Source organism: Prevotella sp. E15-22 (genome assembly GCF_023204875.1).
Taxonomy (GTDB): domain Bacteria; phylum Bacteroidota; class Bacteroidia; order Bacteroidales; family Bacteroidaceae; genus Prevotella.
In genome coordinates this window covers 2,133,564-2,191,234 of record NZ_CP096247.1, presented here as the reverse complement: position 1 = coordinate 2,191,234, position 57,671 = coordinate 2,133,564, and the positions used below count along the sequence as shown (strand labels likewise).

Below are 57,671 nucleotides of genomic sequence, written 5' to 3'. Positions count from 1 at the left end.
CGAGACGAGAAGGAATTTTTCGGACAAAAGCCCCTCTGAGATTTAAAAATTCTCCGCCAAAAATTTTTCGCGCGCGTACAGGCGAAATATGAGCAAATAAGCAATGTGCTGATATTTAAGCGGTTGTAAAAATACCTCCAAAAGTGTAAAGAATCAGAAAGCGTTCGCATATTCGTTTAGGATGCAACGGAGGCTGTTTTACCCTGCAACGGAGCCTGAGTTGCATTGTAAAACAGGCTCCGTTAGGGTGTAACTCAGCCTCCGTTGCATCGTAAAATCGATAGGGGTGCAAAAACAACGAAAATCAAGCCGAAAACACCCCAGAAACACCCACTCCGCCGCTCTAGTTTGTCCTTTCTCAGACCCCTAATTTTTAGCACTTTTTCTTTATATGTATAATTATTTATGGCATATCGGCATAACGGCATAACGGCATATCATTTCGATTTTTTATTTTCATGATAGGGATCGTGAAGTAGGGTATTCAATATATATAGATTATATATATATTATAATATATATATAATCTATAAAATATATATCCCTTTTTGTTGATGCGCCAAAAACATTGATTTTACCAAATGATATGCCGATATGCCGTTATGTGTTATGCCATAAACTGAAAAACCACCCAATCGTTTTCTTGATTTATTCCTGACAATGTAGAGAACTCTACTACGGTCAACATGACAATTGAGGTATGTCCCCCCATGTTTTCATCAAAAATGTTGCATTATCACATGAAATTTATTACCTTTGCACTATCATTAATAACTTAACGAGTAATTATGTCACCATTAGCATCAATCCTTCCCATAGCAGTTTTCATTCTGTTGTTCTACACCTTCTATATCATCCGTCACAATCGTAAAGCGAAGAAGACCATCGAGACGTTTATCAACGACGACAGCTATATCGAGTCCATCGACCACCTGTCTGGCCAGGTAGGTTTTCGCGTTTGGCAGCAGTACGACGTCCTGTTGGCCGCTCAGAAGCACGGCATGCTCAGCATCGCCGGCCGCAGTCGCACGCTGAACGACGACGTCAAGCTCGTGTTCTACAATCAAACCCGAGGTCTGCGCCTCTTCACCCCCATTAATGACGAAACCCTCGTCCGCAAATACGTCGAGACCCTCCTCCGTCGCACCTTCGGCACCCCCGATGCCATGAAGCTCGCCGTTCGCCAAACTGCCCAGTCGTAATTTTTTTTTCGGAGAATGTAAATATCGAACTATATATGAAACGAAACACGATTCTTGCCATCATTGCCATCGCCCTGTTAGCCATTGGTTTTGGACCCTACCTGCTGCTTCTGTTGCCCATCATCCCCATTGCCTACTTCATCATCAAGCGCAAGGAGAGGACGGAGGTTCCAAGGGTGACCTACGCCACTGTGGAGGAGACGATGCAGAGGTACGGCGAGCCCGACGATGTGGTGGTGCTCGATGCCTCGAGGGCCAACGAGCTTCCTGCCCTCATCCTGTTCTATCCCAACCGTGACCTCGCGATTATTGCTGGCGAGGAACTGAAGCTCAGTAGTCTGATGAGTGTGATGCCGAAGAACATGGCCACGCCCTACACCGTCGACGAGTATGCTGTCATCATCGGCACCAACGACCCGCTTCGTCCCACTATTGAGCTCCGTGTAGGCTATGGCGCCGTACTGGCCAGCGAGATTGCCGCTCAGATAGATACTTACATCCATCAAAACGGAGATTAAGGACAGGTCTTTGATTCTTCTAGGAAATGTCAGATGCCGTTTCCTGCCTACCCATATCGTCATACTGGCATATCGGCATATCATTTCGTTTTTTCATTTTCCTAAGGCGCCAGTCATTCTGTCTTTTCCAGAATTCGTTGACATGTGGCGTGTCTTAATGTTCTATGAAAACAACAGAACGCTCAATTACTTCTTTCAGCGTCAAACCATTTATCCTTAGGTTTACCCACAAGTCACGGATGTCACTATATTCATAGATGACCTCAGGTTCTGGTTCAGGACAATGGGCGAATTCCACCCTTTCCATGATATATTTGCCATCCCAGTCCTCACGGTCTTTGAGCTTCCAAACCTCATTGTTCTGAATGTTGTCAATGTAGTAAAACTCATCAGCCTCCACCAAATATAGCGCCAGGTCAAATCCAATGTGCTTCAGATAATACTTTAAGATGTTCCATGAGTCAGTGGAGTGGGCATCAGATTGATTGGCATCATTCCATCCTAACTCATCCTCATATAAGTTGGTATCTTTATCTCGCTTTGGTATAGGATACCAAAAATTATTTTTTAGAACTTTTCGTGCCATATACAGTTCATTTTTGATGTTCTTGATTATACTTAAGAGCCTTCTTGATATACTTCATATCGATTTTTGTGGGTTCAAAGTAGTTCTTTTTATCATGGGATTTTCTTCCTACTTTTCCTTTTTCTGTATAACCTGACCAAATGTGAGTATGGGTACCCGTTTTGTGGATTTTACCTTTTCGTTTCACTTGTTTAAATGGAACCAGGTTGCCCGACTTGTCATAGATTAGGTCGATAGACTTAACGATTTTATGTGTCCGACCACTATAGAATGCGATAGCAACTATTTTAGTCGAATTTTTTGGTGAAGCAACATAGTACATCTTCGAGCTGAAGTTGTTCATAGGTATACTTGTATTATCATTAACGGAAGTGGACACGACTTTATTGTTTCCAATCATGCCAACTTGTTTAAAACGATCTCCACCATAGATATCAAGTGCGTATCTGCGACGATAATCTGATGCTCCATTACCTCCCATATTTCATTCTTTTTATTATAGGGTTATTAAAATAAATACTTATCTCTTCATTTTCTCCTTCCATCTTGTCACCATACCGTATGATTAATAAAGGCTCCAAAGTCTTCAGGACCTCTTCATAGCCGAGGTGCCAAAAGTAACAGGCATCAGGATCGCCCTTTATGCCCATGCAATTAATTGCTATCACACAATGTTTGGGGTAAACATGGATACAATAGCCATAGCTGTCTGGACCTGCCCATGACACATTGAAGATGACAGGTATACCATTGGCTTGCCATAGACGAGCCATCTGCTGATTTCTCCATGCGCTTTGTCTTCTTTCATGCTCAGTCCAGTTCAGATATACTGAATTGTCAGGGCTGATAACCATGGGATAGGACATTAACATTGACGTATAACGCAATGGGTGATTGTTGATACATTGAAACATATAATCATATAGGTAAAAGTGTACGCATTTACTAGAAATGATTCCTTTATTATATTCTGCCTTTGCATAATTGAAGCCAATTAAATCCTCAGGCCTTAAACCATAATTAGGGTGAAATTCCTCCTGTTCAATGATATGATCAGGTAGAAACATACCTTGGTTGAGTTGTAACTGAGGAGGAACAATGATTTGATGATTCTCCCCATTACCATAATGTGCAGTTATTAGCTGCGTCTCTTCCTTAAATGGAATAAAAAGTTCTTTTTTCATAAAGAAAAAAAATAAATTAATAATACAAGGGACTTCGTGTACACCTCGCATCCCGAACACGTTCGATTACAATACGTGCATATTATCATTTTAGGTCAACCGTAATAATTTTATGTCAGTTTTCGCATATTTCTCTTTGTTGTAGTAATATTTTTATTATCTTTGCATCCAAGATGAAAGGAAAAATAAGAAATAGAAGAAGGAAACATTTAGGACTCCTACTTCAACATGAACGTAAATGTAAGAAGTTGGAGCAGGAAGATATCGCTCGAGCATTAGGTGCGAGACAGGAATACATATCCAAAATTGAATCAGGCGCAAGAAGGATTGATATTCTTGAATTGATAGACTACTGTGAGGCGTTAGATTTCTCTCTAACAGATTTCGCATGGAAAATCGAAACGTACTTATCTGCTCTGGGTTTACTTTCTCTTCCTAAAAGAAATCTATTAGGTAAAAAATTTAGGGTGGAAGTATCTTGGCGCGAGAATAAATTTTCAGCTTCGCTTGGAGTTATTGTACCAGAAACTCTTGTGTTTACGGCTGAAACTTTTATGGGATTACAGAAAGAGATAGAAAAGTGGTTTGATTCCGTAATAAAAGTTATGGCTTCTGATGGTAAAAGTGTACCAAGTTGGCTTGAAAACAAAGAGTATGCGTTTGAGTACAGATTCCTTGATGCAACATCGTTGCTGAGAGCCTATAGTCCTTATGTTTCGCTCGCAGCCATTAGTCGCGTTTCTGGAATTAATCAGAATCAGCTTTCACAATATGCTAATGGACTCAAAAAAGCTCGGCCAGATCAAGTCAAACGTATTTTGGAGGCAATTCGTAAAATAGGTAATGATTTGACGGCTGCAGTATTATAAATTATCGCTTATTATCATTTTATTTTCTTTATTGCTCTTCATTTCCAAACTTTTTCGTATCTTTGCAATCAAGTACTGGCGTTGAACCTCAGAGGAGGTGGCTGGTGCGATTTTTGAGGGTGAATAATAACAGCATTAGCTGATTATTCGGTTGTCTTGAAACCTAGGAAATTTTACAGATAGAATTACCGATGATTAGTCACTGATGTCTGCGTCGTATGGCGTGGACATGACTTATCTGGTAATTCGGGCTTTCCTAGGGCCTCAAGACAAAGATAAGGCGGTTCACGCTTTTTCTATGTCCTGAGGCCTTGTTAGTTTAGCCCGTTAAAATCCCGATAAGTCAGCAGTGCTATAAACCGAATAGTAACCAATGGTTAAACGTACAGCAAGGTTGCAAAGTAGCAAACAGAAACGGGACGATGAGTATTATACGCTGTTTCAGGACATTGCGGACGAAGTATGCTTATATTTGCCACAACTACGTGGTAAGCGTATTTTGTGCCCATGCGACTGGGATGAAAGCTATAATGAGGAGATTGTTTATAAGGAGGAAGGGTATGTTTTGGATAGAGACTTGTTCGCAGCGGAAGGTACGATCAAGAACATTGATATAGCTAAAACTCGTGAAAAGATAGAGAAACGTATGGACTTGGTAAAATGCCAGTTTGTCTATTATCTCTTGAATCAGGCAGAAGAGTGTGGAATACGTTCTATCAGTGTAAGTGGATATAATCCAAGAACAAACGAGGGTGTGCGATTCCAAGACATAGATTACAGTCATTACGATGTCATCATCACTAATCCGCCATTCAGCCAATTTGATGAGTTTATCGATTTGTTGATAAAGAATGGAAAGGAGTTCCTGGTGATAGGACCTCAGACTGCACCAACAGAGAAAAGTATTATACGACATTTTCAAGATGGTAATATTCGCATTGGCTACCATTATCATTTGAGTGGCTTTAAACGTCCTGACGGAACCATACTACCAAAGCAACATAATACGCCTCGTAGTTGTATGTGGTATACCAATCTGCAGGTTGACCCTCAATCCAAAGAACTTACTCTAACTGAATCATACGAAGAGAATCCTGAGAAATATCCTAAGTACGTAAATTATGATGCTATTGAGGTACCTTCTGTAGCAGAAATTCCCAATGACTACTATGGAGAGATGGGCGTACCCATAACTTTTATGCAGAAATATAATCCTAAGCAATTTGAAATAATTGGGTCGAGCATACAATTAGGAAGACCAATTAAAGATTGCGTTGAGAAAGATGCTGTATACGAAAAAGGAGGTATACGCTTCTATTTAGCGCAAGGAAACAAGCACTATCGTCGACTTTGGGATAGAATGGTCATTAAACGAAGAAAGGAGGAGTAACTTATGACAGTAAAGGAGTTATATGAGAAAGTAGTAAACGGCATTATCATCAGCGACATTGAATTGCAGCGTGCCATAGTTTATGATGCTGACAAGCAGGCATTAGTTATCGACAGTCTTTATCATGGGATCCCTTTGCCAGCCTTTTATCTATGGCAACGTGAGGATGGTAAGCTAGAGGTACTTGATGGTAAACAACGAATTGAAGCTATCAAGAAGTTTAAACAAGGCAATCTACTCTACAAAGGTAAAACCTGGAAGAATTACGCATATGATAGTGACCTGCAGCAAGTAGTTGACGATACAAAACTGACAACAATCATTTGTAGTGGCACCGAAGAAAAAAAACGTGAGATATTCAATCGTATCAATACATTAGGAGTTGCTCTATCAAAGTTCGAAGTTCTGAATGGTTTATATCACGGCGACTACATCGAAGGCTTGAACGATTACTTTGCTCATGATGCAAATGTACGCAGAGTTTTGCCAAATGCAACTGTTGACCGTGGTGATAACAAGTACCATCTCCTTGAATATATATATTATGTGCGTAAGGGAGGGGCGTTCCCCAAACGAAGCGAACTGCATGACTATGTACAGCAACATAAGGATGAATCTTTTAATGATGAAATTAAAAAGATAAAGCCCTACATTAGCTTTATTCGTGATGTATTTGGTGATGCATCAAAAATAAAAGTCGACCTGAAGTTTAAGCTCTCAGTTGAATATTTGAAGGATAGGGCTATTTGGCTACAACATAAAGATGATATTAGCAAAGACTGCAATGAATTTTTAAAAAGTGAGGGATATAAGTTGTCGTCAACTAAAGATAAAGATATAGAGGCGATGATATTAGGTATAGTAGGGAACTTAAGAGTAGATCCTAAACGACTATTTACTGCTGATGATAAAGTGGAGTTGCTTTCGAAACTTAAAACTGATGAAAATGGACGATATGAGTGTGCTGTATGTAATCAGCACTTTGCTGCTGATGAGTTGACTGTAGACCATATTGATGCCTGGAGTACAGGAGGCAGAACTGTTTTATCTAATGCTCAACTAGTATGTAGAGCATGTAATAGCAGAAAAGGAAATAGATAATAAAACCAAAAGTGTCGAGGGACAGTCCCTCAACACTTTTTTCTTGTTCCGACCATATTTTCAAATTAAATGTGCATAGACTGAATTATTTTATTATCTTTGCATGTGTAAAAATACTGCTACCTGACATACCTTGAAACTCTATAAATATTATAAAACTATGGCATACCAATTTCCTTTTGGGCAGATTGTTCGCCCACTCAGACAAGAAGATAGAACTCCTAAGAAGGTGTTTGTTCTTGGCGTATATGCAAGCGCTGTGCATGCTCGTTGGACTAAACCTGGTGAATCACGTCCAGTCTGTGCAGCTTTGGCTGTAGCAAGTGAGCCTCGTATCTTCTGGGATGGCAATATCGACGAAGCTCGCGAGATAATCAGCAAAATAAAAATTCCAAAAGAGTTGGGAACTTTAGAGCCTGCAGGTAGTAATCTAAATGGGCCATCAGCCAAAGTACTCGACGAAAACATACTGGCGCCTCTTGGCTTCAGCCGTAAAGATGCTTGGCTTTGCGACCTTCTGCCAGAAACCAGAATAAACGACAGCCAAAAGAAGGTTATAAAAGATAAGTATAACCCACAAATAGCCAAGTATGGGTTAAATGAGGTTACCATTCCTAATCGCCCAACAGTGTTCTGTGACTCAGCGCGCTGCATGGAGATTCTTGAGGAACTGAAGGAGTCGCAAGCTGGCTTGTTAATACTCCTTGGGGATATTCCCATTTCGCAATTTTTGAATGAGGTTGCCAACGTTCCATATAAGTCACTAAAGGAATATGTCAATCTGTATGGATATGGCAAAGCCACAAATACTATAATCGAAGGTCGAACGATTAAGGTTCTTCCTCTTGCTCATCCACGCCAGATAGGTGGTTTGGGATTCCATAGTAAGGACTGGCACGACATGCATCAGGAATGGGAGAAGTCTACTGCAAACTAAACAGAAACTGCTGGGCAGCATATTCGCAGCGGAGGGTGCCAAAACGGATGAGGCGCGCCAGGAGGGTGATGACCTTATGACGGGGTAGGCGAGAGGCACGGACAATCTGGTTGAGCGTCTGGCGACCCTGAATGACGCTGAGCAGGTGGCGGATGTCATCGTCGTAGGTGATCATGGCGCCTCGCGACTTCTGCGATTCGCGCCAAAGGGCCAGGTGAACGGGCGAGGCCACGATGTTCTCGTCGTTGATGCGCACATAGGCTCGCTTGCGGCCCTCGCTGTCGATGGCACAGATGGGGCGCTTGGTGGATGGCGGCACGGTGGCCACGACAATGGTGCGAAGACAGGGCGTGGCGTTGGCCGAGTCGGACGAAACGGCATGATAGGTGTCGAACTTGATGCTGGCCTCTGGCTGGCAGTATTTATAGGCCGCCTGGTGCATCATATAGATTTCCTCCTCGCTGCGAACGCCAGACAGATGGCCATCGTCGCGCACGCCAATGAGCAGTCGGCCCCCATCCGTATTGGCAAAGGCCGATACAGACTTGGCCAACTTGCAGGCATCGGCCACACGGTATTTAAAGTCCTGCTGCTGATGCTCGCCCTCCTTAATCAGACTGAGAAGAAATCGCTTGTCGTCCATACGGCCGGCAAAGGTACTGCATACAGAGCGAAAAACCAAATTATCTTTCATTTTTCACAGGATTATTTCGTAACTTTGCAAGCAGTTATGAATCAGAAATACGCATTATTCTTCGATATTGACGGAACGCTGGTGAGCTTTAAAACCCACGAGATTCCACAGTCCACCATCCAAGCACTCACGCAGGCCAAGGCCAACGGCTCGCGCGTGTATATAGCCACGGGTCGTCCGCCCTTGATCATCACCAACCTGGGAGCCATCGAGGGGCTGATTGACGGCTATATCACCACCAATGGCGCCCTGTGTTATGTGGGCAATGAGATGGTGACCTGTCAGGCCATACCCAAGGAGGATGTGATGACCTGCGTGGACGATTGCCAGGCCAAGGGCAACAGTCTGATTGTGGTGGGACGCAAGGATGTGGCCGTGATTGACCCCAAGGGCGATGTGGATCGCATCTTCCGCCAGATGCTGGCCGTGAAGAACCTCGACAAGGCTGCTCCGCTGGACGAGGTGCTGGAGCAGGACATCCTGCAGTTGACGCCCTTCTTCCCAGCCGACTACGAGCCTGAACTGATGGCACGCATGCCGCAGTGCGTGTCAGGTCGCTGGCATCCTGAGTTTACTGACATCACGGCCAATGGCGCCGACAAGGGAAAGGGCATCCTGGCCATGGCGCGCCACGAGGGCTTCGACCCCAGTCGTACGATGGCCTTTGGCGATGGGGGCAACGACATGTCGATGATCATCCAGGCTGGCATCGGCGTGGCCATGGGTAATGCCATCGACGCGCTGAAAGAGCAGGCCGACTATGTGACGACATCGGTCGATGAGGACGGCATTATGAATGCTCTGAGGCACTACCAAGTGATATAACGAAAAATCTGACTATATATGAAACGAATCCAACTAACGATGCTGTGCCTGATGGCCACTGCGGCTGTCATGGCGCAAACCTTACACTACGACAAACCTGCCACTTATTTTGAGGAAGCACTGGTGATTGGTAATGGTACCATGGGCGGCATTGTCTATGGCGGTACGCAGACCGATCGCATCTCGCTGAACGACATCACGCTGTGGACGGGCGAGCCCTGCAACATGAACATCTATTCGCCTGAGGCCCATAAAACGATTCCTGCCATTCGCGAGGCACTACGCCAGGGCGACTATCAGAAGGCCGACCAACTGCAGCGCGAGGTGCAGGGCCATTTCTCGCAGAACTATCAGCCGCTGGGACAACTCACGATAGAGTATCTGGACACGACTGAGGCAGTCACTGGCTATCGTCGTTGGCTGGACATCAGCAATGCGACAGCACAGACCACTTATCAGCGTGGGGCTTATCGCTACACCACGGATTATTTTGCTTCGAACCCTGACTCAGGCATGGTGGTGCGCATCACGACGAACAACCCCAAAGGCATTCGCGCCCGTTTCTCCTTGTCATGTAAGCTGCGACATAGTCGCAGCACACAGGACGGCAATACCCTCGTTACTGACGGCTATGCAGGCTATGCCTCGCTGCCCAGCTATTACGAGGCCAAGGAAAAATTTGCCTACGACGCCAATCGTGGCATCCACTTTCGCACCAAGGTGCTGGTGAAGGGCAAGAACGTGAGGGCCGAGGGCGAGAGCATCGTGGTGGATGGCGCCAAGGAGGTGACGCTCTTTATTGTTGACGCTACCTCGTTTAATGGCTACGACAAGGACCCTGTGAAGGAGGGAAAGCCCTACAAGGCACTGGCCGATGCGCGACTGAAGCACCTGGCCTCCATCCCTTATCCCAAGCTCTGGCACCGTCATGTCAAGGACTATCAGTCGCTCTATAACCGTGTAAAGCTGTCGTTAGGCAGTGGTAACGACAAACGTCCTACTGACATACAGTTGCGTGAGTACATCGACGAGAGTCGCTTTAACCCTGAACTCGAAGCCCTCTATTTTCAGTATGGCCGCTATCTGCTGATCAGTTGCTCGCGCACGCCCAACGTGCCTGCCAACCTGCAGGGACTGTGGAACGAGTCGATACTGCCGCCATGGTCGTGCAACTATACGAGTAACATCAACGTGGAGGAGAACTACTGGGCGGCCGAGACGGCTGCACTGCCTGAGATGCACCAGTCGCTCTTTTCCTATATGAAGGAGCTGCAGGGCTCTGGCGAACTGACGGCGAAGGCCTACTATGGCGTGGATCGCGGCTGGTGCCTGGCTCATAATACGGACATATGGGCAATGACCTGTCCTGTGGGACTGCATACGGGCGACCCTATGTGGGCCAACTGGAACATGGGTGGAGCGTGGCTCTCAACGCATATCTGGGAGCACTACAGCTTCTCGCTCGACAAGGACTTCCTTCGCGAATATTATCCTGTGCTGAAGGGGGCGGCTGAGTTCTGCCTGGGATGGCTCGTATCGACGAAGAATATGGGTGTGGATGGCACGGAATATCTGATCACAGCCCCCTCGACCTCGCCTGAGAATGTGTTTGTAACGGATAAGGGCTATCATGGTCGTACGTGCTATGGTGGCTTTGCCGACCTGGCCATGATTCGTGAGTGCCTGTTTGATGCTGTGCAAGCAGCCGATGTGCTGGGCGTGGACCCGTTGTTTGTGGCTGAGGCTCGCGAGGCTTTGAATCGTCTGCAACCCTATAAGATTGGCAGGAAGGGCAACCTGCAGGAATGGTTTTACGATTGGGAGGATGAAGATCCTCACCATCGTCATCAGAGCCATTTGTTTGGCGTGTATCCTGGTCACCAACTGGAGGATGGTGTGAACACCAAGGAGGCCATTCATCGTGCGGCCGCCAAGACGCTGGAGTTGAAGGGCGACAAGACCACAGGATGGAGCACAGGCTGGCGTGTGAACCTCTATGCGCGACTGCACGACGCTAAGAACGCCTATCATATTTATCGCAAGTTGCTGAGCTATGTGAGTCCTGACGGCTATCGCGGCCCTGATGCCCGTCGTGGTGGTGGCACCTATCCCAATCTGCTGGATGCCCACTCGCCCTTCCAGATTGACGGCAACTTTGGTGGCTGTGCTGGCGTTGTCGAGATGCTGATGCAGAGCGAACTGGCCGTGGGGGAGGGTACAGCCCAGACTAGCATTGAACTGCTGCCTGCCCTGCCTGCCAACTGGAAAGACGGCGAGGTGAGTGGACTGAGGGCTCGTGGTGGCATCACCGTGGGCATGACGTGGCAGGACGGCAAGGTGAAAAAACTATCGCTCACCGCCAAACAGTCTTGCGTGGTGACGCTGCTGATGAACGGTGAGCGAAAAAAGGTGAAACTGAAACGAGGCGAAAACTACTTCTGATACAAACGGAGGTAGTAGAGGCCTGGGCAGAGCGTGGTGGGCGATGCTGTGAGGCGAACCACAAAGCGCTTGGTGCTGCTCACCATCTCGGCTGGAATATCATATTTCATTTCAAAGAATCCGTTGGGTTCTGCACCCTCGACAGTGGCTGGTATCGTGATATCGGCCACTTTTTTGTCGTTGATGGTGAGCACGGCCATGCGACCCTTGTCGGCCAGGTTGAAGCGCAGCATGACGCAGAGGTTCTTGCTGTCGTTCTGATTGACCAGCGTGTACTGGATATGGCCGTTGGCACGTGCATCGCGATAGCGCTCTGAACGATAGAGACCTGTGTTCGAATCGCTGCTGTAGTTGTATTCGTGACCAGCCTCGCTCTGCTGTTCGCCAGCAGCCACGAAGTCGACAGTGTGGCGAATCAGCTCCTCGTTGCGAGCCTCAGTCTTGGCCATGTCGCTCTTGGCAAAGTTCTCTGGCGTCTGCTGATACCAGTAGCACATATAGCGATCGTGGTGAATCTGATAGAAGGGCTGCAGGGTGAGCGTGTGCCACTTATAGCTGCCCACACCAGGACGATTGGCGTCGATGGTGAAGGTGAGCTTTGACAGGTCCTGAGGTTTTACGCGACTGAGCACATCGGCACGTGCGCCAATGAGCAGGGGAGCCGACAGGAGGTTCATCTGCTTGCCCATGGCGCCAGGCGAGTGGTCCATACGCCCCTCGAGGCCATATTCGTTCTGCAGTTTCTCGCTGCCATTGGTGGTGTTGGCACCCAGCAGGATGGGGCCATACTTAAAGGCAATGTAGTCCTCGTAGTTGGGACATACCTCATAGCGCAGAACCATGGGCAGACTCACCTCAATCACGTCGCCCTTCTTCCACTTACGACTGATGGTGACGTAGCTGGCCTCGCCTGCGATGGCTGTCAGACCGTTAATCTCCTGACCATTGACAGTCACCTTGAAGTCGTTGTCCACCCATTCAGGATGGCGGATGGCAATGCTATACTTGCCACTCTTGCCAATGGTGAGGGTGGTCTTGGGCTCGTAGGGGAACTGGGTGGTCTGTGTCACCACAAAATCCTTACTCTGGAGTTTTGAGGCCGTGAAGAGGTTCACGTAGAGTGTCTTCTTGCCATCGTGGGTGAACACGAAATGGCCATACTTTGAGTGGTTCTCCATGCCTGTGCCCACGCAGCACCACATGCCCTTGTTGGGCACAGAGTAGATGCGATAGCCCTGAGGACGCAGTGTGGTGAAATAAACATAGCCACCTGTCTGGGGGTCCTGGGTTGAGAGGATGTGGTTCCACATGGCCTGCTCGTAGAAGTCCACATACTTGGCATCGCCAGTACGGTCGAACAGCATCTCTGAGAACTTCAGCATGTTGTTCGTGTTGCACGACTCTGGGCCATCGGGCTGGTCGATGTAGCGGTTGCTGTTGGCAGCAGTGAGAAAGTGTTCGTTCACTGAGTTGCCGCCAATGCAAACGGTACGGTTCTGTGCCACGTCCTGCCAGAAGTTCTCTGCGGCCGTGATATAATTATGGGCTGTGGCGTCCAGCTCGCCAATGCGCTCCATGCCAATGAACTTAGGCACCTGGGTGTTGGCGTGCTTGCCGTCGAGGAACGTGGTGTTGAGCGTCTGCATGCCGTTGAGCATGGCTTTGTGGGTGTATTTCTTGGCTGCCTCGAGGTATTTCTTGTCGCCAAAAAGTTGATAGGCGTCGAGCAGCGACTCGTTCATGCCGCCATGCTCGCAGTTGAGGAAGCCCTCGAAGGCCTGGTCGTCGACCTTGGCAATGAGGTTGGCACTCCAGTCGGCCAACTTATGGAACATCTCCTTGGCCTCCTTGCTGCCTGCATAGAGATAGGCATCGCGCAGGCCTGCCAGCACCTTATGCTCGCAATAGAAGGGCACCCAGCCCCAGTTCTTGCTGATGCCTGAGAGGTCGCCAGCATAGAGTTTTTTCCACGACTCGTTGATGGGCTGTCCGCCAATGAAGCCATAAAGGCCCTCAGTGTTCTTGTCGTAGGCGTCCTGACAGTCCTTCATCACCTTCAGCATATAGTCCAGGCGCTCTTTCAACTTGGTGCGCTGGGCCTCGTTGTGACTGGCAGCATAGGCCAGTGCCAGGGCCGACACATAATGGCCGCCCACATGGCCGCTGAGGTCGAAGCCTGCATCGCCGCCCCAGTTCTTGAAGTTGGGATGGCGCTGCTCCCACTGGTAGTAGGGACTCTGTGCATTGGTGGTGGCCGAGAGCCCTGACTGGCGTACGAAAGGCGTCAGCAAACGGTCAGTGTCGTACTGCAGCAGCATGTCGATGTTTTTGTCCTGGGCCGTCCTGAAAGGGCCGTCGGTCAGGGTCACCTCGTGCAGTGCGAAGTGCTTGGGGTAGAGGTCGGTCTGTGCATTGGCAGATTGCAGCGTCAATGCCAGTACCCCAGCGAATAGTAACTTAGGTTTTTTCATGTCTTTATGTTTATTTTACTGTGGTTCGACGGTCACGGATCAGTTTTATCTCGCGAAGCAGATCCTCGTAGTGCAGCTTGTTGATGCCACTTTGGGCCTGAACCTGCTGTTTGCAGTAGTCCTCGACCTTCTGTAGGTTCTGCATCACATAGAGTATGGCATCGGTGTGATACTGAATGGCATAGTTCTTCTGATCCTGTGCTGTGGGGTTCAGCAGATCGTTCAGATTCTGAACGTATGAGCGCTGCAGACTGCGACGTAACTTCTTTTTCAGGTCGGTATCGCCCTCCTTCTGCCACACCTCAGCAAAGAGATCATTCAGGAATTCCTCGGTGGGGTAGCCAGTATTGGCGATGCCGTTCAGCCTGGATATTGACATCAGCTGTGACAAAATGTTCTCCTGTCGGTTGCTCATGGTCATCAGAACGTTGGTGCCATTCTTTGACATGATGTTGTCGGGGAAAAGCCATTCGGGTGTATCGAACACATGACGACCAAGGAATAGCAGTGCTTCTTTCTGACGCTCTTTAGGTACGCCGACGTAGGGCTCCAGACCAGGTGTGTTGTTATTATATCGACCACCGATATTGTTGCGTACATGGTTCATATAACGGCTGTACTGATCAACGACAGCATTCCACATCTCGCGTAGATCGTCGTACTGGTCGTTGTCCTGCTTGGTCCATTTGGGTAGGTTGTCCATCACGCGTTTCAGGTTCTTGATGCCATATTCTGAAGCCTTCACAGCATCGTCACCCAGGTCCTCGGTCTGGGCGCGTGGGTCTTCTCCCCAGCCTTCGCCACCCAGCCACCACAGGCGGCGATTGTTGCGCAGCACCTCTGAGGTCTCCTTCATCAGTTTCTCTTTCTCCTCGTACTCGTCCTTGAACTCAGGGCGCCACTGGTAGCCCCACTTGATGGCCCATTTGTCGTAGTCGTTGATGCGAGGGAAGAGTCCCTTTTCTGAGACATGGTCCTCAGGCTGAGCCACATAGTTGAAGCGGGCATAGTCCATGATAGAAGAGGTGTGACCGTTCTTTTCGACCCAAGACTTGTCGCGCAACTTCTCGACGGGTGTGGCGTTAGAGGCACACATATTGTGGCGCAAGCCCAGGGTGTGGCCCACCTCGTGACTGCTCACAAAGCGGATGAGCTCGCCCATCAGTTTGTCGTCGAACTTCATGGTCTGTGCTTTCTTGTCCAGAGGACCACACTGCACCATATACCATTTGGTGAGCAGGTTCATCACGTTGTGATACCAGCAGATATGTGCCTCGATAATCTCGCCTGAGCGAGGGTCGATGATATGAGGGCCATAGGCATTTTCGATCTCAGCAGGCAGGTAGCGCAGGCCAGAATAGCGAGCGTCCTCCATGCTCACGTTGGGGTCGTCCTCAGGCAGCACCTTGGCCACGATGGCGTTCTTGAAGCCAGCAGCCTCGAAAGCCACGTTCCAGTCGTTTACACCCTGAATGAGGTAGGGCAGCCACTTCTTAGGCGTGGCAGGGTCGATATAATAGACAATCTGCTTCTCAGGTTCAGTCAACTCGCCGCGCAGATACTTCTTCTTGTCCTTGGGCACCAGACGATAGCGGGCAATGAACGACTCGTGCTGCGTCTTGTGCTGGTCGTCGCTGAACAGGGTGACGCCATTGACAAAATAGCCAACGCGCTCGTCCCACAGACGGCCACGCATGGGCTCCTTGGGCAGCAGTACCATGCTGGTGTTCATGCCCAGGGTGATGTTGCCAGTCTGCGAGGCAGGCGACTGTCCGTTCTGGGCAGCATAGGTACGTGTGGTGACAATCTCGATGTTGTTGGGATAGACCTTCATGGTGTCGATGAAGGTGGTGTTGTTCTGAGGGGCACCCAGCTTCAGACTGGTTTTCAGACTGCTGGCCAGGTCGGTCAGCTTACTGTTGCCCTTGAACATGGGCGTTACCTCCACCAGATGGGCATCGTTGGCCTCGTTGTGACCAATAATCTTGAGATCCATCACAATGGGGTTGATGGTTGACTGCTGCAGGGTGCGACGGATGTTGTCGCCCTCCTTGGCAATCTGGGTCAACACGTACTGGCGAACCAGAATCTGGGTGGTGTCGCGCTTCTCAAGATAGAAGGTGATATCGTTGGCTTCCTCGCCGGCAAACTTGCCAAAGTTCTGAGGAACGGCAGTGAAGCGGTTCACGCAGAGAATCATGCGGCCCAGCATCGAGTCGGGCACCTCGAAGTAATACTTATCCTCGATGTGGCGTACGGTGAAGAGGCCTTTCATCACAGTGCCTCCCTTCTTGACGATCTTCTCGTATTCCGTCTCTTTCTTGGGTTTCTCCACTTTAGCCGTGTCGGCAGCAATACTGTCGTGCTTGACGGTGTCTTGCTTGATGGTGTCGGACTTAGCGACGTAGGACGTTCTGGCTTGGATGGTTGTGGTGGCCAAGGTTAGTCCCAGTAATAATGCAATTGTTCTCATTTGTTATTGGTTTATTTTTATTATTATTTCTTTTCGTAGGCTAAGGCTGCACCAATGGCAGTGCAGAACTGTGAATACTTGGGGATATGGAAGCGTACGTTGTAGAGCTTTTCCAAGGCTGGGAAAATCTCCTTGCTCTGGGGCAGGAGCGACAGGTTGCCAATGAGTACCATATCGCGACAGTCGGTGCCTTGGGCTGCCAGGACAGAGGCCGAGCCAATACTTTGAAGTACCATGGTGATGATGCCGCAGGCAATATCCTCGCGCGAGGCATCGTTCTTGGCGTGGGCAAAGAGTGAGGCGGTGGCTTCCATGGGTAGACCAGGGAGGGGCTGGGCCGAGATGTCGCCAATGAGCAGGTTGATGTTCTTGATGTTGCCCTGCTTGGCCAACTCAGACACCTGCTTGATGTCGCTGGTATTCAGCATGATACGACTGAGACCCTGTAGGGTGCCGCCACCAATGCCAATGCCGCCGATATGGCGGAACTCATCGCCATGACACATCACAAACGAGGTGCCAGTGCCCATCGACACGACAATGGCGTGGTCCAGGCGGCTCTCGTAGCGGGCACCCAGAGCATCGGCCACAAACTCGTCGCAACGACTGGTCTTTACACCATAGACGTCGCCCTTAACGTAGGCAGCACCTACGCCAGTCAACATCACGTGCTCAATCTCCTCAAGTTGCAGGTTGTTGTCGTGAAGATATTTACCAAATGCTCCATAGAGTGAAGTAATGGGGTCGGCAGCCGTGATACGTATTGGTGCCGATGGTTTTCCGTCAATCAATCCTACTATCTTTGTGGTGCTGATGCCCACGTCAATACCTATTATAATACCCATAGTTAAAGTAATTTGGGGCAAAGGTACATAATTAAATTTAGAAATAAGAATTAAGGGTTAATAATTTTAATAAATTAAGAATGAAGAAATAGGAGTTGAGAATTTTGTTGTTTCGTAATTATTTTGTACCTTTGCCATCAGAAACCTTAGAAAATGCATATAGCAGTAGCAGGAAATATTGGCAGTGGGAAGTCGACACTCACGCGTATGCTGGCCCGTCATTACGGATGGGAGGCGCGCTTCGAGTCGGTCGACGGGAATCCCTATCTGGAAGATTATTATCGGGATATACACCGATGGTCGTTTAATATGGAGGTGTTCTTCCTGAAAGAACGCTTTCGAGATTTAATTGATATATCAAAGGCTGATCATACCATTATTCAGGATCGCACCATCTTCGAGGGTGTCTATGTGTTTATGCAGAATAATAAAGCCATGGGCAACCTGAGTGATCGCGACTTTGAGACCTATATGGAACTCTTTGAGCAGATGATGACGGTGGTTCGCTATCCTGATTTGATGATCTATCTGCGTGCGTCGGTTCCCCATCTGGTGGGAAATATTCAAAAACGCGGACGTGAGTATGAACAGTCGATGCAGTTGGAATATCTTGAGAACCTGAACCGTCGTTACGACGATTTTATCAATAAAATGTATAAGGGTCGCGTGATGATCATTGAGAAGGACGGACTGGATTATCAGAATAATCCTAAGGACTTCGCACAGATTGTGGACCGTATTGACGCCACCCTTTTTGGACTCTTCCCAGAATAAAAACAAACATAGAATATGCACATTGCAATAGCTGGAAACATTGGAAGTGGTAAGACCACGCTCACAAAGATGCTGGCCCATCGTTATGGATGGACGCCTAGGTTTGAACCCGTTGACAATAACCCGTATCTGGAGGACTTCTATGCCGACATGAAACGTTGGTCGTTCAATCTTCAGATTTATTTCCTGAACAAGCGTTTCAAGGAGGTGGTGGAGATTGCCAACTCTAAAGATACGATTATTCAGGACCGTACGATCTTTGAGGATGCTTGTATCTTTGCACCCAACCTGCATGGACAAGGGATGATGAGCGATCGCGACTTTGCCAACTATAAGGACTTGTTCGACCTGATGATGTCGCTGGTGAAATTGCCCGACTTGATGATATACATCCGTTCGAGTATTCCCACACTGGTGGCACAGATTCAGAAGCGTGGGCGTGAATACGAGCAGACCATGCGACTGGATTATCTGGAGGGCTTGAGTAGACGCTATGAGGACTGGATTGCTACGTACAAAGGACAGCTCATTGTGATTGACGGCGACCACTGTAAGTTTGGTGATAATCCTGAGCACTTCAAGCAGGTGACTGATATGATTGACGCAAAGCTATTCGGACTCTTTCCGATGGAATAGAAGATATGAAACGACTGAAAATCCTGATTTTTTTTATTTGTGCCTTGTCTCTTTCTGCGGTGGCTGCCACCGTGGAAAAGAAAGGGCATGTCGTTACGATTCGTCCTGATGGTGGCCAGGCAAAGGTGATTCGACTGGAGGTGATGAATGACAATATCATCCGTGTAAGGGCCACGTCGAAAGACGAACTGCCTGTGAAGCCGCAGAGTCTGATTGTCGTGAAGCAACAGTTGCCTGCCAAGGGGAGCTACTCGATAGAGGAGGATGCTGAGACGGTAAGGGTGAAGGCCAGGAACGTTAGTGCTGTGGTTAGCAAGAAAACAGGACATGTTGAATACTTCGACAGGAAGAACGCGAGTCTGGCTAACGAAGACTGCAAGCGGTTCTGGGATTTTCGTGTGCCTGAGCGAGAGTTGGGCATAAAAGGAGGAAAGCAGCCTACTGAGGAGCAGAAGCACGGCTTGTCGTGGCAGTTGACATTTGAGAACAATCAGGGCGAAAAGTCCTTCTATGGCTTGGGACAGCACCAGTCGGAGGAGTTTAACATGAGGGGCAAGAACGAGGACCTCTTTCAGTATAACACGAAGGTGTCGATTCCTTTTGTGCTCGCCACCGACAAAGCTACTAACAGTTGTTACGGACTGTTGTGGGATGCCTATTCGTATTGTCGTTTTGGTAATCCCAATGACTATATGCAGTTGAACTGTGCCTTCAAACTCTATGATAAACAGGGTAGGGAAGGGCATCTGACGGGTACTTATGTAGATGCTCGAGGAAGAAGGCTGGTGCGCGACGAGGACTCTATCTATTATGAATATGGGACGCCTGAGAAGTCGGAGATTGCCTTGAAGACTGACAATGGCGGCATCAAGAACCTGCCGAAGGGTTTTTCATTGGCTGGTGCCAATGTGGTGTATGAGGGCTTTATCGAAGCACCACAGACCAACAGCTATCAGTTTATCCTCTACTATGCAGGCTATATCAAGGTGTATATCGATGGTAAGGAAGTGGTGCCTGAGCGCTGGCGTACGGCCTGGAATCCCAACGCCTATAAGTTTGAGGCGCAGCTGACGTCGAGAATGAAGACTCACTTGCGCATAGAATGGCAGCCTGATGGTGGCGAGAGTTACTGTGGACTGCGTGTGGCAGAGCCTCGCTCATTGGCAGAGCGCAACGCACTGACTATCTGGTGTGAGATGGCCAAGGATATGGATTATTATTTCATTGCTGGCCAGAACCTGGATGAGGTGATCAGTGGCTATCGCACGCTGACGGGTAAGGCGTCGCTCTATCCGAAGTGGGCGTTGGGCTTCTGGCAGAGTCGTGAGCGCTATAAGACGCAGGACGAACTGGTGTCGACACTGGCAGAGTTTCGCAAGCGTCAGATTCCTATCGATAATATTGTGCAGGATTGGAACTACTGGCCTGAGGATCAGTGGGGAAGTCATGAGTTTGAGGCGTCTCGCTATCCCCATCCGCAGCAGATGCTCGACAGTGTTCACCAGATGCATGGTCGCTTTATGATAAGCGTTTGGCCTAAGTTCTATGTGAACACTGATAACTATAAGGAACTGGATGCCAAGGGATGGATGTATAACCAGAGTCCCACGGATGATATTCACGACTGGGTGGGACGTGGCTATAAGAATGGCTTTTATGATGCCTACGACCCAGAGGCGCGTAAGGTGTTCTGGCGCCAGATGGATGAGAAACTCTATACGGGTTTGAGTAAGAAACAGTCTCTCACCTCTATGGTTGACGCCTGGTGGATGGATGCCTCTGAGCCGAATGTCAGAGACTGTACGCCAATGTGGTATCGCAAGGCTCTTTGTGGTCCTACGGCTCTTGGCACATCAACGGAATACTTTAACGCTTATTCCCTGGTGAATGCGGATGCTATCTATCAGGGCCAGCGCAGTGTGTGGAAAGGAAGGAGTGATGAGCCGCGTGTGTTTCTGCTGACTCGCAGTGGCTTTGCTGGTTTGCAGCGCTACTCTACGGCTACATGGAGTGGGGACATTGGCACGCGTTGGGAGGATATGAGGGCGCAGATGACTGCAGGACTGAACTACTCGTTGTCGGGCGTTCCTTTCTGGGGAATGGACCAGGGTGGCTTCTGCGTGGAGAACCGCTACGTGAGGGCTCAGCAGTTGTTCGATCGTACAGGACAGGAGAACGAGGACCTGAAGGAATGGCGTGAGTTGCAGACGCGTTGGAATCAGTTTGGTGCATTCATCCCTCTCTTCCGCAGTCATGGTCAATGGCCCTTGCGCGAGATATGGAACATTGCGCCTGATAATCATCCTGCCTATCAGTCGTTTGTCTATTACGACCGCCTGCGCTATCAACTGATGCCTTATGTCTATTCGCTGGCCGGTTGGGCCCACTTCAAGGACTATACCCTGATGCGTGCTTTGGTGATGGACTTCCAAACAGACCAGAACGTGGAGAGTATTGGTAATCAATGGATGTTCGGACCTGCATTGATGGCCTGTCCTGTGGGTTACTACAAAGCTCGCAATCGTTCAGTGTATTTCCCTCGACAGTGTGGCTGGTATAACTTGTATACTGGAGAGAAGGTGATAGATGCTGATCCTATAGCATCCGCTAGCAATGAGGGTCGTCAACTTGTGGTTGATGCACCTTATGAGCGTATTCCTGTCTTTGTGCGCGAAGGAGCCATCATTCCTTTTGGACCTGCTATGCAGTGGAGTGACGAGAAGCCTGCTGAACTCATTCACTTATATGTTTATGCTGGACAGGATGGCGAGTTCCAACTCTATGAGGATGAGGGAACGAACTATAACTATGAGAAAGGAAAATATGCCACCATCGATATACGGTATGATGACAGTAGGAAGACACTATCCTTTGGGCAGCGAAAAGGCTCGTTTAAAGGTATGCTGAAGGACCGCCGATTCAATATCGTTTATATTGATAAGGATCATGCACGTGAACTGAATCTGGATAATCCTGTGGGACAGATGGTGAAATATAGTGGCAAGGAAATGATTGTGAGTATTCAATAACATAACACCACATAAAGATGAAAAAAGGACTATTACTAACGTCGCTTTTCGCGATAATGGCGTTTTCAACAGTAAAAGCGCAGGTTTATCTTGACGCGAAAGCACCTATTGAAGAACGTGTGAAGGATGCGCTGAGTCGCATGACGGTTCATGAGAAAATTCAGATTCTGCATGCGCAGAGCAAGTTCACGTCGGCGGGCGTGCCTCGTCTTGGCATTCGTCAGTTGAATATGGATGATGGACCTCATGGCGTGCGCGAGGAACTGCTGTGGAACTCATGGAGTCCTGCGAAATGGACGAATGACTATGTGGTGGCTTTCCCATCACTCACGTGTCTGGCTGCTACTTGGAACCGTGACCTTTCGGCGGTCTATGGTAATGCTATCAGCGAGGAGTTTGCTTTCCGTGGCAAGGATATGCTGCTTGGCCCAGGCGTGAACATCCAGCGTACACCACTCAATGGTCGTGCCTTTGAATATATGGGCGAGGATCCATATCTGGCTGGCGAGATGGTGGTGCCTTATATCCAATCGGTACAGAAGAATGGTGTGGCTTGCTGCCTGAAGCATTTCGTACTGAACGATCAGGAGATAGATCGCTTTGCTGTCAATGTTAACGTATCGGAGAGGGCCATGCGCGAGATTTATCTCTATCCTTTCAAAAAGGCTGTTGATGAGGCTCATGTGTGGAGTATCATGGGCTCTTATAACTTGTGGAAAAATGTGCATTGCTGTCATAATGATGAGTTGCTGAACGGTATACTGAAGAAAGAGTGGAACTGGGATGGTGCTCTGGTGAGCGACTGGGGTGGCACGACGAATACGCAAGAGGCTGTCTTTGGCGGCTTGGATATTGAGATGGGTACCTTTACGGATGGTAAACTCAGGGAGAGCGAGTTTACATATGATGATTATTATCTGGCTAAGCCCTTTGAGAAGCTTATTCAAGAGGGAAAGGTGCCTATGTCTGTGCTCGACGAGAAGGCTGCACGTGTGTTGCGTGTCATCTTCCGAACGGCGATGAATCCCAACAAAGTGATTGGCTCACAGTGTAGCGAGGCTCACTATGAGGCTTGTCGTCAGATTGGTGAGGAGGGTATCGTCTTGCTGAAGAACGAGAAAAATATTCTGCCGTTAAATGCTTTTAGCTATAAGAAGGTGCTGGTTGTGGGTGAGAATGCTACACGATCGTTGACGCAGGGTGGTGGTTCTTCTGAGTTGAAGACTTTGAAAGATGAGGCACCCTTGGATGCTTTGAAGCGTTACTTCACGCTTAATGGTAATGGTGTGGACTATGCGCAGGGTTATGCTTCTGGTCGTGCTATTTACGACCGCGTGGATAGGGTTAATCCTGAAGAGCAGGCTCGACTGAAGGCTGAGGCTTTGGAAAAAGCTAAGGATGCTGATTTGATTGTTTTCATTGGTGGACTGAATAAGAACACGCGTCAGGACTGCGAGAATGGCGATCGCGAGTCGTATGACCTTTCTTTTGGCCAGAATGAGTTGATCACAGAACTGGCTAAGATTCAACCTAACACGATTGTGGTGACCTTTGGCGGTAATCCGTATGCCACGCCCTGGCTCTCTCAGGTGAAGGCTCTGGTTCACTGCTGGTATTTGGGCAGTGAGTCGGGTAATGCACTTGTTAATGTGCTGACGGGTAAGGTTAACCCCAGTGGCAAACTGCCTGTGACGTTTGCTCAGAAATATGAGGATTATCCTTATGTGAAGTATGGGAAGGAGGCCTATCCTGGCGTGAACAAACAGGTTTATTACAAGGAGGATGTCTTCGTGGGCTATCGTGGCTTTGAACTCAATAAGGTGAAGGCTCTTTTCCCCTTCGGATTTGGTTTGAGCTACACGACGTTCCAGTATGGGAAGCCTGTTGTTCGTATTGATAATGATGTGATTACTGTTGAGGCTGCTATCACGAATACGGGTAAGATGGCTGGCAAGGAAATTGCTCAGGTCTATGTCTCTGCTCCCAAAAACAAGCAGATGGAGAAGCCTGTAAAGGAACTGAAGGCCTTTGCCAAGACACGTCTGTTGCAGCCTGGCGAGAGTCAAACGGTTCGTATGTCAATGAAGAAGTCTGATTTGGCTTCTTGGAGTGAGGCTTCGCATGGATGGCAGTTGGACGCTGGCACTTATACCATTCAAATTGGAGCTAGTAGTGCCGATATTCGTAGTAAGACTACGATTAAACTGTGATTTTGTTCCTGTCTCGAAAAAAGTTAGTAACTTTGCACCCATGAATATGTCTGATTTGGAAAACAAGCGTATTGCTGTACTGCTTTCGGGTGGTGTGGATAGTAGTGTGGTGGTCTATGAGTTTGCACGTATGGGCCTCCATCCTGATTGCTTCTACATTAAAATCGGTCCAGAGGAAGAAGAGGAATGGGACTGCAGTAGTGAGGAGGACTTAGAGATGGCTACAGCGGTGGCTCATAAATATGGCTGTCGCTTGGAGGTAATCGACTGTCATCATGAGTACTGGGACCAGGTGACGAAATATACGATGGACAAAGTTCGCGCTGGTCTGACACCAAACCCTGATGTGATGTGTAACCGTCTGATAAAGTTCGGCGCTTTTCATGAGAAACGCGGACATGACTATGATCTTATAGCTACAGGACACTATGCTCAGACGGAGATCATTGATGGAAAGAAGTGGCTGACAACGAGTCCTGACCCAGTAAAGGATCAGACGGACTTCCTGGCACAAATCTATGGCTGGCAGTTGCAGAAAGCGATTTTCCCCATTGGACATTATGTGAAGGATGAGGTGCGCCAGATTGCTGAGCGTGAACACTTGGTCAACGCCAAACGAAAAGACTCGCAGGGTATTTGCTTTCTGGGGAAGATTGACTATACAGAGTATGTGAAAAGATACGTTGGAGAGCAACAGGGCGATGTTATTGAACTGGAGACGGGCAAACTGATAGGTCGTCATAATGGTCATTGGTTCTATACTATCGGTCAGCGTAAAGGCTTGGGCTTTGGTGGTGGTCCTTGGTTCATCGTGAAGAAGGACGTGGAGAAGAATATCCTCTATGTGGCTCATGGTTATGATCCGTCAACGGTCTATAAGCAGAATTTTGCTATTCATGATTTCCATAGCATCAATGGCGAGATGCCTGAGGTGGATATTACTTTCAAGATTCGACATACACCAGAATATCATCGCGCCAGATTTATACCGTTAGGCGATGGACGCTATGAGATACAGTCTGAGGAAAAGATTCATGGTGTGGCTCCTGGTCAGTTCTGTGTTATATACGACAATCGCCACCACCGTTGTTACGGCAGTGGCGAGATCACTATCTAAAAGATATAAATTATATATTAAATGTCTTGAACGCATAGCCTTGCTCTTTGAGCCACTTGATGCTCTGGGGCAAGGCTGTGCGTAACTTATCTATCGACTTCAGTGAGTCGTGGAAGGTGATGATAGAGCCGTTGCGAGCGTAACGTTTAACGTTGTCTACCACATCTTCAGCGGTGAGCCATTTGGAGTAATCACGTGTGACAACATCCCACATGACAACCTTGAACTTTCTGCTAAGCCATGCATACTGACTGAGGCGCATCCATCCGTGGGGCGGACGCATCAGCTTACTGTGAATATAGGCGTTGGCCTTTTCTACGTTGTAGCTGTATTCCTTGATGGTATGACGCAATCCGCCAATGTGATTGTGGGTGTGGTTACCAACACAATGCCCTTCATCAAGTATCTGCTGGAATAGTTCAGGATATTTTCGTACGTTATCACCTACGACGAAAAATGTTGCCTTGATGCCCTCTGTTCTCAATACTTCGAGAATGAATGGGGTGGCCTCGGGAATGGGACCGTCATCGAACGTCAGGTATACTGCACGTTCGTGACGATCCATTCGCCATAGGGCTTTAGGGTATAGCCACCTGAGATAGACGGCGGGTTGCTCTATAAACATATAATCTTTTTAGCGTTGAGGCAGATGACCGCCCTTTGATGTGTACTGCTCAAGGAGCGCATATAGTCTGCTTGAGTATGTATTTGCCAATTTACTATCGATGCTGTCTGCAACACTAATCAGGTTCTGCATGATATAGAACATGTGCAACTGACAGTCGCGTTCTACAGTCTGGAACTTATCCTTGTTGAGTGACAGATAGTATGTCATGTACTGGTCCGACTTCTTCCAAAGCTTCTCTGTGAGTTCCTTGGCCTTAGCCTTGTTGCCTATGGCAGCATATGTCTGAGCCATCTCAATAGAGAAGGACTGATAGTCATGGGGAACATTACAGTCGGGGAACTCCTTCTCGGCACGGTCCAATACTTCTGCGGCACGCTTGTTGTCGCCCTTGGCAGCCAGATTCATAGCTAACTTTACAAACAGTCTGCGGTGGGTGTAGCACATGCGCATAACAGTTTCGTCAACATAGACGCCAGGCTCGCTGATGCCTCCAAACTTGAATCGCTTCATCACGTTGGTGTAAGTCTTGTCCGTGTCGAAGTTTGTCATACCTGGAAGCGGCTTCTCGTTGATGTTGGTTGTGAATGGCGTGATACGGTTGGCCAAACCCTCCTGAACGAAGTTGTCGCCCAGATTCATGTAGTTCTCCTGACCTACGGTATATGCTACGTAGATAGGACGGGTCCAGTTGGCATTTGCCAGCATCTCAAGCATCATGAGCTTACTCTTGTCAACTCCACCGAGTCCTTCCAGTGAGATGACCATGCGGTCAGGGATAGAGTCGCCCTGGATGAGCATGCCGCTCTTCTTGACAGCCTCCTTGTCGATGGTCATATACAGAGTGTCGGTAGGAATGACATTGAGCGACTGATCCAGCTGATAGTACGGGTCGTTGGCAATCTCAGGCATCTTCATCTGAGCATACATGATGGCTTCTGCCTGGCGACGCTTTAACTCGCTGTCTCGCTGGTTGCGAACCCAATACTTCAGGATGTTCTTGAGTTCATAAGGATCATCGCCGAAGAGTTGTGCTGTTTCCTGTGGGAACTCTTTCTGAAGAATGTCAATGGCCTTACGAATCTTATTGTCCACACGGATATATTCATTGGTGCCAGAGCAGTACTCTAAGCGACTCCATGAGATAGGAAGTGCAGGTGAGTCGTAGGCAGGACGAATCATCTGGTCTATATACCAATCGGTCTGCAGGTACGAGAGATTACATACGCGGGCATCGGTACGTACACCTTCCGTGTCTTGATTGTACCAAAGAGGGAATGTGTCGTTATCACCATTGGTGAAGATAATTGGATTGCCTTCTTCCTGCATTGACATCAGATAGTTCTGGCCAAAGTCGCGGCAGGTGTAGCGACCAGAGCGGTCGTGGTCGTCCCATGTCTGTGAGGCCATCTGGATAGGTACCAGTAGGGTGACAATCGAGACGAGGATGGCAGGCACCAGCATGTTCTTCTTCATGATGTTGTTAATCATGCTGATGATAGCTGCAACGCCCATGCCACACCATATTGCGTAGGCATAGAATGAACCTGCATAGGCGTAGTCACGTTCGCGTGGCTGTTCTGGTGTCTGGTTCAGATAGACAACAATGGCTAAACCTGTCATGAAGAACAGGAAGAATACCACCCAGAATTGTTTGATACCCTTTTGACCTGTCATCATGGCCTGCCAGAAGATTCCAAGAATACCCAGCAGCAATGGCAGACAGTAGAATACATTGTGTCCTTTGTTGTTCTTTAAGTCATCAGGTAGTAACGACTGATTACCAAGTCGGGCATTGTCGATGAAAGGAATACCTGACAGCCAGTTGCCGTGCTCCAGTTCGCCATGGCCCTGGATATCATTCTGACGACCGGCAAAGTTCCATAGGAAGTAACGCCAGTACATCCAGTTGCATTGGTACGCAAAGAAGAATTTCAGATTCTCCCATTGTGTGGGAACGGTAACATAGTTGCCTTGACGATAGTTTGAAGGCTCCTGAGTGCCCTTGAAACCACCGACCCAACTCTTGTATTGGGCAATGTGGCGGGGGTTGTTGCTGTACATGCGTGGGAACAGCATGTTCTGGGCATACTTAGGCTTGTCCTTTGTACTAACGATAAAGTATGTGTCGGGCTCGTTGGCGTCTTTCTTTTCCTTGCGCTGATAAACGGGCTGACCTTCGTCCATCTGTACATGGCCGTCCTGGTCAATCTTGTACTCAGAACTGAACGATTGGCCATAAGCCAACGGACGATAACCATATTGGTCACGGCTCAGATAGTTACCCAAGGTAAAGATATCCTCTGGAGAGTTCTGGTCCATAGGAGGGTTAGCCGATGAACGGATAACGATGACAGCATAAGTTGAATAGCCAATCATCAACATGAGCATACACAACAGAGTGGTGTTTTTTAGACGTGGAGAGATGATCTGCTTCTTCATGCCAGGCGCAAACAGTATAACTGCGATGAGACCTAATACGAAGACTCCAATAAAGAACGCGCTCCAACCAAAACCGTAGAAGGGTATTCCCAACATGCCAATAGACAGCAGGAATGCAACGTTCTGGCGCACCCAGCTTTTCTTGGTGTCCTTGGCCATTTGTGTTTCATAGATGGCCCAGATAACCAGTCCAACGAGTAGAACGAGATAGATATACTCACCCATGTTGAACGACATGCCCAATGTGTTGACAAAGAATAACTCAAACCATCCGCCTACAGTTATGATACCTGGCACCACACCATAGAGAACGGCTGCCAGCAAAAGGAATGAGATGAGCAGTGCCACCATGCTTCCTTTGATGTTGGCATTGGGGAAACGCTTATAGTAGTATACCAACACAATGGCGGGCAGACAAAGCAAGTTCAGCAGGTGAACGCCAATAGAAAGGCCTGTCATATACATGATGAGCACCAACCAGCGGTCAGAGTGAGGCTCGTCTGCGTGATCTTCCCATTTCAGTATAAGCCAGAATACCACGGCGGTAAAGGCTGAACTGTATGCATATACCTCACCTTCAACAGCCGAGAACCAGAAGGTGTCGCTGAAGGTGTAGATGAGCGCGCCAACAAGACCGGATGCTTCGATGGTGACGAGTTTCCATGTAGACAACTCCTCCCATTTGTCGATGAGCAGACGGCGTACAAGGTGCGTGATACTCCAGAAAAGGAAAAGTATACATGTTGCCGAGAGCAACGCACTCATCGTGTTTACCATGCGCGCCACTTGGGTGGGATCACTTGTAAACTGTGAGAAGAGGTTTGCTGTCAGCATGAAGAACGGTGCACCAGGTGGGTGGCCGATTTCAAGTTTGTAGCCAGTGGTAATAAACTCAGGGCAGTCCCAGAAGGAGGCTGTCGGCTCGATGGTTGAACAATATACGAAGGCTGCGATAAAGAAAGTAAGCCATCCGAAGATATTGTCCACGAGGCGGAATTGTTTCATTTTTATAGGTTTGTTATTAACGTTAAAACTTCATTCAGCCTGCAAAGGTAACAATTATAATTGAGAATTGAAAGCCAAGAAATAAGAAATTTCTACTACTCTACATTAATTAACAAAAGAGCCATCCTGTCCCATAGACGAGTAGCCAGTAGCGAAGAAATTTGCCGATGGCGATACTGACAAAAGATATGAGCAAGTTAGCTCGTGTTAATCCAAGGATTACCGTGATGGCACTTCCCAAGATAGGAAGGAAAGCAAAGAATCCCATCCAGGCGCCACGCCCAGCCATAAATCGCTGGGCGCGTTCCATATTTTGTTTCTTTATTTTGAGGAAACTCTCAATCCACTCAATCTTTCCTTGTCGTCCAACAAAATAGTTGAAAACTGAGCCTAAGGTGTTGCCGATGGAGCCATAGACAACTAATTGCCAGCCATCCAATCCTGACCCTAACAGAATGAGCATGACCGTTTCGCTCGAGAATGGAAACACACTTCCTGCAAGAAAAGCGGCAAGAAGCATGCCCCAATAGCCATAGCCGGTGAGTAGTTCAATAACCCCATCCATAGTTGACTATCGTTTGATTACTTAATTCTAACAGTGATGTGTTGGTGCTAACTATTGAAAGCAGTATAACCAATATGACGATACCGATGAAGAGGTAATTGGTGACTTTTGTTTTTGTAAAAGTGAAGAAATGGGCGATAAAGGGACACGCACAGATAATCATGACACGTATAAGTATGTCGTAGTGCTGAGGCTGCAGTAGGATGAAAATGCCCACTGCCAGCCCGATCCACTGAAGAAATGCATATATTTGGCGTGTTCGGATGCGCTCTTCATAACTTCGTCTCCAGAAGTTGATGGCTCCAGCTATAGCAAGTGCCGCGATAAGTACGAATACAATAGTCTGTATTGGCGACAGAGCGATGTTGGTTTCGGGTAACTGTCTCAATGGCTCGAAATGCCTGATGATGCCATCGTAGTCTTGTCTGTACAGGTAAAAGGGTAGGGCCAGCCAGTATGGTGTGATGGCACCGAGTATGGAGGTGAGCCACGTGCGCCAGTTTAGCGATTGTAGCATGTATACAGACAGGAGCCATATCAAAGGGATGAAGTATATGACTTGAATAAAGAATAGACTCGCTATTCCTATGGAAAGATATGCATTGTAAGTCTTCCCCACATCATCGGGTGTCTGGTAGCAGAGAAATATCATGAAAAACGAAAAAGCTACGCACAGACCAATGACGCCTGCCTCTGTTGAAGCGTAATTGAATCCGCAACATGCCGCAATCATGATGAATGTTGAAGTGATCATCCAACTTCTAATACGTAGTAGGATGAGACTCTTGTTCATTTCTATCATCAAATAGTTGGTGGCAACAAAGCATGCCAGTTGCCACCAAAGATGAGATGAGAAAAGTCCTGCCATGATCCATGTAATCAGACCATAGATGGAACAGACATAGATTGTCAGTATACTTTCAGCAACACGGTTCTGTAGGCGCTTTTCCAAGGTGGTAATATGTATACTAATCCCTTTTAATGTGAATTATAAGTCGGCACCGATGTCGCGACGGAAATACTGATCGGTAAACTTAATCTTCTGAGCCTCAGTGAACGACTTCTTTAAAGCTTCTTCCTTGTCTTTTCCATAAGACGAAACTGCAATGACGCGTCCACCGTTCGTTACAACCTGACCGTCTTTCATGGTTGTACCTGCATGGAATACAACAGAACCCTCAACTTGGTCAATACCACTGATGGGGTAGCCTTTCTTATATTCCTGAGGATAGCCACCGCTTACCAGCATGACACATACAGCTGCCCGTTCGTCATATTCGATGGCACGCTGATCCAGATTGCCTTCAGCAACACCTTCCAGTAAGTCAACTAAATCACTCTTCAGGCGCAGCATCACGCTTTCTGTCTCAGGATCTCCCATGCGGCAGTTGTACTCGATGACCATGGGTTCGCCTTTGACATTGATGAGTCCGAAGAAGATGAATCCTTTGTAATCGATGCTTTCTGCTTTAAGCCCCTCAACCGTTGGACGGATAATGCGGTCTTCCACCTTCTTCATCCATTCTTTTGTGGCGAACGGAACTGGTGAAACGCTACCCATGCCGCCAGTATTCAGGCCTGTGTCACCTTCGCCAATACGCTTGTAGTCCTTGGCCTCGGGAAGAATCTTATAATGATCACCATCTGTCAGAACAAAGACGGAGCATTCGATACCGCTCAGAAATTCCTCGATAACGACGCGACTTGACGCATTGCCGAACATGCCACCCAGCATGTCTTTCAATTCCTTTTTAGCCTCGTCGAGTGTGGACAGAATCAATACGCCCTTACCAGCACACAAACCGTCTGCCTTAAGAACATAAGGTGCCTCTAATGTTTCCAAGAAAGCCAGACCTTCTGCGAGATGCTCACCGTCGAATGTGGCATAGCGCGCTGTTGGGATGTTGTGGCGCTGCATGAATCCTTTGGCAAAGTCCTTTGAACCTTCGAGTACGGCACCAGTTTTTGATGGACCAATCACAGGGATGTTCTTCGTTCTTTCGTCGGCTTTGAGATTGTCGTAGATGCCTTTTACCAATGGGTCCTCAGGACCAACAACAATCATGTTGATACCTTTCTCTACGGCAAACTGCTTGATGGCCTCAAAATCGTCGGCCTTCATGTTTACGTTCTCTCCGCAGTCTGCGGTTCCTGCATTACCAGGGGCGATAAACAGTTTCTCCACTCGCTCACTTTGAGCAATTTTCCAAGCCAAGGCGTGCTCGCGGCCGCCGCTTCCCAACAGTAAAATCTTCATCTCTTTACAATTGATTTCAAAATTTGTCTGCAAAGGTAAACATATTTTTTGTCATTGCAAAGAAAACAATAACGATTTTAATGTTGTTTGGAAAGTGAAATTACGAATCGGGCGCCAGGACCTGCATAGGTCGTGTCAAGGACAACGTCTCCGCCAATGCGATGAGCGAGCATCTTGCAGAGGGTTAATCCTAATCCGAGTCCTTCTTTAAACTTGTCCAGCTTCACAAAACGTTCAAAGATACGATCAGCCTCCTCTGGCGCAATGCCGCAGCCTGTATCCTCAACGGTTATCTTTAAGTGCTTGTCATCAGCGTCGGCTTTAACAATGATATAGCCAGAAGTGGTATTTTTGATAGCATTGTCCAGCAGAATGTTCACCATGCGGTATAGCATCTTCTTGTTAATCTGTGTGGTGAAGCCTTCTGGCAGCATGCTGTGCAGATGAAGGTCCACTCCGTTGCTCACCTTTTCTTTATGCTCGTTGATGATGTCTGCCAGTGCTTGTGTCACATCCAAATCCTCGGTCTTTACGGCCTCGCCGCTGTTCTCGTTGAGCGATAATTCAATCATCTCGTCAAATTGACTGGTAATCAAATTCGTGTTTTTGAGAACCATCTGCGAGATGTTCTGTCGCTCCTCGACACTCAAGTCAATATTGGGGTCTGAGATAACCTGTGCAAAACCTGAGATGATGTTTAATGGTGTCCTCACCTCATGGTTTATATTGCGTATAAAGGCCGTCTTCATGTTGTCAGACTCCAATGCGTGCTCGTAAGCCTCTTTGAGTTGGCGTTCGTGACGACGTCGGCTGATAACAATATAGGTAAGTGCTCCAATCAGCAACAAAAGCAGCACGATGACTGCTGACATTCCAATCATTCTGTTCTTCGCCGATTCGCGTTCCATCTCAAAGATACGAATCTCGTCCTGAATACCCTGCATGTTGTTGCTCAGGATGACGTTGTTAATGGAGTCATCGCTGGCCTTTTCCTTTCTGAGCGACTCATAGGCCTCTTTCCACATGCCTGCATTCTTGTAGAGATTGGTGATAATATCGGTGCCTTGCTCACCCATCTCTGCGCGAGCCATCTCTATGGCTTTGTCTATATTGCCAAGATAGGCTTCATGATAAATCTCAATGGTTCGGCCATGAACAGAGGAAAGACCATTCTTAACACCTTCCTTGTAGTATTTATAACCTTCCTCGAATTTCTCCGTATCTCCCAGGTTATAGTAGCTTAATACGCGTCTCGTCTCAATATCAAACACTCTCTCTGGCGAATATTTCTTTGCGATCTCAGAAGCTCTGTTTAGCATTTCAATAGCTTCTATAGGGTCGTCGCCCATTTCTACATTAACAATGTTCATGTAGATTGGAGGCATACTTTCATAGTAGCCGTACTTCTCCATGAGCGCGATGACCTCGCGAAATGCTTTCTTGGCAGCGTCGAAGTTTCCGCAATAGCGATAGATATGTCCCATCATGTTGATGGCCATATACATCTCTTTGTCTAGTCCGCGTTCGCGCAATTCCTTTGACAATTGTCTGGCTGCCTTGTAGGCTTCCCAGATCTTCTGTCTGTTCATCAGGAATACAATCTCATTACACCGTTGGGTGTAATAATTGTGTAGATCGTCCTGAGAAAGAAGATAATCTTCCAGATTTTTTATAGCACTGAAGAAATGCGCACTGTCACCTGTGTTAAAGGCACGACTCATAGAGTCGCGAAGAGCATGAAATGTCTCGTCGTTCCTGCAGTCCCTGGCTTCTGCGGTCAAAAGCGTACCCAGAGTTAAGATAACGCTTAACCCCCAACGTTTAACATCCATTGGCGTTTTAGTTATGTTTTGGTTAGTAATCGACTGCAAATATAAGCAATAAATTTTTAACGACCAAGGGTTTGCGCATTTTTTTTACTTGAGATAATCCTCGAAATACTGGGTGATACGCTCGTGCAGGTGCACGCTGGCGTGGCCACGCATGTTGTGCTCTTCTCCAGGATATGCAAAGAAGTCTGGTTGTGTGCCTGCTTTGATGCATGCGTCGAGGAACGACAAGCAATGTTGTGGCACAACGGTGTTGTCGTTATATCCAGTAATAATCTGTAACTTTCCTTTTAAATCTTTTGCTTTGTTTATCAGACTGACTTTCGCATAGCCTTCAGGATTGTTCTGTGGTGTACCCATATAGCGTTCGCCGTACATCACCTCGTACCATTTCCAGTCGATAACAGGACCACCGGCTACGCCCACTTTAAACACATCGGGGTAGTTGGTTATCAGTGAGATTGTCATAAAGCCACCGAACGACCAGCCATGCACGCCCAGTCTGTTCATGTCGACATAGGGTAGGGTGCGCAGATAGTCAACTCCCTTCATCTGATCCTGCATCTCAATTTGTCCAAGTTGGTGGAACGTGGCCTGCTCAAAGTCACGTCCACGGTTCTCTGATCCGCGGTTGTCGAGAATAAAGAGAATATAACCCTTCTGAGCCATGTATGTCTCCCACGAGCGACTGGCCCAGTGCCATGAGGCTTCTACGTTATGGGCGTGTGGGCCACCATAGACATAAACCACGGTGGGGTATTTCTTGTTTGGATCAAAATCGGCAGGCTTCACCATGCGCCAATACAAGTCAGTTACGCCGTCGGCAGCCTTGATACTTCCGCTTTCGTATTGGGGAATCACGAAACCGTCCCAGGGATTCTTAGACGATAGCAGTCGGATGTTCTTCTTTGTTTGGATGTTTACCACATCAATGGTTCGTGGTACGTCAGGTTCTGTGTATTTGTCGTAGAGCAGTGTTCCGTTTCCTGAGAGTGTGGCGTAGTGAACACCCTTACCGTTGTCCAACAGCGTGCGCTTGCCAGTCTTGGTGTCAACGGCATAGTGGTTGCGCTGCAGAGGATGACATTCGTTTGATGCAATGATAACAGATTTGTTCTTCTTGTTGAAACCAAGTACTTCCATTACAACCCATGCACCTTTCGTCAGTTGCTTAACACATTCACCTTTTATATTATATATATACAGGTGGTTGTAACCATCCTTCTGACTTTGCATCAAGAACAGACTGTTGTCCCAAGGTAGAAACACAATGGGGTGTAGTGGCTCCACATACTTCGTGCTGGTTTCACGATACAATTCACCAATCTTCTCGCCTGTAGCAGCATCGTAGCTCACCAGTCGGCAGTCGTTCTGCTCTCGGTTCAACTCAAACATATAGATGGTCTTAGAATCAGGACTCCATGCGATATTGGTGAAGTAGCGGTCTGTGGGGTCGCCTGCCTTCAGATAGATGGTCTTGTTGGTGTTCAGATCATAGACTCCCACAGTAACCTTGTGCGAAGTCATGCCGGCCATAGGATATTTGTCAGGCTCATAACTGGCTGAACGTGGGAAAATGTCTACCTGTGGGTAATCCGTCACCATGCTCTGATCCATGCGATAGAAGGCCAGGCACTGACCGTTGGGACTCCAGAATGTACCCTTCTCAATGCCAAACTCGTTGCGATGTACGCTCTGTCCATAGACAATCTCTCGTGAGCCATCCGTAGTCAGCTGCTGTGTGCGATTCTGAACATCGGCAACAAACAGTTGATGGTCCTGAACATAGGCCGTCGCTTTCGATGCTGCATTCCAGTCGTTGGCTGTTTGTCCAGAAACACTGTCTTGCCATATTATCTGATGCTTCTTGAAGTCAATAAGCAGAACAGCATGCTTGTTGCCTACCTGCACAAGCGACTTGTCTGCATAGGGGAATGTGGCATTCATCAGGTGGCGCACTTGCTTCACATCGTCACTCTTTGCCCACTTGTTTATCTGGTCGAGTGTGAAGAGCAGACTCTTCTTGCCTGTCTTGACATCAATGGCATAACATTCCTCCACATCGGTCTGAATGAGTTGGTCGCCCCACCATGTGAGCCACATGTTCTCTGGCTGCAGGTTGTGATAGTTGGTGCCACCAAAATTCAGGTCTTCGAGGGTAAACTGTTTCTGTGCAGACATCATAGATGTAGTAGAAAAAAGAAGGATGGACGCGACTGCGCGCGTCCATTTGTTATTGAAATTAATCTTCATCGTTGTTGAATCGGTTGTTTCGTTTGCTGCCTTTGAATCCTTTGCCACCCTTACGGTCAAAACGCTCGCGGTCGCCTCGGTCTCTTTGTGGTCCTCTTGAGTCTTTGGATCTTCTTGGACCTCTGGTTTCCTTGAAGTCGCGATCTCTTGAACTTAGTTCGTGACGATGGAAGGTGAACGAGCGAATGTCGCTATCTTCATTCTCCTCCTGTTCGTCCAATCGCTGCTTAAACTCGCGGTTTTTCTTGAAACGGTGCTTCTCGGCCATCTGGCGCTTTTCCTCTTCAGTCTTTACGGTGCCGCCCTCGCTACGGAAGGTCTTCAGCTTTCCGTCAAAGATCTGGTACTTGCGGAACTCGCATTCCAGAGAACCATTGTATACAGGAATCTTGATACTTGGTTTCAGACCAATCTGCTCGAAGCACTCTTCACGGTACGACAGGATCCATGCATCATTGTTTAAGAACTGATGCTTCAGTCTCTCACCAATCATACGATAGGTACCCAGCAGGTCGGGTGTTGAGATGCGCTCGCCGTAAGGAGGATTACATACGAGGATGCTCTTTTCCTTAGGCTGTGAGAAGTCCTTGAAGTCCTGCTGCTCGACAGTGATGTCGGCAGTCAGTCCTGCAGCTTTGGCATTCAGACGAGCCGTGTTCACAGCCTTCATATCGATATCGTAGCCGTAGATATGGTGCTTGAACTCACGTTCCTTCGAGTCGTCGTTGTAGATTTTGTCGAAAAGGTCTGCGTCAAAGTCAGGCCATTTTTCGAAAGCATATTCCTTGCGGAACAGACCTGGAGCCATGTTGCGGGCGATGAGGGCAGCCTCTACGAGTAGGGTGCCAGAGCCACACATGGGATCAATAAAATCGGTCTCTCCCTGCCAACCTGTCATCAGAATCATACCAGCAGCCAAAACTTCGTTCAGGGGTGCTTCGACACTTTCCTGACGGTAGCCGCGGCGATGCAGTGACTCACCACTTGAATCGAGGCAGAGCGTGCACTCACTCTTGCCAGGAGCCACGTCGGCAATATGAATGTGCAGACGCAAATCAGGATTGGCCACAGAGATGTTGGGGCGTTTGCCTGTTTTCTCGCGGAACTGGTCTACGATAGCGTCTTTAACCTTATAGCTTACAAACTTTGAGTGGCGGAATTCCTCAGAGAATACCACAGAGTCAACAGAGAAAGTGCGGTCGTTGTCTAAGTATTCGCTCCAGTCGATTTTCATGATTTCTTCGTAGACGTCGTCGGCACTCTGAGCCTTAAAGCGGTGGATGGGCTTTAAAATCTTGATGGCCGTGTGAAGAGAAAAGTTTGCACGATACATCATTTCCTTGTCGCCCGTAAACGACACCATGCGTCTACCAATTTGTACATTGTTCGCCCCTAATTGGGTCAGTTCTTTCGCCAGCACAGGTTCCAGTCCCATGAACGTTTTGGCGATGAGTTCGAATTCGTTTTCCATTTTCTATTTGATTTCGTCTGCAAATTTACTAAAAAATGAGGGGCGGACAAAATTAATTTCGATTTATTTTTGCGTTTCGGAAATAATTTGTAATTTTGCAACAACGAACACCTAAAGGATTGATTAACATGCTACTAATACCTGCTGCCAATATATTGCTTGAAGTTCAACAGTTCGAAGTGATGCCTTTCGTCCTGATGGGCCTTGTGATGGTAGCGCTCATCTTTTTTCTTCGGATGCAGGTGCGTCATGCAAAACAAATAAAGTCTGAGCTTAACTTACTAAAATCTTTAGAGAAACACAATGTTGAGTATGAATTTGTGTTAGGCGTGATGCGCTTGTCTATCTGGCATCTTGACACTACGACGGGCCAATTAACGTTTGAGCAGGATTTCAGAGAGAAGGGTAATAAATATTTCTCGAATGCTGATGGTATGACTTTTCAAGAGACGATCATGGCTCTTGATTCTCGTGATGCCGATCGTGTGAATCAAGCTCTGATTGACCTCTGCGAGGGACGCCGTTCGTCATACCATGAGATGTATCGCGTCAAGGTGCCATACGACAATTCTGTGTATTGGGAAGAGAGCTATGCTACGGTGGCTGATCGTAATGCCGATGGTAAGCCAACAAAGATTATTGGAACTACCATGCGCATAGATGACCGTAAGGCGATGGAAGAGGCGTTGGTGCAGGCTCGTAATCGTGCGGAGGAGAGTGACCGGCTGAAAACGGCCTTTATTGCCAATATGAGTCATGAGATACGTACGCCATTGAATGCGATTGTAGGCTTCACTAGCTTGCTGCCCGATATTACAGATGATGCTGAACGTCAGGGCTTGCTCGATTTGGTTAACGAGAATACCCAGAAACTGTTGCGTATTGTTGACGATGTGGTGAGTATCTCAAAGATTGAGTCTGGTCAGGAGCAACTTGTGATGACCACCTTCGACCTGAACAATTTGTTGATTGAGGTCATGAACTATTTCGCATCGAAGGTTAATCCGAATGTCGAAATGAAGCAGAGCTTCGCTCAGGAAAGTCTTACGATTACCACGGATATGATTCGCTTGAGCACCATTGCCAAACATCTCGTCTCTAACGCTACGAAGTTTACCACGCAAGGCATCATTGAGGTGGGGTATGACCAGCCGCAGGATGGGCGTGTTGTGATTTGGGTTCGCGATACAGGAAAGGGTATTGCAGAAGAGAATCTGGAGCGCATCTTCGAACGTTTCTTTAAGGTTGACGAGTTTGTGCCTGGCGCAGGACTTGGTCTCAGCATCTGTCGTGTGATGGCCTATAGCTTGGGTGGTGAGATAACTGTCGACTCAAAGTTGGGCGAGGGTTCAGTATTCAGAGTGTCCATCCCCATTTAATAATAATGTATTAGGCATTATGCCATTATATGCTAAACGTGCGCCATAGTGATATAACTACTATGGCGCACGTTTTTGCTATTCTTGTCTCACGTGTTCATTATCTGAACGAGTCTGTGAGCAGCTTAATCTCAATCTGTGGTGCTATGCGCTCGTACAATATATTATATACGGCATCGAGGATAGGCATATTTACATGCCAGTGGCGATTGATTTCCTTCATACATTTGGTGCCGAAGTAGCCCTCGGCAATCATCTCCATTTCCATCTGTGCCGACTTCACGCTGTAGCCCTTGCCAATCATTGTTCCAAAGACACGGTTGCGCGAGAAGTTTGAATAGCCCGTTACCAGCAGGTCGCCCAGATAAACGCTGTCGTAGACATTGCGCTCTATAGGGTGGACGGTGTTCAGGAAGCGTGCCATCTCCTGTACGGCATTCGCAATGAGCACAGCCTGGAAGTTGTCGCCAAACTTCAAACCGTTACAGATGCCAGCTGCGATAGCATAGACATTTTTCAATACAGATGAATACTCAATGCCTATAACGTCTGTCGATGTCTTGGTCTTGATGAACTGACTGTTCAGGATATCGGCAAACGACTGTGCCTTCTCCATGTCAGAGCATCCCACAGTCAGATAACTCAGACGCTCCAGTGCCACTTCCTCGGCATGACTGGGACCACCAATGCACGCCAGGTTGTCGTGGGGCACGTCGAACACCTGATGGAAGTATTCCGTACAAATCAGGTTCTCGTCTGGTACGATACCCTTGATGGCCGTCACAATGAATTTATCCTTTAGTCTTACCTTCAGTTTGCGAAGGTGATTCTTGAGGTAGGGTGAAGGCACCACAAATACAAGTGTGTCGTAGGCCTCGACAATCTTGTTGAGATCGCTGTTGAAGTCAATCTCCTTGATGTTGAAGTGGACACTGGTCAGATAACTGGGGTTGTGGGTCAGTCGCTTGAAGTCTTCGATCTGGTCGTCGCGACGCATATACCATCCAATATGGTGCGTGTGCTGCACCACGATCTTGGCAATGGCTGTGGCCCACGAGCCTCCGCCAATTATCGCTATCTTACCACAATTATACATTTGCCTTGTCTATCCAGCTCTGAACCTCGTCCAGCGAAGGTTTCTCGTAACCGAGCTTGAATTTCTTGTTGATTTCGCCAATCTTCTGTTGCAGGCCCTGAGCTTTCTCGTCCTTGATATCCTGGATGAGATAGAAGCCGGCTTTGCGCAACACGTATGCCCAGTCCTCGGGCACGCCGATGGCTGCCCATTCCTGAATACTGCTCTGAGGAGCTTTCTTCTCAGGCTTCATCTGTGGGAACAGCATCACCTCGCCAATGGCGAACTTACCTGTAAGCAGCATCACCAGGCGGTCGATACCAATACCAATACCAAAGGTGGGAGGCATGCCATACTGCAGAGCACGCAGGAAGTCGTGATCGATAATCATAGCCTCGTCATCACCCTTGTCAGCAAGCTTCATCTGCTCGATGAAGCGCTCCTCCTGATCGATTGGATCGTTGAGCTCAGAATATGCATTGGCCAGCTCCTTACCATTAACCATCAGCTCGAAACGCTCTGTGAGGCCTGGCTTAGAACGGTGCATCTTGGTAAGAGGTGACATCTCAACGGGATAGTCAGTGATGAATGTAGGCTGGATGAAGGTGCCCTCGCAGAACTCACCAAAGAGTTCGTCGATAAGCTTACCCTTACCCATGGTCTCGTCAACGTCCATGCCCTTCGACTTGCAGAATGCGCGAATCTCGTCCTCGCTCTTGCCGTCGCAGTCGAAACCAGTCTTCTCCTTGATGGCATCAAGGATGGGCAGACGACGGAATGGCGCCTTGAACGAGATAACCTTGCCATCAATCTCAACCTCAGGCTTACCGTTTACGGCTGTGCAGATCTCCTCAAGCATCTTCTCTGTGAAGGTCATACCCCACAGTAGGTCCTTGTAGCTCACGTAGAGCTCCATGCAGGTGAACTCAGGGTTGTGGGTCTTGTCCATGCCCTCGTTTCGGAAGTTCTTGCCCATCTCGTAAACGCCCTCGAAGCCGCCAACGATAAGGCGCTTCAGATAGAGTTCTGTGGCAATACGCATATACATGTCCTGGTTCAGGGCATTGAAGTGGGTGATGAACGGACGGGCCGATGCACCACCAGCAATATTCTGAAGGATAGGTGTGTCAACCTCAGTATAGCCAGCGTTGTCAAGAATACGACGCATGGTACGGATGATGGTGGCACGCTTTAGGAATGTTTCTTTTACGCCGGCATTAACTACCAGGTCGACATAGCGCTGACGATAGCGCAACTCAGGATCGTCGAAGGCATCGTATACCTTGCCGTCGGCGTCGGTCTTAACCACAGGCAGTGGCTTCAAACTCTTGCTCAAAACTGTCAGTTCCATCACATGAACACTGATCTCGCCAGTCTTTGTACGGAACACATAACCCTTCACACCAATGAAGTCGCCCAGGTCAAGAAGCTTCTTGAAAACAATGTTATAGAGGTCCTTGTTCTCGTCAGGACAGATAGAGTCACGCTGCACATAAACCTGAATACGACCCTTAGAGTCCTGCAACTTGGCAAAGGCGGCCTTACCCATGATGCTCTTGCTCATGATACGACCTGCGATGCTCACCATACGACTGTTCTCTGGTGTAGCTGTCTCGCGCACATCGTTGCCTTCCTCGTCTTTTCCAATGACGGGCAGATCCTCGAAGTTCTCAATAATATCTGTGCTCCATGCATTTACGGGATACTCTGCAGCAGGGTAGGGGTTAATGCCCATCTTGCGCAACTCGTCGAGCGACTGTCGACGAAGAATTTCTTGTTCACTCAGTTCAAGTATGTTCATATCTTATATTCGAATATTTCCTATTTGGGTGCAAAGTTACGAATAAATGAGTGAAATGCAAAAGGAAAACTTGTTTTTCTTTCATTTCTTTCAAGTGGACTACCGATGGGAGGTATCTATACTACCGAATTTTGGTATCGTGACTACCAACGTTTGGTAGCCTGACTACCAACGCTTGGTAGTGTGGCTACCAAGGCTTGGTACGGAGGCTACCAAGCCTTGGTACTGTGCGTACCAAACTTTGGTACTGGATTGGTACTGGAAGAGTATTGTGAAATATGTTGTTTTTCCTTTTGTGTTTCACTCGTTTTTTCGTAACTTTGCACGGTGAAAAATGAAGGTATGGATAAAGAATTACGCAAACATCGGTTTGTAGAGGCTTTTGGCATCGTGGTCATCGTGCTGGCATTGGTGCGTTGCGCCTTTCCTGATATCAGTACACAAAAGTCTGAGACGGCCGAGGTTTTGGATAGTATAGCAGTTGAGGCTGCGTCTGTTGAGGTGGAGCCTGTTGAGACGGAACCTATTGAAGCAGAACCTGTTGAGGTGGTGCCAGCCGAGGCTACGCGCTATGTGGCCGATGGTGAGCGCTTTCATCGAATTAAGAGTGTGCCCAGCTACAAGAATGCCTTCCCTGATAATAACGATGTGCAGTTGACTGCCGCCAACCGCTGGGGTGTGAAGCCTGTGAAGAACCGTAGGGATGCTGAGTTGAGAAAGAATGAACTGGTTTATATAGACTGTTCACCATATTATTATATTGACCCCCTGTACAGTAGTATTCCTTATCTGACGCCGCGTGCGGCCATACTGCTGCAGGATATAGGTCAGGCCTTCTTTGATAGTCTTCAGGTGAAGGGCGTTCCATTGCATCGTTTCATTGTTACCAGTGTACTGCGCACGCAGGACGATGTGGTCAAGTTGCGTCGCCATAATGGCAATGCTACAGAGAATTCCTGTCATCTGTACGGAACAACCATCGACATCTGTTATAACCGCTATAAGACTGTGGAAGATCCAGATGGGCCCAGCCGCCGACAAGTGCGCAACGACTCGCTAAAATATATCCTGAGTGAGGTGCTCAACGATATGAGACAGCAGAACAGATGCTATGTAAAATACGAGGTGAAACAGGGCTGCTTCCACATGACCGTAAGGTGAAAAAAGGTGAAAAGACAAGAAAGTAAAAAAGGTAAAAAGGTAAAAAAGTGAAAAATGGATAGGAATTCCTTTCTTTTTTACCTTTTTACTTTTTTTCTATAGTTTTTTTTTGTATCTTTGTGCGCTGAAATAAATGGCAAAAATGCGTCAGCGGGCTTAAAAATGGCCTTCAGCGCAATTTTATCAGTTTTCTGCCTAGCAGAATTTAGCATTAAGAATCAGAAATTATAAAATTAGATAAAAGTGGATCAGACGATTGACAACGACAGAATTTTAAAGATTAACATTGAGGAAGAGATGAAGTCTTCGTACATCGACTATTCGATGTCCGTTATTGTGGCTCGTGCCCTTCCTGATGTTCGTGATGGATTTAAACCCGTACATCGCCGTATTCTTTACGGTATGATGGGTATCGGTAATACCAGTGATAAACCACACAAGAAATGTGCCCGTGTCGTAGGTGAGGTGCTTGGTAAGTATCACCCCCACGGCGACTCGTCAGTATATGGTGCCCTGGTGCGTATGGGTCAGGAATGGAACATGCGCTACATGCTGGTTGATGGTCAGGGTAACTTCGGCTCAGTGGATGGTGACTCTCCTGCCGCCATGCGTTACACTGAGTGCCGCCTGTCAAAAATGGGTGAGCATATCATGGACGACCTCGAGAAGGATACTGTGGACATGGATCCCAACTTCGACAATACGTTGCTGGAGCCCAGCGTGATGCCTACGAAGGTGCCCAACCTGCTGGTGAATGGTGGTAACGGTATTGCCGTAGGTATGGCAACGAACATGCCTACCCACAACCTGGGTGAGGTGATCGACGGTTGCTGCGCCTTTATTGATAATCCTGAGATCGACTGTGAGGGCTTGATGCAGTATATTCCTGGTCCAGACTTCCCCACAGGTGCTTATATCTATGGTCTGCAGGGCGTAAAGGATGCCTATGAGACAGGTCGTGGCCGTATTGTGATGCGTGCCAAGGCCGAGATTGAAAGCGGCGAGACCCATGATAAGATTGTTGTGACCGAGATTCCTTACGGCGTGAACAAGGCCGACTTGGTGGCTTACATTGCCGACTTGGCTTCACAGCATAAGATTGAGGGTATCTCAAATGTGAATGATGAATCTGGTCGTCAGGGTATGCGTATCGTGGTCGACGTGAAGCGCGATGCCAATGCCAATGTGATTCTGAATAAGTTGTTCAAGATGACAGCTCTGCAGAGCTCGTTCTCTGTGAACAATATTGCTTTGGTGCCCATCCCTGGCACGCATGGCAAAATGCGTCCAAAGCTGCTCAGCCTGCGTGAGTGCATCCGCTACTTCATTGAGCATCGCCACGAGGTGACCATCCGTCGCACTAAGTTCGATTTGAAGAAGGCTCAGGAGCGTGCTCACATCCTGGAGGGCTTGATTATTGCTGTGAACAATATCGACGAGGTGGTTCATATCATCCGTCAGTCGGCCACACCTACCGATGCTCAGCGTAACCTGGAGAAGCGCTTCGATTTGGACGAGCTTCAGTCGAAGGCAATCGTCGACATGCGTCTGAGTCAGTTGACCGGCCTGCGTGTTGATCAGCTGCATCAGGAGTACGACGATTTGATGAAACTCATTGCCGATCTGGAGGAAATCCTGAACAACCCTGAGCGTTGTAAGGAGGTGATGAAGGAAGATCTCTTGGAGGTGAAGGAGAAGTATGGCGACGAGCGTAAGACGGAGATTATCCCCTTCGACCACGAGTTCAATGCCGAGGACTTCTATCCCGATGATCCTGTGGTGATCACCATCAGTCATATGGGCTATATCAAGCGCACACCGCTGAGCGACTTCCATGCTCAGAGCCGTGGCGGATTGGGTGCCAAGGGCGCTCGTCATCGCGATAACGACTTTACAGAGTATATCTATCCTGCTACGATGCACAACACGCTGTTGTTCTTCACGCAGAAGGGACGCTGCTACTGGCAGAAATGTTACGAGATTCCTGAGGGCGACCGCAACTCAAAGGGTCGTGCCATCCAGAACCTGCTGAACATTGAGCCTGACGACGCTATCAACGCCGTGCTGCGTATTAAGAACTTCAACGATGAGGAGTTCCTGAAGTCACACTACGTGATGTTTGCCACTAAGCAGGGTATCATCAAAAAGACCTGTCTGTATGACTATAGAAATGTGCGTGCCGCTGGTGTACGTGCCATCAATATCAACGAAGGCGACGAGGTGGTAGGCGTACGTCTGACCAATGGTCATAATGAGATCCTGCTGGCTAATCGCAACGGACGTGCCGTTCGCTTCAACGAGGATGCTGTTCGCACCATGGGCCGTGTGTCAACTGGTGTGATTGGTATGCGTCTGGATGGCGGCGACGACGAGGTGGTAGGCATGGTATGCGTGAACGATCCTCAGACCGAGACCATCATGGTGGTCAGCGAGAACGGTTATGGTAAGCGTTCGGATATCGAGGACTATCGTATCACTAACCGTGGTACCAAGGGTGTGAAGACGCTTGCCATCACTGAGAAGACTGGCCGTCTGGTGGCTATCAAGGTGGTGACCGACGAGAACGATCTGATGATTATCAATAAGAGTGGTATCCTGATTCGCCTGAACGTGAGCGAGGTGCGTGTCATGGGTCGTGCTACTCAGGGCGTCCGCTTGATTAACCTTACCAAGAAGAATGATACTATCGCCAGTGTCTGCAAGGTGCAGAAAGCCACCGAGGAAGAACTGGACGAAGAGAATGCTGAGGCTCAGGAGAATCTTGAGGATGGTAATACAAACGAATAATTGTTTAACTAACTTATAAAAACATGAAAAAAGTAATGATGATGGCCTTGATGGCAGCTGCTGCCACCACTGCCTTTGCACAAGAAACTGTGGTAAAAGAGGCCAAGAAACTCTTAACCAAGAAGGATTTTGATGCTGCTGCTCAGATGTTGACGCCTGCGCTTACATCAAGCGAGACCCTCGACAAGGCTGCTGCATGGAATCTGATGACTGACATCCAGTTTGAGAAGTTCTCAACTATCCAGAACGAGAACGTGCAGAACCAGATGAACCAGAAAGCTGTTCCCTTCGATACACTGGCCATGAACACGGCTTGCTATGAAGCTTTGAAGGCTGCTGTTGAGTGTGATAAGTATGACGTACTGCCCAACGAGAAGGGTAAGGTGAAGATTCGCTTCCGCCAGGCTAACCAACAGCGTATGCAGAACGTTCGTTTGAACCTGATTAACGCTGGTTTGTACGACTATAACCACAAGAACCTGGATGGCGCTTTGGCTAAGTGGGCGCTCTATCTGGAAAGTCCTGCATCCGACCTCTTCACTGGTCTGGCTGCTGTATCTGACGTTGCTCAGGACCAGTACCGTTCTGAGATTGCTTACTATGCAGGTCTGGTTGCTTATCAGAAGAAGGACTTCGCTAACGCCGAGAAGTTTGCAACAATGGCTGCTCAGGATCCCAAGAAGGCTGCCGAGGCTAACGAGATCATGCTCTTCTCTAAGAAGGAGACCATGAAGACCAAGGAAGACTCATTGGCTTACGTGGCTATGGTGAAGAACCTTCACAAGGAGAATCCTGAGGAGGAGCGCTACTTCAACCTGCTGATGGAGTACTACACTCGCGCTAACGACATGAAGGCTTTGAGCGATTGGGCCGACGAGGAGATTGCTATCAACGCTGAGAATAAGATGGCATGGGCTCTGCGTGGCGAGGCTTTGATGAACGCTCGTGACTGGGATCCCGCTGTAGAGGCTTATAAGAAGGCTCTCGAGATTGACCCAACCTTCATTCAGTGTGTGTTCAATGCTGGTGTATGTCTTAACGGTAAGGCTATTGACCTGAAGGATAAGTTGGCCGATAAGAACACTGGTGGACTTACCAAAGCTAATGCTGACAAGGTGAAGGCTATCCTGCATGATGCAAGAGAGTTCTTGGAGCGCGCCAAGGAACTGGATCCTGACCGTGAGAAGGTGAACTGGGCATATCCTCTTTATCAGATCTATTACTCAATTGGTGATAAGGCCAAGAGTGATGAGATGGAGAAACTGGTGAACGCTGGAAAATAAAAAGATCTTTGAAACGATAGAATGAAGCAACTCATTGCGACTTTGCTTCTCTTATTGATGACAACACCGTGCCTGATGGCTCAGACGAATGCGAAAAAGGTTCGTCAAGAGCTGAGTCAGGCACGGTCTTCTATCAAGAGCGGCAGATACGACGATGCGGAGAGGACGCTAACAAACCTCTTAAAAGATTCGACCAACCGTGCGAATAAGCGCATTTGGCTGGCCTATTACGATGCCGTGCGTGGAAAATACGAGCAGGGCAACGAGAAATTATATTTAAAACAAAACTACGATACAACTACATTCTTTCATAACGTCAGACTGATGCTCTCAATAGCTGAGACATTGGATAGTCTGGCACCAGAATACAGAAAGAGTCATGCAGAACAACAGAATGGTTATCGTCCAAATCTGTTTGGGGGTGGCTCGTTCTTGCTACGAAAAGGAAAGTGGAGCGAGGCTTATGATTATTATCAGGCATATATCGACTGCGCCCGTCAGCCTCTGTTCTCTGCTTATCACTATGATTCTCTGGATACGAAAATGCCCGAGGCTGCATATTGGGCCACCTACTGTGGTTATAAGTTGAACGACCCTGTACTGACGCTTCGTTACAGCAGAATGGCACTTGCAGATACAACCAAGATGGACTTTACATTGCTCTTCATATCGGAAGCTCGTAAGTGGCTGAAGGATGATGAGCTGTATCTTTCAACCCTTCAGGAGGGCTTCAAGCACTATCCCTTGTTCCATTATTTCTTCCCTCGCCTGATGGATGTATATACCAACAAAGGACAGTTTGATAGGGCGCTTGCTCTGGCCGACAGTGCATTGGCTGTTAACGATTCGAGCGAGTTGTTCCTTTTTGCCAAGTCCACCACATTGCTTCGTATGGAGCGATATGCTGAGAGTATAGAATATAGTGACAGACTCATAAGGATGAATCCCAATATGGCTGAGCCTTACTTTAATGCTGGGTCGGCATATGTTAACATAGCTGGTACGCACGAAGAGAAGCGTGACAAGAAACAGATGCGTCAGGCTTATCAGAAGGCGCTTCCTTATCTGGAGACGTATCGAAAGCTGATGCCTGATGAGAAAAATAAATGGGCACCAGTGCTTTATCGTATTTATTTGAATTTGAATATGGGAAAACAGTTTGACGAGATAGACAAACTGCTTAATAAGAAATAAATCTGCTATGAAAAGAATATGTATCGTTGCGGGCGCTCGCCCGAATTTTGTGAAGGTTGCCCCACTGATTCGTGCTATTGAAGCGACTGAGGGCGTAGAATATGAACTGGTGTATACGGGCCGTGAGGATGACCCCACGCTCGAGGCGTCGTTGTTTGATGATCTTCAGATGCCTCGTCCATCGGTGTTCTTTGGGGTGGACAGCACACGTCTGAACGAGATTACAAGCATGGTCATGGCTTGTTTCGATACTTATCTTGATGAGCATCCGGCCGATGTGGTCATTGTGGTTGACGATCTGGCTTCAACAATGGCGGCTGCCATCGTTACCAAGAAACGTGGCGTGAAACTGGCGCATTTGGTGGCTGGTACGCGCTCGTTTGATATGAATATGCCCAAGGAGGTGAACCGTTTGGTCATCGACGCTCTCTCTGACTATCTTTTCACGGCTGGCATCAAGAGCAACAGTGTGGCTACGCGTGAACAGGCTGAGGGCTCGAATACTTATATGGTGGGTAATATCCTGATGGATACGCTGCGCTTTAACCATCAGCGTCTGCGTCAGCCAAAGCTTGATGTGAAGACTGGCGAATATTTGGTGTTGACGCTAAACAGAAAGGTGTTGCTAGCCGATAAGGAGCATCTGCGTATGCTTCTTGAAGCGCTTGTCAAGGCTGTTGGTAATATGCCTGTCATCGCTCCACTTCGCGGTCATGCCTTGGAGCTTGTCTCGTCGTTCCAATTACCTATCCATACGATTCCTTCACTCGACTATCTGGAATTTGGCTGGCTAACGGCCAATGCTAAGGGTATCATCACTGATAGTGGTAATGTGGCCGAGGAGGCTACGTTTAATGGTGTGCCATGTATCACGCTGAATAGCTATACGGAGCATCAGGAGACCGTGAGCGTGGGCTCTAATGTGTTGGTGGATGGCGATGCACAGAAACTGTCTGAGGCACTGGATGACTTGCTGCAGGGCAGGTGGAAGAAGTGTGCATTGCCCGATCGTTGGGATGGCCGTACGGCCGAGCGTATCGTAAAGATATTGCTAGGCTAGGGCATCTGTAATACTACGAAACTGAATCAATTAAAAATAATAACAATGAAACTAAAACTATTTTCTGCATTGGCCTTGGCCATGCTAACGCAGGCTGCCCAGGCGCAGACCTCTCCAAAAGGTCCTACGATGGGCTGGAGTTCGTGGAACACCTACTATTGTAACATCTCTGAATCGCTTATTAAAAATCAGGCGAATGCCATGTCGAGCAGATTTAAGAGCGCTGGTTATCAGTATGTTAATATTGACGACGGCTTTCAGGGTGGACGTGATAGTCAAACTGGTCAGTTGCTCATCAATAAAACGCGCTTCCCCAACGGTCTGAAGCCGGTGGTGGACCATATTCATAGTAAGGGCCTGAAAGCTGGCATCTATAGTGATGCTGGATACAATACATGTGGCAGCTATCATAATGGTGATACAACGGGCAAGAATACTGGCCTCTATCAGCACGATGAACAGGATGCAAATTACTTCTTTAAAGAGTTGGGATTCGACTTTATTAAGGTGGATTTCTGTGGTGGTGATCCTATTCATAACGAAGATCGCTTGAAACTTGATGAGCAGGAGCGTTATACCGCCATTTCTCAGGCTATCCAGAATACTGGTCGAACTGATGTGCGCTTTAATATTTGTCGATGGGCCTATCCTGGCACTTGGGCTAGTGAGGTGAGTACTTCTTGGCGTATCTCGGGTGATATCAATGCCAGCTGGGAATCCGTTAGAAACATCATTGAGGAGAATCTCTATCTTTCGGCCTACTGTATCAACGGTAGTTACAACGATATGGACATGCTGGAGGTGGGAAGAGGACTTACCACAGAGGAAGACAAGACGCACTTTGGTATGTGGTGTATCATGTCTAGTCCGCTACTCATTGGATGTGATATGACCAAGTTGTCGTTGAGCAATAAGACAACTAAGCTGCTAACGAACGCTGATCTAATTGCTCTGAACCAAGACACGCTTTATCTACAGGCTTATGTGGCTAAACGCAGTGGTGGTTGCTATGTGCTGGTGAAGGACTTGGAGCAGAAATATGGTCTGAAGCGTGCAGTGGCATTCTATAACTCTACTGACGAAGCACAGGATATTTCCATTGATTTTTCTGATATCGAGTTGGGCGGCGTCATCAAGATGCACGACTGTTTTGAGAAAACTGATATCGCTGATGCCGAGCAGGCTTTCACAGTGAACGTTCCTGCTCATGGTACACGCATCTATACCCTGGTGGGCGAGCAGCGTTTGGAACGTACACTTTATGAGGCTGAGACGGCCTATATGACGAGCTATCAGGAAATCGCAGGTGGTGGTACTGCTACTTACTCTAGTGATAACAACTGCTCTGGTGGTATGAAGGCTGGTTGGCTGGGCAATGGTGCCAAGAATGACCTGCAGTGGCGCAATGTTTATAGCCTAGATGGGGGAGAGTACTCTATGGACTTGTACTATCAGACGGGCGAGAGTCGCAGTGTGACTGTCGAGGTGAATGGTACGAGGGTCGGTTCTTACACTCTGAACTCAGGTAGTTATAGTAAGGTGGGTAAGAAAACTATTAAGATTAACTTGGAGGCAGGTGAGAATACAGTGCGATTGTATAATAACTCTAGTTGGATGCCCGATATTGACTGCATGAAACTGACTCTTGTTAGCAAACCTAATAATGTGTTGAATCCATCTGTCAATCATATGAATAGCTCTTCTAAACACTATACTCTTTCTGGCAAAAAAGCCCATTTCAAGGACAAGGGTATTATTGTTACTGACAACAAGAAAGTTATAAATAAATAGTTGTGATACGATAATAATAAAAAGCTACGAAGGATTCCCCTCGTAGCTTTTTTATTGCTTAATAATTCTCTGCTTTAACCTGGAAGTAAGCCTTTGGATGGTCGCAAACAGGACAAATCTCTGGGGCTTTCTTACCGATGATGATGTGGCCACAGTTAGAGCATTGCCAGATAACGTCGCCATCCTTCGAGAATACACATTCCTTCTTAACGTTATCCAGCAGCTTACGATAGCGCTCCTCGTGTTCCTTCTCGATCTTGGCCACCATTCTGAACTTGGCTGCAATCTCCTTGAAGCCCTCTTCTTCAGCCTCCTCAGCCATGCGAGCATACATGTCTGTCCACTCGAAGTTCTCGCCGTTGGCAGCATCTTCAAGGTTAGCCATGGTGTCGCTAATCTTGCCACCATTCAGGTATTTAAACCAGATTTCAGCATGTTCTTTCTCGTTAGCAGCAGTCTCTAGGAAGATGTTACTAATCTGCACATAGCCATCCTTCTTGGCTTTAGAAGCAAAGTATGTGTACTTGTTGCGTGCCTGACTTTCGCCTGCGAAAGCCTCTTGCAGGTTCTTCTCTGTTTTTGTTCCTTTCAGTTCTTTCATTGTTGTAAGCGTTTGTTTAGTTATAAAATGGGTTAACTTCTCCTTTCTTTGGCAAAGATACGAAAAAGTTTTGAAAACAACAAGTGTATGGCATAAAAAAAGATGTACCAGCTAATGTGGTACATCTCTTTATAAGTGTTTTGAAATAGTTTTTTCTTAGCTATTCACTTGTTATGGGTTCTGGTCCTCATTAACATTCAGCAACTTGTTCTCGTTGAACTCGGTCTGCGGAATCTGGTAGGTCCAGCGTACGTCCTGAGCGGGAACCGCAATCTTTGTCATGTGGTTGCTACCCTCGTAAGTACGGTCAATCCCCAGATTGTTACGCTTCAAGTCGAAGTAGCTGAAGCCCTCGCCCCAAAGTTCGATACGACGCTGGAGCAGAACGTCGTCCAGGGTAACAGTGGTCTTGTTCCAGCTGGGCTGACGATAAACCATCAATTCCTTAAGAACAGCTGCAGCTTCGGTAGCCTTACCCTGACGTACCAGTGCCTCGGCCTCGATGAGATACATCTCGGCAGCACGCATATACACATAGTCCATAGTCCAGTTACCGTCGTTGCCAAACTTTACGTTAGCATAAGGACGCTGAGCAGCAGCAGTGGGTTGTGTGGGGTCGCCTTCGGGACCATTGAAATGAGATTTGCGATAGTCGTCAGCGGGAATCTTACTGTAAAGTCTGGCGTCAATCAGTTTTGGAGCGTAACCAAGACCGGCATAGCCAGGAGCAAGATTAGAAATCATTGAGAAGTATGATGCGTAAACAGTAGATGTCTCGGTTGAGTGGTCAAAGCCCCACATCCACTCGTTGTTCTTGATGTTGTAGAAACCATCCATCAGTTCATCCTTATCCATGGGCTGATAACCATTGCGGGCCTTATTGGCAGCCTGGGCAGCTTTGTCCCACATCTGCGCGGTCAGATAGAATCTGGCAAGCAGACCATTGGCAACGTTAGCATCGATGTAGTCTTTGTTAGCACGCTCGTAATTTGCTTCTTCCAGCAACTGTGCACCCTCTTCCAAGTCTTTTCTTGCCTGCTCAAAAACAGCCTTTACAGTGTTTACGCCTTTTAAGGCTTCCAGTTCTGAACTAGATAAACCATCAGCTTCGGTCAGCAGAATGGGCAGACCCTTCTGTTCCATGTTGATGGTGCCATCGGCATTCATATAGTTACGGAACAGCTGAATCAGGCATGAGTATGAATAGCCGCGGATGGCTTTGGCCTGACCAAGCAATGCTTTCTCACCATCGGTAGTGGCACCGTTGGGGTAGAGGCTGATAATCTCATTGGCTTTAGAAATCAGCGTGTAGAATGTTCCCCAGTAGACGTTTACTCTGCGGTAGTCCCACATGCGGTTGTCGTGCTGGTAGTCATAGATAAAATATGTGCTGCCAGCCATGACGATGTCTTCGCCCATCAGGTCCATGGCATGAAGACTGGCCATATAGTTGAATGAGTCGTGGCTGCCGTTATATGTGTCAACCATGAACGACCACATGCCGTTCAGGAATACGTCGGGGTTGTGGCCTGCAGCAACGCCGGCAGCATCGCTGTCCAGATACTCATGATCTTCGGTGTCCAGATAGTCACTGCTACATGCGCTGAACCCAGTCACAATCAGCAGTCCTATAACCAAGTTTTTTATATTCTTCATATCTGTTGTTTTCTTTATTTAAGTGTGGTGTTTTGATACTGTTAGAATGTCACATTCAAACCAAGTGAATATGAGCTAAGAGCAGAGTATACATAGCTGGTTGTACCATCGAAACTCTGACGTGGGTCGAGACCCTTACGCTTTGACCATACGAACAGGTTGTCGCCAGTCGCATAGACGCGAACCTTGCTGATACCAATTTTGCTAATCAGTTTGGCGGGGAGGGTATAGCCCAGTGTCACATTCTTCAAGCTCAGGTAGTTAGCCTTTGTCAGGAAGTAGTCAGATGTGTTATCAATGCCTGCGCCTTGATTGTTGGCATAGAGAGCAGGAATATCAGTATAACGGTTGTCTGGTGTCCAGCGATTGAGCATGTCCTTATGCAGGTTTTCGCCGGCACTTAAGCCGCTATTCATCAGGGTGGCATAATGTGAGTCACGTACATAGCCACCAAGTTGGAATGCTGTCTGCACTGACAAGTCAAAGCCGCGGTATTCTGCAGAAGTGCTGAAACCACCAACAAGGTCTGGAATTGCGCTCTTGTTCAAATCGACAACAGTAGCTTCAGAAGCATTGTTAACAATTACAGCCTTCTTTGCGCCAGTATCGTTACCATTTTCATCGAGCACGGGCACATATTTATTATATTGAGTCTTACCTGTTTCAGGATCTACACCAACATATTCATAGCCAGCCCAGCTATAGATGCTGCTGCCTTCTTTCCACCAGTAGTTGCCACGCTGGAAACCATTAGGATATTCTTCCTTAGGCTTTGATGCGGGAAGCTTGGTCAGCTCATTCTTGTAATGAGAGAAGTTTAAGGCTACGTTCCATTTCAGATCCTGATTCTTGATGACATCGGCACTGATCTCCATTTCAAAGCCAGTGTTTTTCATGTCAACCTCGTTGCGGTAAATCCAACTGGGCTGACCTTCTGATGTGGCCAGAGGACTGCGGAACAGCATATCCTTGTTGTTCTTGATGAAGAAGTCAAAGTTGATATTGATGCGGCTGAACAGACCCAGTTCGAATCCAGCATTAAACATGGCCTGCTTTTCCCAGGTCAACTCCTTGCTTCCGCGCATGGTCTTTGTAAAAGCTGCGTCACCACCAGCCAGGCGGTTGATGCTATAAAGGTCGCTATATGCGTGGGTGATGGTGTTGCCGTCCGGATCCAGGATATTATCATTACCCTGTGTACCATAGCTGGCCTTCAGTTTGAGTGAGCTGATTTCTTTGATACCTTTCATGAACTGCTCCTGGTCAATGCGCCATGCACCACCTACAGCCCAGAATGTACCCCAACGGTTGTCCTTGTGGAAGCGTGAGCTACCATCACGACGAATGCTGGCAGTCATGTAGTACTTGTCCTCGTAGTTCCATTCACCTTTAGCAAGGTAGCCTTCGAGTGCATACTCAGAACTGTTACTATTTAAGTCCTGATAGAGTGCTGCGTTGAAGAACTCGTCAATGCTATAGTCAGACAGATTTGTCATCTGACCATAGAGATAGTTATAGTTGTCCTTCTTGTTCTCGTGTACCAGCATCACATGAATATCATGCTTGCCAAAGGTGTGATTCCAATCCAGAATCTGGTTGGCGTTGAGTGCACCATAACGTGTGTTATATTTGTAGATACGTCCACCAACACTCTTGGCATCACCACCGATAGGAGTCCAAAGGTATGAACGGCTGCTGTTGAACACGTCATAAGCAATGTTGGCAGTAAACTTAAAGTCGTTGAGGAAGGTGGCTTCAAAATAGCCACGTGAGCTCAGGTTATCTGTACCAATCTTGTTTGAGTTAACCTTGGCAACAGCCAGAGGGTTCGACTCACTGGCGTATGGACGGTTATACTCAGTACCGAAATCGTAGAGAGTGGCTCCGTTCTCATCATACATGCGCTTGCCCTGCTTGTCATACAGATAGATAGGGTAGATGGGGGCAATGTTCTGTGAGAACATAAAGATATTGGTGTAACCAGAATTGCTGGCTGATGTGAAGTTACGCTGGTCGGTTCTTGCATATGCCAGGTTTCCACCAATCTTTACGTATTTTCCAATCTTCTGGTCAATCTTTACACGAGCAGAATAACGGTCGAAGTCAGAGCCTATGATATAACCTTCGTCGCCCAGATACCCCAATGAAGCATAGGCCTGAGTAACATCATTACCACCAGTTACGTTAACGTTGTATTCCTGGCGAAAACCATTTTCAAATGGATCCTTGGTCCAATCGTCGTTCCACAGACGCTTGGTGGCAGCAGGATTGAGTTTACCGGTCAGGGGATTGATAAGTGCATCGTCGGCAACACCCTCAAAGATGTTGTATTTCAAACCGTAGTCTCCGCTAATCAGCTCGCTGGCAGCAATTGAATTTGCATCAGCAAGACTATAGCCATCTTCGCCCACCAAGTGATTACGCAGAGCCTCATAATACATTTCATAGTAGTCACCAGGGTTTGAAATGATGTCATAGTTGCCTACAGCACGATCATTGATACCCCAACGAGCTTCAAATGTTACCTTGGCATCACCTGTCTTTGCTCTTTTTGTTGTGATGATAATCACACCATTAGCACCACGCGCACCATACATTGAGTTGGCGGCAGCATCCTTCAAAACGGTCATTGACTCAATATCCTGTGAGGCAATTGAGTTCAAAGAACCCTCATAAGGTACACCGTCAACAACAATCAGTGGTGACTGTGAACTTGAGATAGAACCGATACCACGTACGATGATGCTTGCACTAGAACCAGGCTGTCCGCTCTCAGAGGCAATCTGAACACCAGCGACCTGACCTTCAAGTGCCTTCGACAGGTTAGAGACCTGTTGATTTTGGATCTTCTCTGCCTTCATCGTAGCAGCAGAACCTGTAAATGATGATTTTTTCTGAGAACCATAGGCTACAACGATAACCTCGTCCAGAGCCTTAGAGTCACTCTTCAGTGCAATTCGCATGTTCTGACGGGCTACTACTTCCTGCGTCTCCATGCCAACGTAGGTGATACGCAGCATATTCTTTCCAGCAGGACAGGTCAGTGAAAACTGACCATCAATGTTTGTAACCGTACCAACTTGTGTCCCAACGACCAAAACGGAAGCTCCGATTACGGGCTCTCCGTCCTCTTGAGATACAACGGTACCATTGACTTTGGTTTGGGCAAATACTCCCCCCAAGAACAGGAAGAGGCCCATCAACAATGTCATGAGTCTTTTTTCCATAAATCTCTCTCTCGTTTTTGAATTAAAATAATATTAATTTTGTGTATTTTTTATTCCTCAAATTAGATTTAAGTTGTGTTTCGGGGTGCAAAATTACGTATTTGTTTTAATAAAAGCAAATTTTTGGCCAAAAAAGTTTCAAAACGATATAAAAACATCTAGTTTAAGTACAAAAGATGCACATGAAAAGTAGTAAATGTGTCGTTTTGATAGGTTTTTCTTTTAGTTCGTGCTTTGCAAGTGTGTAAAAATAATAAAAAAATAGGTGGCGTACGTAAGCACATCACCTATTTAATTTAATATAGAATGAATCATTCTAAACAGTAATCTCGCCACATAGGTTTTGTCGCATGTATTTGCGTACTTGTTCAGGATCATCGTATTTTCCTTGAAGATACATCAGCTTTGTTACGGCAGCCTCTACGGTGCCGTCGTATCCACTGATAACACCTGCTTCCTGCAATTGATAGCCTGTATCGTAGCGTCCCATCTGTACGCAACCTTGCAGGCATTGACTGATATTGATGATAATCTTTCCACGGCGGTAGCCTTCGCGCAAGGCATTGATGAGCCATGGACTTTGCGGTGCATTACCTGATCCATAGGTTCGCATGACAATGGCGCGCAGATTAGGCGTGGCAATGATGTGACGGATGAGGTCCTCTCGGATGCCTGGGAACAGCGAGAAGATAATTACGTTATTGTCCAGACGGAACTGAGGGGTGAGTGTTCTTGTGTACCGCTGATAGTATGCGTCCTTTGGCTGAACTGATGTCTGAAGACTGGTGTTTGAGGGGCGACGGATGAACTCGTCGTGGTAGGTGATCTCTACACCTGCATCAGCCAGATGGGGATAGTTGAACGACTCAAAGGCGTTGAATTCGTCGGCACTTTGTTTGGTGGTGC

General features: G+C 47.5%; 41 protein-coding genes (1 of these 41 only partly in view). 20 read left to right on the top strand and 21 right to left on the bottom strand.

What is annotated here, in order from left to right; translation table 11 throughout:
• The first annotated feature begins 788 nt into the window (after positions 1–788).
• Together M1D30_RS08945 and M1D30_RS08940 are read left to right on the top strand one after the other, a co-directional pair.
• Positions 789–1,202, top strand: a complete 414-nt coding sequence (locus tag M1D30_RS08945; protein ID WP_248503168.1) for a hypothetical protein — start codon at positions 789–791, stop codon at positions 1,200–1,202.
• A 35-nt stretch (positions 1,203–1,237) separates the two neighbouring features.
• Positions 1,238–1,720: a hypothetical protein gene (locus tag M1D30_RS08940; protein WP_248503166.1), complete on the top strand. Its 483-nt coding sequence runs from the start codon at positions 1,238–1,240 to the stop codon at positions 1,718–1,720.
• Positions 1,721–1,874: 154 nt separating this feature from the next.
• On the opposite strand, the gene M1D30_RS08935 is transcribed toward M1D30_RS08940, so the two are convergent.
• Genes M1D30_RS08935 through M1D30_RS08925 form a run of 3 tightly spaced genes read right to left on the bottom strand, consistent with a single transcriptional unit; the run spans position 1,875 to position 3,490 of the window.
• On the bottom strand, positions 1,875–2,306 hold the full coding sequence (locus tag M1D30_RS08935) for a hypothetical protein (protein ID WP_248503165.1): 432 nt from the start codon (positions 2,304–2,306) through the stop codon (positions 1,875–1,877).
• A gap of 7 nt (positions 2,307–2,313) precedes the next feature.
• On the bottom strand, positions 2,314–2,787 hold the full coding sequence (locus M1D30_RS08930) for a hypothetical protein (RefSeq protein WP_248503163.1): 474 nt from the start codon (positions 2,785–2,787) through the stop codon (positions 2,314–2,316).
• A complete protein-coding gene (locus M1D30_RS08925; protein ID WP_248503162.1) occupies positions 2,777–3,490 on the bottom strand; it encodes a DUF4417 domain-containing protein in 714 nt (237 codons plus the stop codon). Before M1D30_RS08925 ends, M1D30_RS08930 begins: the two co-directional genes overlap by 11 nt.
• A 173-nt stretch (positions 3,491–3,663) precedes the next feature.
• Here M1D30_RS08925 and M1D30_RS08920 point away from each other — a divergent pair, with 173 nt between their 5' ends.
• The 4 genes from M1D30_RS08920 to M1D30_RS08905 all read left to right on the top strand — a co-directional run bounded on the left by M1D30_RS08920 (position 3,664) and on the right by M1D30_RS08905 (position 7,787).
• Entirely contained in the window at positions 3,664–4,359 is a 696-nt protein-coding gene (locus M1D30_RS08920) for a helix-turn-helix domain-containing protein (RefSeq protein ID WP_248503160.1), read from the top strand.
• Between the two features lie 373 nt (positions 4,360–4,732).
• On the top strand, positions 4,733–5,749 hold the full coding sequence (locus M1D30_RS08915; protein ID WP_248503158.1) for an adenine-specific methyltransferase EcoRI family protein: 1,017 nt from the start codon (positions 4,733–4,735) through the stop codon (positions 5,747–5,749).
• 3 nt (positions 5,750–5,752) lie between these two features.
• Entirely contained in the window at positions 5,753–6,850 is a 1,098-nt protein-coding gene (locus M1D30_RS08910) for a DUF262 domain-containing protein (protein WP_248503155.1), read from the top strand.
• A gap of 160 nt (positions 6,851–7,010) precedes the next feature.
• Positions 7,011–7,787 carry a hypothetical protein gene (locus tag M1D30_RS08905; RefSeq protein WP_248503153.1) on the top strand — a complete coding sequence of 259 codons (777 nt, stop codon included), beginning with the start codon at positions 7,011–7,013 and terminating at the stop codon, positions 7,785–7,787.
• Here M1D30_RS08905 and M1D30_RS08900 read toward each other — a convergent pair.
• Positions 7,774–8,481, bottom strand: a complete 708-nt coding sequence (locus M1D30_RS08900) for an RNA-binding domain-containing protein (RefSeq protein ID WP_248503151.1) — start codon at positions 8,479–8,481, stop codon at positions 7,774–7,776. The genes M1D30_RS08905 and M1D30_RS08900 overlap by 14 nt on opposite strands.
• Positions 8,482–8,517: 36 nt before the next feature.
• Here M1D30_RS08900 and M1D30_RS08895 point away from each other — a divergent pair, with 36 nt between their 5' ends.
• The gene (locus M1D30_RS08895; protein ID WP_248503149.1) at positions 8,518–9,306 is read left to right on the top strand and encodes an HAD family hydrolase; all 789 of its coding nucleotides are present in this window, start codon (positions 8,518–8,520) and stop codon (positions 9,304–9,306) included.
• Between the two features lie 18 nt (positions 9,307–9,324).
• Positions 9,325–11,748 carry a glycoside hydrolase N-terminal domain-containing protein gene (locus M1D30_RS08890; RefSeq protein WP_248503147.1) on the top strand — a complete coding sequence of 808 codons (2,424 nt, stop codon included), beginning with the start codon at positions 9,325–9,327 and terminating at the stop codon, positions 11,746–11,748.
• Here the strand turns inward: M1D30_RS08890 and M1D30_RS08885 are convergent.
• From M1D30_RS08885 to coaW, 3 genes are read right to left on the bottom strand one after another with little or no spacing between them, the layout of a single operon-like run.
• Entirely contained in the window at positions 11,739–14,219 is a 2,481-nt protein-coding gene (locus M1D30_RS08885) for a beta-L-arabinofuranosidase domain-containing protein (RefSeq protein ID WP_248503145.1), read from the bottom strand. The genes M1D30_RS08890 and M1D30_RS08885 overlap by 10 nt on opposite strands.
• A gap of 10 nt (positions 14,220–14,229) precedes the next feature.
• Positions 14,230–16,692, bottom strand: a complete 2,463-nt coding sequence (locus M1D30_RS08880; protein ID WP_248503143.1) for a zinc-dependent metalloprotease — start codon at positions 16,690–16,692, stop codon at positions 14,230–14,232.
• A 23-nt stretch (positions 16,693–16,715) separates the two neighbouring features.
• The gene (coaW, locus tag M1D30_RS08875) at positions 16,716–17,537 is read right to left on the bottom strand and encodes a type II pantothenate kinase (RefSeq protein WP_248503141.1); all 822 of its coding nucleotides are present in this window, start codon (positions 17,535–17,537) and stop codon (positions 16,716–16,718) included.
• 153 nt (positions 17,538–17,690) lie between these two features.
• On the opposite strand from coaW, the gene M1D30_RS08870 reads away from it, so the two are divergent.
• Genes M1D30_RS08870 through mnmA form a run of 5 tightly spaced genes read left to right on the top strand, consistent with a single transcriptional unit; the run spans position 17,691 to position 25,303 of the window.
• Positions 17,691–18,311, top strand: a complete 621-nt coding sequence (locus M1D30_RS08870; RefSeq protein WP_248503140.1) for a deoxynucleoside kinase — start codon at positions 17,691–17,693, stop codon at positions 18,309–18,311.
• A 15-nt stretch (positions 18,312–18,326) separates the two neighbouring features.
• The gene (locus M1D30_RS08865; RefSeq protein ID WP_248503137.1) at positions 18,327–18,947 is read left to right on the top strand and encodes a deoxynucleoside kinase; all 621 of its coding nucleotides are present in this window, start codon (positions 18,327–18,329) and stop codon (positions 18,945–18,947) included.
• Positions 18,948–18,952: 5 nt separating this feature from the next.
• Entirely contained in the window at positions 18,953–21,976 is a 3,024-nt protein-coding gene (locus M1D30_RS08860) for a TIM-barrel domain-containing protein (RefSeq protein ID WP_248503136.1), read from the top strand.
• A 17-nt stretch (positions 21,977–21,993) separates the two neighbouring features.
• A complete protein-coding gene (locus M1D30_RS08855) occupies positions 21,994–24,186 on the top strand; it encodes a glycoside hydrolase family 3 protein (protein ID WP_248503131.1) in 2,193 nt (730 codons plus the stop codon).
• Positions 24,187–24,226: 40 nt separating this feature from the next.
• Entirely contained in the window at positions 24,227–25,303 is a 1,077-nt protein-coding gene (mnmA, locus tag M1D30_RS08850; protein ID WP_248503129.1) for a tRNA 2-thiouridine(34) synthase MnmA, read from the top strand.
• A gap of 10 nt (positions 25,304–25,313) precedes the next feature.
• Here mnmA and M1D30_RS08845 read toward each other — a convergent pair whose 3' ends face one another.
• The 8 genes from M1D30_RS08845 to M1D30_RS08810 all read right to left on the bottom strand — a co-directional run bounded on the left by M1D30_RS08845 (position 25,314) and on the right by M1D30_RS08810 (position 37,750).
• Positions 25,314–25,928 (bottom strand): polysaccharide deacetylase family protein, encoded by a 615-nt coding sequence (locus M1D30_RS08845; RefSeq protein WP_248503114.1) that lies wholly within the window; start codon positions 25,926–25,928, stop codon positions 25,314–25,316.
• 9 nt (positions 25,929–25,937) lie between these two features.
• A complete protein-coding gene (locus tag M1D30_RS08840) occupies positions 25,938–29,375 on the bottom strand; it encodes a protein O-mannosyl-transferase family (RefSeq protein WP_248503112.1) in 3,438 nt (1,145 codons plus the stop codon).
• A 109-nt stretch (positions 29,376–29,484) separates the two neighbouring features.
• The gene (locus M1D30_RS08835; RefSeq protein WP_248503105.1) at positions 29,485–29,940 is read right to left on the bottom strand and encodes a YqaA family protein; all 456 of its coding nucleotides are present in this window, start codon (positions 29,938–29,940) and stop codon (positions 29,485–29,487) included.
• On the bottom strand, positions 29,924–30,892 hold the full coding sequence (locus M1D30_RS08830) for a hypothetical protein (RefSeq protein WP_248503103.1): 969 nt from the start codon (positions 30,890–30,892) through the stop codon (positions 29,924–29,926). The genes M1D30_RS08835 and M1D30_RS08830 overlap by 17 nt, the downstream gene beginning before the upstream one ends.
• A gap of 36 nt (positions 30,893–30,928) precedes the next feature.
• On the bottom strand, positions 30,929–32,197 hold the full coding sequence (purD, locus tag M1D30_RS08825; RefSeq protein ID WP_248503101.1) for a phosphoribosylamine--glycine ligase: 1,269 nt from the start codon (positions 32,195–32,197) through the stop codon (positions 30,929–30,931).
• Between the two features lie 77 nt (positions 32,198–32,274).
• Positions 32,275–34,029: a tetratricopeptide repeat-containing sensor histidine kinase gene (locus M1D30_RS08820; RefSeq protein ID WP_248503100.1), complete on the bottom strand. Its 1,755-nt coding sequence runs from the start codon at positions 34,027–34,029 to the stop codon at positions 32,275–32,277.
• 84 nt (positions 34,030–34,113) lie between these two features.
• Positions 34,114–36,279, bottom strand: coding sequence for a DPP IV N-terminal domain-containing protein (locus tag M1D30_RS08815; protein WP_371874063.1), 2,166 nt, complete (start codon positions 36,277–36,279; stop codon positions 34,114–34,116).
• Positions 36,269–37,750, bottom strand: a complete 1,482-nt coding sequence (locus M1D30_RS08810) for a class I SAM-dependent RNA methyltransferase (protein ID WP_248503098.1) — start codon at positions 37,748–37,750, stop codon at positions 36,269–36,271. The genes M1D30_RS08815 and M1D30_RS08810 overlap by 11 nt, the downstream gene beginning before the upstream one ends.
• Before the next feature lie 128 nt (positions 37,751–37,878).
• Here M1D30_RS08810 and M1D30_RS08805 point away from each other — a divergent pair, with 128 nt between their 5' ends.
• Positions 37,879–39,129 carry a HAMP domain-containing sensor histidine kinase gene (locus M1D30_RS08805; RefSeq protein ID WP_248503088.1) on the top strand — a complete coding sequence of 417 codons (1,251 nt, stop codon included), beginning with the start codon at positions 37,879–37,881 and terminating at the stop codon, positions 39,127–39,129.
• Between the two features lie 100 nt (positions 39,130–39,229).
• Here M1D30_RS08805 and M1D30_RS08800 read toward each other — a convergent pair whose 3' ends face one another.
• Positions 39,230–40,225 carry an NAD(P)H-dependent glycerol-3-phosphate dehydrogenase gene (locus tag M1D30_RS08800; protein ID WP_248503087.1) on the bottom strand — a complete coding sequence of 332 codons (996 nt, stop codon included), beginning with the start codon at positions 40,223–40,225 and terminating at the stop codon, positions 39,230–39,232.
• Complete coding sequence (lysS, locus tag M1D30_RS08795; protein WP_248503085.1) at positions 40,218–42,005, bottom strand: lysine--tRNA ligase; 1,788 nt, start codon at positions 42,003–42,005, stop codon at positions 40,218–40,220. Before lysS ends, M1D30_RS08800 begins: the two co-directional genes overlap by 8 nt.
• Before the next feature lie 342 nt (positions 42,006–42,347).
• On the opposite strand from lysS, the gene M1D30_RS08790 reads away from it, so the two are divergent.
• From M1D30_RS08790 to M1D30_RS08765, 6 genes are all read left to right on the top strand, one after another.
• The gene (locus tag M1D30_RS08790; RefSeq protein ID WP_248503083.1) at positions 42,348–43,166 is read left to right on the top strand and encodes a DUF5715 family protein; all 819 of its coding nucleotides are present in this window, start codon (positions 42,348–42,350) and stop codon (positions 43,164–43,166) included.
• 237 nt (positions 43,167–43,403) lie between these two features.
• Complete coding sequence (gene gyrA / locus M1D30_RS08785) at positions 43,404–45,953, top strand: DNA gyrase subunit A (protein ID WP_248507795.1); 2,550 nt, start codon at positions 43,404–43,406, stop codon at positions 45,951–45,953.
• Positions 45,954–45,976: 23 nt separating this feature from the next.
• Positions 45,977–47,236 (top strand): tetratricopeptide repeat protein, encoded by a 1,260-nt coding sequence (locus M1D30_RS08780; RefSeq protein ID WP_248503081.1) that lies wholly within the window; start codon positions 45,977–45,979, stop codon positions 47,234–47,236.
• A gap of 21 nt (positions 47,237–47,257) precedes the next feature.
• Positions 47,258–48,430 carry a M48 family metallopeptidase gene (locus M1D30_RS08775; RefSeq protein ID WP_248503079.1) on the top strand — a complete coding sequence of 391 codons (1,173 nt, stop codon included), beginning with the start codon at positions 47,258–47,260 and terminating at the stop codon, positions 48,428–48,430.
• 7 nt (positions 48,431–48,437) lie between these two features.
• On the top strand, positions 48,438–49,490 hold the full coding sequence (locus tag M1D30_RS08770; protein WP_248503077.1) for a UDP-N-acetyl glucosamine 2-epimerase: 1,053 nt from the start codon (positions 48,438–48,440) through the stop codon (positions 49,488–49,490).
• A 45-nt stretch (positions 49,491–49,535) separates the two neighbouring features.
• A complete protein-coding gene (locus tag M1D30_RS08765) occupies positions 49,536–51,281 on the top strand; it encodes a CBM35 domain-containing protein (protein WP_248503076.1) in 1,746 nt (581 codons plus the stop codon).
• Between the two features lie 58 nt (positions 51,282–51,339).
• Here M1D30_RS08765 and rbr read toward each other — a convergent pair whose 3' ends face one another.
• The 4 genes from rbr to M1D30_RS08745 all read right to left on the bottom strand — a co-directional run.
• Positions 51,340–51,882: a rubrerythrin gene (rbr, locus tag M1D30_RS08760; protein WP_248503074.1), complete on the bottom strand. Its 543-nt coding sequence runs from the start codon at positions 51,880–51,882 to the stop codon at positions 51,340–51,342.
• A gap of 171 nt (positions 51,883–52,053) precedes the next feature.
• The gene (locus tag M1D30_RS08755) at positions 52,054–53,538 is read right to left on the bottom strand and encodes a RagB/SusD family nutrient uptake outer membrane protein (RefSeq protein ID WP_248503072.1); all 1,485 of its coding nucleotides are present in this window, start codon (positions 53,536–53,538) and stop codon (positions 52,054–52,056) included.
• Between the two features lie 41 nt (positions 53,539–53,579).
• A complete protein-coding gene (locus M1D30_RS08750) occupies positions 53,580–56,765 on the bottom strand; it encodes a TonB-dependent receptor (protein ID WP_248503063.1) in 3,186 nt (1,061 codons plus the stop codon).
• A gap of 316 nt (positions 56,766–57,081) precedes the next feature.
• Positions 57,082–57,671 carry the 3' portion of an asparaginase gene (locus M1D30_RS08745; protein ID WP_248503061.1) on the bottom strand. It continues 490 nt past the right edge of the window, so 590 of the gene's 1,080 nt are visible here — the last part of the coding sequence; its start codon lies off the right edge, out of view; the stop codon is at positions 57,082–57,084.

What these genes read in the sequence shown, in the direction of transcription:
- M1D30_RS08940 (WP_248503166.1), top strand. Translation starts at nt 1,238, where the DNA reads ATGAAACGAAACACGATTCTTGCCATCATTGCCATCGCCCTGTTAGCC.
- M1D30_RS08890 (WP_248503147.1), top strand. Translation starts at nt 9,325, where the DNA reads ATGAAACGAATCCAACTAACGATGCTGTGCCTGATGGCCACTGCGGCT.
- M1D30_RS08765 (WP_248503076.1), top strand. Translation starts at nt 49,536, where the DNA reads ATGAAACTAAAACTATTTTCTGCATTGGCCTTGGCCATGCTAACGCAG.
- M1D30_RS08895 (WP_248503149.1), top strand. Translation starts at nt 8,518, where the DNA reads ATGAATCAGAAATACGCATTATTCTTCGATATTGACGGAACGCTGGTG.
- M1D30_RS08870 (WP_248503140.1), top strand. Translation starts at nt 17,691, where the DNA reads ATGCATATAGCAGTAGCAGGAAATATTGGCAGTGGGAAGTCGACACTC.
- M1D30_RS08905 (WP_248503153.1), top strand. Translation starts at nt 7,011, where the DNA reads ATGGCATACCAATTTCCTTTTGGGCAGATTGTTCGCCCACTCAGACAA.
- M1D30_RS08945 (WP_248503168.1), top strand. Translation starts at nt 789, where the DNA reads ATGTCACCATTAGCATCAATCCTTCCCATAGCAGTTTTCATTCTGTTG.
- M1D30_RS08885 (WP_248503145.1), bottom strand. Translation starts at nt 14,219, where the DNA reads ATGAAAAAACCTAAGTTACTATTCGCTGGGGTACTGGCATTGACGCTG.
- M1D30_RS08865 (WP_248503137.1), top strand. Translation starts at nt 18,327, where the DNA reads ATGCACATTGCAATAGCTGGAAACATTGGAAGTGGTAAGACCACGCTC.
- M1D30_RS08910 (WP_248503155.1), top strand. Translation starts at nt 5,753, where the DNA reads ATGACAGTAAAGGAGTTATATGAGAAAGTAGTAAACGGCATTATCATC.
- M1D30_RS08810 (WP_248503098.1), bottom strand. Translation starts at nt 37,750, where the DNA reads ATGGAAAACGAATTCGAACTCATCGCCAAAACGTTCATGGGACTGGAA.
- mnmA (WP_248503129.1), top strand. Translation starts at nt 24,227, where the DNA reads ATGAATATGTCTGATTTGGAAAACAAGCGTATTGCTGTACTGCTTTCG.
- M1D30_RS08920 (WP_248503160.1), top strand. Translation starts at nt 3,664, where the DNA reads ATGAAAGGAAAAATAAGAAATAGAAGAAGGAAACATTTAGGACTCCTA.
- rbr (WP_248503074.1), bottom strand. Translation starts at nt 51,882, where the DNA reads ATGAAAGAACTGAAAGGAACAAAAACAGAGAAGAACCTGCAAGAGGCT.
- M1D30_RS08915 (WP_248503158.1), top strand. Translation starts at nt 4,733, where the DNA reads ATGGTTAAACGTACAGCAAGGTTGCAAAGTAGCAAACAGAAACGGGAC.
- M1D30_RS08880 (WP_248503143.1), bottom strand. Translation starts at nt 16,692, where the DNA reads ATGAGAACAATTGCATTATTACTGGGACTAACCTTGGCCACCACAACC.
- M1D30_RS08820 (WP_248503100.1), bottom strand. Translation starts at nt 34,029, where the DNA reads ATGGATGTTAAACGTTGGGGGTTAAGCGTTATCTTAACTCTGGGTACG.
- M1D30_RS08750 (WP_248503063.1), bottom strand. Translation starts at nt 56,765, where the DNA reads ATGGAAAAAAGACTCATGACATTGTTGATGGGCCTCTTCCTGTTCTTG.
- M1D30_RS08780 (WP_248503081.1), top strand. Translation starts at nt 45,977, where the DNA reads ATGAAAAAAGTAATGATGATGGCCTTGATGGCAGCTGCTGCCACCACT.
- coaW (WP_248503141.1), bottom strand. Translation starts at nt 17,537, where the DNA reads ATGGGTATTATAATAGGTATTGACGTGGGCATCAGCACCACAAAGATA.
- lysS (WP_248503085.1), bottom strand. Translation starts at nt 42,005, where the DNA reads ATGAACATACTTGAACTGAGTGAACAAGAAATTCTTCGTCGACAGTCG.
- M1D30_RS08840 (WP_248503112.1), bottom strand. Translation starts at nt 29,375, where the DNA reads ATGAAACAATTCCGCCTCGTGGACAATATCTTCGGATGGCTTACTTTC.
- M1D30_RS08925 (WP_248503162.1), bottom strand. Translation starts at nt 3,490, where the DNA reads ATGAAAAAAGAACTTTTTATTCCATTTAAGGAAGAGACGCAGCTAATA.
- M1D30_RS08815 (WP_371874063.1), bottom strand. Translation starts at nt 36,279, where the DNA reads ATGAAGATTAATTTCAATAACAAATGGACGCGCGCAGTCGCGTCCATC.
- M1D30_RS08860 (WP_248503136.1), top strand. Translation starts at nt 18,953, where the DNA reads ATGAAACGACTGAAAATCCTGATTTTTTTTATTTGTGCCTTGTCTCTT.
- M1D30_RS08855 (WP_248503131.1), top strand. Translation starts at nt 21,994, where the DNA reads ATGAAAAAAGGACTATTACTAACGTCGCTTTTCGCGATAATGGCGTTT.
- M1D30_RS08935 (WP_248503165.1), bottom strand. Translation starts at nt 2,306, where the DNA reads ATGGCACGAAAAGTTCTAAAAAATAATTTTTGGTATCCTATACCAAAG.
- M1D30_RS08755 (WP_248503072.1), bottom strand. Translation starts at nt 53,538, where the DNA reads ATGAAGAATATAAAAAACTTGGTTATAGGACTGCTGATTGTGACTGGG.
- purD (WP_248503101.1), bottom strand. Translation starts at nt 32,197, where the DNA reads ATGAAGATTTTACTGTTGGGAAGCGGCGGCCGCGAGCACGCCTTGGCT.
- M1D30_RS08835 (WP_248503105.1), bottom strand. Translation starts at nt 29,940, where the DNA reads ATGGATGGGGTTATTGAACTACTCACCGGCTATGGCTATTGGGGCATG.
- M1D30_RS08900 (WP_248503151.1), bottom strand. Translation starts at nt 8,481, where the DNA reads ATGAAAGATAATTTGGTTTTTCGCTCTGTATGCAGTACCTTTGCCGGC.
- M1D30_RS08845 (WP_248503114.1), bottom strand. Translation starts at nt 25,928, where the DNA reads ATGTTTATAGAGCAACCCGCCGTCTATCTCAGGTGGCTATACCCTAAA.
- M1D30_RS08930 (WP_248503163.1), bottom strand. Translation starts at nt 2,787, where the DNA reads ATGGGAGGTAATGGAGCATCAGATTATCGTCGCAGATACGCACTTGAT.
- M1D30_RS08775 (WP_248503079.1), top strand. Translation starts at nt 47,258, where the DNA reads ATGAAGCAACTCATTGCGACTTTGCTTCTCTTATTGATGACAACACCG.
- M1D30_RS08770 (WP_248503077.1), top strand. Translation starts at nt 48,438, where the DNA reads ATGAAAAGAATATGTATCGTTGCGGGCGCTCGCCCGAATTTTGTGAAG.
- M1D30_RS08800 (WP_248503087.1), bottom strand. Translation starts at nt 40,225, where the DNA reads ATGTATAATTGTGGTAAGATAGCGATAATTGGCGGAGGCTCGTGGGCC.
- M1D30_RS08805 (WP_248503088.1), top strand. Translation starts at nt 37,879, where the DNA reads ATGCTACTAATACCTGCTGCCAATATATTGCTTGAAGTTCAACAGTTC.
- M1D30_RS08790 (WP_248503083.1), top strand. Translation starts at nt 42,348, where the DNA reads ATGGATAAAGAATTACGCAAACATCGGTTTGTAGAGGCTTTTGGCATC.